At 35.3% G+C, this 56319-nt stretch carries 47 protein-coding genes, 12 tRNA genes and 2 other annotated features (2 of these 61 running past the window's edge); of the genes, 49 read left to right on the top strand and 10 right to left on the bottom strand.

What is annotated here, in order from left to right; translation table 11 throughout:
• The 13 genes from AT726_RS02890 to AT726_RS02830 all read left to right on the top strand — a co-directional run.
• Positions 1 to 75 (top strand) — tRNA-Ala (locus AT726_RS02890) (it extends 1 nt beyond the left edge of the window).
• Positions 76 to 95: 20 nt separating this feature from the next.
• Positions 96 to 172, top strand: a tRNA-Met gene (locus AT726_RS02885).
• Between the two features lie 19 nt (positions 173 to 191).
• Positions 192 to 284 (top strand) — tRNA-Ser (locus AT726_RS02880).
• Positions 285 to 305: 21 nt separating this feature from the next.
• Positions 306 to 381, top strand: a tRNA-Met gene (locus AT726_RS02875).
• A 3-nt stretch (positions 382 to 384) separates the two neighbouring features.
• A tRNA-Asp gene (locus tag AT726_RS02870) sits at positions 385 to 460 on the top strand.
• A 10-nt stretch (positions 461 to 470) separates the two neighbouring features.
• Positions 471 to 546: transfer RNA gene (locus tag AT726_RS02865), tRNA-Phe, on the top strand.
• Positions 547 to 552: 6 nt separating this feature from the next.
• Positions 553 to 628 (top strand) — tRNA-Val (locus AT726_RS02860).
• Between the two features lie 7 nt (positions 629 to 635).
• Positions 636 to 711: transfer RNA gene (locus AT726_RS02855), tRNA-Lys, on the top strand.
• Positions 712 to 750: 39 nt separating this feature from the next.
• Positions 751 to 839, top strand: a tRNA-Leu gene (locus AT726_RS02850).
• Between the two features lie 4 nt (positions 840 to 843).
• A tRNA-Phe gene (locus AT726_RS02845) sits at positions 844 to 919 on the top strand.
• 10 nt (positions 920 to 929) lie between these two features.
• Positions 930 to 1005 (top strand) — tRNA-Met (locus AT726_RS02840).
• 3 nt (positions 1006 to 1008) lie between these two features.
• Positions 1009 to 1084: transfer RNA gene (locus AT726_RS02835), tRNA-Asp, on the top strand.
• A gap of 246 nt (positions 1085 to 1330) precedes the next feature.
• Positions 1331 to 2626, top strand: a complete 1296-nt coding sequence (locus tag AT726_RS02830; protein ID WP_055276471.1) for a M18 family aminopeptidase — start codon at positions 1331 to 1333, stop codon at positions 2624 to 2626.
• 31 nt (positions 2627 to 2657) lie between these two features.
• Here AT726_RS02830 and AT726_RS02825 read toward each other — a convergent pair whose 3' ends face one another.
• From AT726_RS02825 to yidD, 3 genes are all read right to left on the bottom strand, one after another.
• On the bottom strand, positions 2658 to 4577 hold the full coding sequence (locus AT726_RS02825; RefSeq protein WP_237297182.1) for an ABC-F family ATP-binding cassette domain-containing protein: 1920 nt from the start codon (positions 4575 to 4577) through the stop codon (positions 2658 to 2660).
• Between the two features lie 84 nt (positions 4578 to 4661).
• On the bottom strand, positions 4662 to 5276 hold the full coding sequence (locus AT726_RS02820; protein WP_055276468.1) for a trimeric intracellular cation channel family protein: 615 nt from the start codon (positions 5274 to 5276) through the stop codon (positions 4662 to 4664).
• 90 nt (positions 5277 to 5366) lie between these two features.
• Positions 5367 to 5609 (bottom strand): membrane protein insertion efficiency factor YidD, encoded by a 243-nt coding sequence (gene yidD, locus AT726_RS02815; protein ID WP_237297180.1) that lies wholly within the window; start codon positions 5607 to 5609, stop codon positions 5367 to 5369.
• Positions 5610 to 5768: 159 nt separating this feature from the next.
• Between yidD and asnB the strand changes: the two genes are divergently transcribed.
• The 10 genes from asnB (at position 5769) to AT726_RS02765 (ending at position 18802) form a co-directional block, all read left to right on the top strand.
• Complete coding sequence (asnB, locus tag AT726_RS02810; protein ID WP_068758964.1) at positions 5769 to 7577, top strand: asparagine synthase (glutamine-hydrolyzing); 1809 nt, start codon at positions 5769 to 5771, stop codon at positions 7575 to 7577.
• Positions 7578 to 7706: 129 nt separating this feature from the next.
• Positions 7707 to 8471, top strand: coding sequence for a DUF2953 domain-containing protein (locus AT726_RS02805; RefSeq protein WP_068758963.1), 765 nt, complete (start codon positions 7707 to 7709; stop codon positions 8469 to 8471).
• 4 nt (positions 8472 to 8475) lie between these two features.
• The gene (ytfJ, locus tag AT726_RS02800; RefSeq protein WP_055243870.1) at positions 8476 to 8895 is read left to right on the top strand and encodes a GerW family sporulation protein; all 420 of its coding nucleotides are present in this window, start codon (positions 8476 to 8478) and stop codon (positions 8893 to 8895) included.
• A 336-nt stretch (positions 8896 to 9231) separates the two neighbouring features.
• A complete protein-coding gene (locus tag AT726_RS02795) occupies positions 9232 to 10218 on the top strand; it encodes a class I SAM-dependent methyltransferase (RefSeq protein ID WP_068758962.1) in 987 nt (328 codons plus the stop codon).
• A 16-nt stretch (positions 10219 to 10234) separates the two neighbouring features.
• Positions 10235 to 11422, top strand: coding sequence for an acetate/propionate family kinase (locus AT726_RS02790; RefSeq protein WP_068759755.1), 1188 nt, complete (start codon positions 10235 to 10237; stop codon positions 11420 to 11422).
• Positions 11423 to 11552: 130 nt separating this feature from the next.
• On the top strand, positions 11553 to 12512 hold the full coding sequence (locus AT726_RS02785) for a DHH family phosphoesterase (RefSeq protein ID WP_068758961.1): 960 nt from the start codon (positions 11553 to 11555) through the stop codon (positions 12510 to 12512).
• Positions 12513 to 12564: 52 nt separating this feature from the next.
• Positions 12565 to 15675: a DNA polymerase III subunit alpha gene (dnaE, locus tag AT726_RS02780; protein WP_237297178.1), complete on the top strand. Its 3111-nt coding sequence runs from the start codon at positions 12565 to 12567 to the stop codon at positions 15673 to 15675.
• Positions 15676 to 15786: 111 nt separating this feature from the next.
• Positions 15787 to 16746: a 6-phosphofructokinase gene (gene pfkA / locus AT726_RS02775; protein WP_055243861.1), complete on the top strand. Its 960-nt coding sequence runs from the start codon at positions 15787 to 15789 to the stop codon at positions 16744 to 16746.
• Positions 16747 to 16805: 59 nt separating this feature from the next.
• Positions 16806 to 18239, top strand: coding sequence for a pyruvate kinase (pyk, locus tag AT726_RS02770; RefSeq protein WP_068758959.1), 1434 nt, complete (start codon positions 16806 to 16808; stop codon positions 18237 to 18239).
• A 59-nt stretch (positions 18240 to 18298) separates the two neighbouring features.
• Complete coding sequence (locus tag AT726_RS02765) at positions 18299 to 18802, top strand: NUDIX hydrolase (RefSeq protein WP_055276457.1); 504 nt, start codon at positions 18299 to 18301, stop codon at positions 18800 to 18802.
• A gap of 31 nt (positions 18803 to 18833) precedes the next feature.
• On the opposite strand, the gene AT726_RS02760 is transcribed toward AT726_RS02765, so the two are convergent.
• From AT726_RS02760 to AT726_RS02750, 3 genes are all read right to left on the bottom strand, one after another.
• On the bottom strand, positions 18834 to 19280 hold the full coding sequence (locus AT726_RS02760; protein ID WP_055243853.1) for a hypothetical protein: 447 nt from the start codon (positions 19278 to 19280) through the stop codon (positions 18834 to 18836).
• Positions 19281 to 19425: 145 nt separating this feature from the next.
• Complete coding sequence (locus AT726_RS02755) at positions 19426 to 20457, bottom strand: FAD:protein FMN transferase (RefSeq protein WP_055305739.1); 1032 nt, start codon at positions 20455 to 20457, stop codon at positions 19426 to 19428.
• A gap of 99 nt (positions 20458 to 20556) precedes the next feature.
• A complete protein-coding gene (locus tag AT726_RS02750; RefSeq protein ID WP_068758958.1) occupies positions 20557 to 21432 on the bottom strand; it encodes a hypothetical protein in 876 nt (291 codons plus the stop codon).
• 392 nt (positions 21433 to 21824) lie between these two features.
• Between AT726_RS02750 and AT726_RS02745 the strand changes: the two genes are divergently transcribed.
• The 10 genes from AT726_RS02745 to AT726_RS02700 all read left to right on the top strand — a co-directional run bounded on the left by AT726_RS02745 (position 21825) and on the right by AT726_RS02700 (position 33432).
• Entirely contained in the window at positions 21825 to 23756 is a 1932-nt protein-coding gene (locus AT726_RS02745; protein ID WP_068758957.1) for an NAD(P)/FAD-dependent oxidoreductase, read from the top strand.
• 128 nt (positions 23757 to 23884) lie between these two features.
• A complete protein-coding gene (locus AT726_RS02740) occupies positions 23885 to 24850 on the top strand; it encodes a polyprenyl synthetase family protein (protein ID WP_055243844.1) in 966 nt (321 codons plus the stop codon).
• Between the two features lie 219 nt (positions 24851 to 25069).
• A complete protein-coding gene (ptsG, locus tag AT726_RS02735) occupies positions 25070 to 26647 on the top strand; it encodes a glucose-specific PTS transporter subunit IIBC (protein ID WP_068758956.1) in 1578 nt (525 codons plus the stop codon).
• A gap of 125 nt (positions 26648 to 26772) precedes the next feature.
• Positions 26773 to 27276 carry a PTS sugar transporter subunit IIA gene (locus AT726_RS02730; protein ID WP_055243840.1) on the top strand — a complete coding sequence of 168 codons (504 nt, stop codon included), beginning with the start codon at positions 26773 to 26775 and terminating at the stop codon, positions 27274 to 27276.
• 86 nt (positions 27277 to 27362) lie between these two features.
• Entirely contained in the window at positions 27363 to 27626 is a 264-nt protein-coding gene (locus AT726_RS02725; RefSeq protein ID WP_055243837.1) for a phosphocarrier protein HPr, read from the top strand.
• A gap of 181 nt (positions 27627 to 27807) precedes the next feature.
• Positions 27808 to 29517 carry a phosphoenolpyruvate--protein phosphotransferase gene (gene ptsP, locus AT726_RS02720; protein ID WP_068758955.1) on the top strand — a complete coding sequence of 570 codons (1710 nt, stop codon included), beginning with the start codon at positions 27808 to 27810 and terminating at the stop codon, positions 29515 to 29517.
• Positions 29518 to 29635: 118 nt separating this feature from the next.
• Positions 29636 to 30421 (top strand): polysaccharide deacetylase family protein, encoded by a 786-nt coding sequence (locus AT726_RS02715; RefSeq protein WP_237297176.1) that lies wholly within the window; start codon positions 29636 to 29638, stop codon positions 30419 to 30421.
• 142 nt (positions 30422 to 30563) lie between these two features.
• Positions 30564 to 31430: a polysaccharide deacetylase family protein gene (locus AT726_RS02710; protein ID WP_068758954.1), complete on the top strand. Its 867-nt coding sequence runs from the start codon at positions 30564 to 30566 to the stop codon at positions 31428 to 31430.
• Positions 31431 to 31445: 15 nt separating this feature from the next.
• Positions 31446 to 32129: a hypothetical protein gene (locus AT726_RS02705; RefSeq protein ID WP_068758953.1), complete on the top strand. Its 684-nt coding sequence runs from the start codon at positions 31446 to 31448 to the stop codon at positions 32127 to 32129.
• A 472-nt stretch (positions 32130 to 32601) separates the two neighbouring features.
• Positions 32602 to 33432 carry an NAD(P)-dependent oxidoreductase gene (locus AT726_RS02700; RefSeq protein ID WP_068758952.1) on the top strand — a complete coding sequence of 277 codons (831 nt, stop codon included), beginning with the start codon at positions 32602 to 32604 and terminating at the stop codon, positions 33430 to 33432.
• Between the two features lie 26 nt (positions 33433 to 33458).
• Here the strand turns inward: AT726_RS02700 and AT726_RS02695 are convergent, their stop codons facing one another.
• Positions 33459 to 33872 (bottom strand): hypothetical protein, encoded by a 414-nt coding sequence (locus AT726_RS02695; protein WP_237297174.1) that lies wholly within the window; start codon positions 33870 to 33872, stop codon positions 33459 to 33461.
• A gap of 50 nt (positions 33873 to 33922) precedes the next feature.
• A complete protein-coding gene (locus AT726_RS02690; protein ID WP_068758950.1) occupies positions 33923 to 34723 on the bottom strand; it encodes a metallophosphoesterase in 801 nt (266 codons plus the stop codon).
• A 522-nt stretch (positions 34724 to 35245) separates the two neighbouring features.
• Between AT726_RS02690 and polA the strand changes: the two genes are divergently transcribed.
• Positions 35246 to 37882, top strand: coding sequence for a DNA polymerase I (gene polA, locus AT726_RS02685; RefSeq protein WP_068758949.1), 2637 nt, complete (start codon positions 35246 to 35248; stop codon positions 37880 to 37882).
• Between the two features lie 68 nt (positions 37883 to 37950).
• On the opposite strand, the gene AT726_RS02680 is transcribed toward polA, so the two are convergent.
• Both AT726_RS02680 and AT726_RS02675 read right to left on the bottom strand, forming a co-directional pair.
• Positions 37951 to 38448 (bottom strand): GNAT family N-acetyltransferase, encoded by a 498-nt coding sequence (locus AT726_RS02680; RefSeq protein ID WP_055276438.1) that lies wholly within the window; start codon positions 38446 to 38448, stop codon positions 37951 to 37953.
• Positions 38449 to 38826: 378 nt separating this feature from the next.
• Positions 38827 to 40122, bottom strand: a complete 1296-nt coding sequence (locus AT726_RS02675; RefSeq protein ID WP_068758944.1) for an ISL3 family transposase — start codon at positions 40120 to 40122, stop codon at positions 38827 to 38829.
• A gap of 255 nt (positions 40123 to 40377) precedes the next feature.
• On the opposite strand from AT726_RS02675, the gene AT726_RS02670 reads away from it, so the two are divergent.
• The 15 genes from AT726_RS02670 to AT726_RS02600 form a co-directional block, all read left to right on the top strand.
• Positions 40378 to 41808: a hypothetical protein gene (locus tag AT726_RS02670; protein WP_068758948.1), complete on the top strand. Its 1431-nt coding sequence runs from the start codon at positions 40378 to 40380 to the stop codon at positions 41806 to 41808.
• Positions 41809 to 41843: 35 nt separating this feature from the next.
• Positions 41844 to 42689, top strand: coding sequence for a DNA-formamidopyrimidine glycosylase (gene mutM / locus AT726_RS02665; protein WP_068758947.1), 846 nt, complete (start codon positions 41844 to 41846; stop codon positions 42687 to 42689).
• Positions 42690 to 43307, top strand: coding sequence for a dephospho-CoA kinase (coaE, locus tag AT726_RS02660; protein ID WP_068758946.1), 618 nt, complete (start codon positions 42690 to 42692; stop codon positions 43305 to 43307).
• Positions 43308 to 43351: 44 nt separating this feature from the next.
• The gene (locus tag AT726_RS02655) at positions 43352 to 43717 is read left to right on the top strand and encodes a hypothetical protein (protein ID WP_055243304.1); all 366 of its coding nucleotides are present in this window, start codon (positions 43352 to 43354) and stop codon (positions 43715 to 43717) included.
• A gap of 74 nt (positions 43718 to 43791) precedes the next feature.
• Complete coding sequence (locus AT726_RS02650) at positions 43792 to 45150, top strand: replication initiation and membrane attachment family protein (RefSeq protein WP_068759753.1); 1359 nt, start codon at positions 43792 to 43794, stop codon at positions 45148 to 45150.
• A 5-nt stretch (positions 45151 to 45155) separates the two neighbouring features.
• Positions 45156 to 46064 carry a primosomal protein DnaI gene (gene dnaI, locus AT726_RS02645; protein WP_055243303.1) on the top strand — a complete coding sequence of 303 codons (909 nt, stop codon included), beginning with the start codon at positions 45156 to 45158 and terminating at the stop codon, positions 46062 to 46064.
• Between the two features lie 86 nt (positions 46065 to 46150).
• Positions 46151 to 46365: a binding site (T-box leader), on the top strand.
• 80 nt (positions 46366 to 46445) lie between these two features.
• The gene (gene thrS, locus AT726_RS02640) at positions 46446 to 48383 is read left to right on the top strand and encodes a threonine--tRNA ligase (RefSeq protein WP_055243302.1); all 1938 of its coding nucleotides are present in this window, start codon (positions 46446 to 46448) and stop codon (positions 48381 to 48383) included.
• A 165-nt stretch (positions 48384 to 48548) separates the two neighbouring features.
• Positions 48549 to 49535 carry a CvpA family protein gene (locus AT726_RS02635; protein WP_055305589.1) on the top strand — a complete coding sequence of 329 codons (987 nt, stop codon included), beginning with the start codon at positions 48549 to 48551 and terminating at the stop codon, positions 49533 to 49535.
• Between the two features lie 54 nt (positions 49536 to 49589).
• Positions 49590 to 49729, top strand: a sequence feature (ribosomal protein L20 leader region).
• 94 nt (positions 49730 to 49823) lie between these two features.
• The gene (gene infC / locus AT726_RS02630) at positions 49824 to 50291 is read left to right on the top strand and encodes a translation initiation factor IF-3 (RefSeq protein ID WP_055243300.1); all 468 of its coding nucleotides are present in this window, start codon (positions 49824 to 49826) and stop codon (positions 50289 to 50291) included.
• Between the two features lie 24 nt (positions 50292 to 50315).
• Entirely contained in the window at positions 50316 to 50513 is a 198-nt protein-coding gene (gene rpmI / locus AT726_RS02625) for a 50S ribosomal protein L35 (RefSeq protein WP_055243299.1), read from the top strand.
• 43 nt (positions 50514 to 50556) lie between these two features.
• Positions 50557 to 50916, top strand: coding sequence for a 50S ribosomal protein L20 (rplT, locus tag AT726_RS02620; RefSeq protein WP_055243298.1), 360 nt, complete (start codon positions 50557 to 50559; stop codon positions 50914 to 50916).
• Between the two features lie 193 nt (positions 50917 to 51109).
• Positions 51110 to 52195 (top strand): M42 family metallopeptidase, encoded by a 1086-nt coding sequence (locus AT726_RS02615; protein ID WP_055276430.1) that lies wholly within the window; start codon positions 51110 to 51112, stop codon positions 52193 to 52195.
• Between the two features lie 202 nt (positions 52196 to 52397).
• Positions 52398 to 53693, top strand: coding sequence for an ISL3 family transposase (locus AT726_RS02610; protein WP_068758944.1), 1296 nt, complete (start codon positions 52398 to 52400; stop codon positions 53691 to 53693).
• Between the two features lie 584 nt (positions 53694 to 54277).
• Entirely contained in the window at positions 54278 to 55735 is a 1458-nt protein-coding gene (locus AT726_RS02605; protein WP_068758943.1) for a hypothetical protein, read from the top strand.
• Positions 55719 to 56319: the 5' portion of a phosphotransferase gene (locus AT726_RS02600; RefSeq protein ID WP_055243295.1), read on the top strand. It continues 383 nt past the right edge of the window; 601 of the gene's 984 nt are visible here — the first part of the coding sequence; it begins with the start codon at positions 55719 to 55721; its stop codon lies off the right edge, out of view. The genes AT726_RS02605 and AT726_RS02600 overlap by 17 nt, the downstream gene beginning before the upstream one ends.

Here is a 56319-nt window from a genome sequence, read left to right as displayed (position 1 = left end):
GGGACTTAGCTCAGCTGGGAGAGCGCCTGCCTTGCACGCAGGAGGTCAGGGGTTCGATCCCCCTAGTCTCCACCAATAAAAAAATAACAACAAAAGGCGGAGTAGCTCAACTGGCTAGAGCGTACGGTTCATACCCGTGAGGTTGGGGGTTCGAGTCCCTCCTCCGCTACCAAAGAGAATATGGATAAAATGGAGGAATACCCAAGTCTGGCTGAAGGGATCGGTCTTGAAAACCGACAGGGCGTGAGAGCGTCGCGGGGGTTCGAATCCCTCTTCCTCCGCCATATTAAATTTAAATATAACATCGCGGGGTGGAGCAGTTGGTAGCTCGTCGGGCTCATAACCCGAAGGTCGCAGGTTCAAGTCCTGTCCCCGCAACCAAAAGGTCCAGTGGTGTAGCGGTTAACATGCCTGCCTGTCACGCAGGAGATCGCGGGTTCGATTCCCGTCTGGACCGCCATTTAAAAAAAGGCTTGGTAGCTCAGTCGGTAGAGCAAAGGACTGAAAATCCTTGTGTCGGCGGTTCGATTCCGTCCCAAGCCACCATTAATTGGAGGATTAGCTCAGCTGGGAGAGCATCTGCCTTACAAGCAGAGGGTCGGCGGTTCGAGCCCGTCATCCTCCACCATAAAAAAGTCCTGCTAGCTCAGTTGGTAGAGCATCTGACTTTTAATCAGAGGGTCAGAGGTTCGAGTCCTCTGCAGGACACCATTTTTAAAAAATAGGCGCGTGCCTTGAAATAAACGAAATGCCTGGGTGGCGGAACTGGTAGACGCACAGGACTTAAAATCCTGCGGGTGGTGACACCCGTGCCGGTTCGATTCCGGCCCTAGGCACCAATTTGGCTTGGTAGCTCAGTCGGTAGAGCAAAGGACTGAAAATCCTTGTGTCGGCGGTTCGATTCCGTCCCAAGCCACCATTAATCACATCGCGGGGTGGAGCAGTTGGTAGCTCGTCGGGCTCATAACCCGAAGGTCGCAGGTTCAAGTCCTGTCCCCGCAACCAAAAGGTCCAGTGGTGTAGCGGTTAACATGCCTGCCTGTCACGCAGGAGATCGCGGGTTCGATTCCCGTCTGGACCGCCATTTGAATAGTACTTAATTCTCCGTATGGAGTTTTTTTAATTTATATTGATATATGTCAGACTAGTAATAAGTACTAGTCTTTTTTTATTTATTGAGTATTCAAAACTTTAGAATATCTAATTCTATAGATAAGTACTCTTATTTTTCTGTGTATTTCTAGCTGGCACTATTTTGTCTCTATTTGCCTATTTTTCGAAAAAGTGTTATGATGAATAATATTGAGTCATGAATAGGAGGAATCATCAAATGAAAAAGCAAGCAGCATTAGAGTTAATCGACTTTTTATATGAAAGTCCGACTGCTTTTCATAGTGTTTTAAAAACAGAATCATATTTAACTGAACATGGTTATGTTGAATTAAAGGAAGCTGATCAATGGGCTTTAGAATCTAAAGGAAAATATTATGTAAAGAAAAATGATTCAGCATTAATTGCTTTTGAAATTGGAACTGGTGATGTCATCGAACATGGAATTCGTATGATTGGTGCCCATACTGATTCACCTGGATTTAGAATTAAAGCAAAATCAGAAATGGTAATTGAAGGATCTTATTTAAAATTAAATACTGAAGGTTATGGTGGACCTCTTTTATATACATGGTTTGATCGTCCTTTAGGGTTAGCTGGTAAGGTAACATTAAAAGGGGAAACACCATTTAAACCTGTTACTAGATTAGTAAATATTAATAAGCCATTATTAATTATTCCAAGTTTAGCTATTCATATGAATCGTTCTGTAAATGAGGGATTTGAGGTTAATAAACAAAAGGATACTTTACCTTTATTAGGATTAGTAAATGAACATTTTGAAAAAGATAACTATTTAGTCAAATTATTAGCTAATGAGTTAGAAGTTGATTATAAAGAGATTATGGGGTTTGAATTAAGCCTATATGAATATGAAAAAGGATGCTTAGTAGGTGTAAATGAAGAGCTTATCTCATGTGGCGGTCTAGATGATATGTGGATGGTTTATGCTGGAGTTAAAGCATTAGTTGAAAGTAATGAAACTGCTGCAACGAAAATGATGATCTGTATGGATAATGAGGAAATTGGAAGCTTAACTGCACAAGGGGCTAACTCAAACTTCATTCCAAATATCATTGAACGAGTAACATTAGCGTTAGGAAAAGACCGTGAGGGAATGCATCGTACTTTAGCAAATTCAGTTATGATTTCAGCTGACTTAGCACATGCGGTTCATCCTAATGTATCTGAAAAACATGATCCGACACATCGTCCAGTATTAGGGAAAGGACCAGTACTTAAAATTGCTGCTTCTGGTTCATATAGTACAGATAGCCATTGTATGGCAATTTTTGAAGGATTATGTCAAACAGCCGAAGTACCATATCAAAAATTCTATAATCGTTCAGATGTACGTGGTGGAACAACAATTGGTCCAGTTACATCATCAATTTTAACGATTCCGGTTATGGATATGGGGGCTCCTTTACTTGGGATGCACTCAATTCGTGAATTAGCTTCAGTTGAAGATCACGATTTTACGGTTAAATTATTTACAACATTCTTTGGATTATAAAAAATACTCGACCTTTTGGTCGAGTATTTTTTTATTTTTTAGAATTTTCAATTTCTTCAGCTAATTGATTTAGGTATTCCCAACGCTCATATTTATGAGCTAATGTTTCTTCAACGACTGATTTTTCTGACATAATTTCTTGTAATTTAACGTAGTCAGTGGCGTATTGAACGAGTTGTTCATCTAATTGTGAGATTTTTTCTTCTAGCTCAGCAATTTCATCATCAATCGTTTCAAATTCTTTTTGCTCAGCAAAGGTAAATTTAATTTTTTTCTCAAGACGTGGCTTTGCTTTTAGTGTTTCTTTAACTTTAACTTCTTCTTGTGCAGCTTCTTGAGCTAAAGCGTTAGCTTCTTGAAAAACAAGGTAATCACTGTAGTTACCTGTATAAATAGTGATGTGCCCGTTTCCTTCATAGGCAAAGATTTTATTACAGATACGATCTAAGAAGTAACGGTCATGAGAAACGGTAATCACAATTCCGTTAAATTCGTCAAGATAGTCTTCTAAGCGGCGTAATGTATCGATGTCTAAGTCATTGGTTGGCTCATCTAGTAGTAAGACGTTTGGTGCATCCATTAAAATACGTAATAAGTATAGACGACGACGTTCTCCCCCTGATAAAGTACCAATTTGAGAATATTGTAGATGTCCGTCGAATAAGAAACGTTCACACATTTGTGAAGCCGTGATACGGGTTCCATCGGCTGTTTCAATATATTCACGTTTCTCTTTAATATAATCGATAGCTCTCATGGTTGGTTTCATTTCTTCACTTTCTTGAGCAAAGCAACCGATCTTAACTGTTTCTCCAATATCAATGGTTCCTGAATCAGGTTTAATTTTTCCGCGAATTAAATTGATTAATGTGGATTTTCCAATTCCATTTGGTCCAACAATTCCGATACGATCCGTTCTTGCTAGTGTGTAGTCAAGATCTTGAATGAGGCAACGGTCTCCATAAGATTTAGAGACGTGGTTAAACTCCATGATTTTACGACCAAGACGCGTGGAAGCAACTGAGATATCAAGATTTTCTTGGGTAGTTGGTTTTTCTTGATTTTTAAGTTCGTCAAATCGTTGCAAACGAGCTTTTTGTTTGGTTGAACGTGCTTGTGCCCCACGACGTACCCAGGCTAATTCTTTTCTTAATAAGTTTTGACGTTTATCTTCCATAGCTGCTTCTAATTGAAGACGTTCCATTTTCTTTTCAAGGAATAATGAATAGTTTCCATCGTAGCTATATAATTTTCCTTTATCTAATTCAATGATACGGTTTGTGACACGATCTAAGAAGTAACGGTCATGGGTAATCATTAAGAGTGACCCTTTACGTCCATTTAAGTAGTCTTCTAATTTAGTGATCGTTTCGTTATCTAAGTGGTTGGTAGGCTCATCTAAGATTAATAATTCACATGGTGTGATAAGAGCTGAAGCAAGAGCGACACGTTTACGTTGTCCCCCTGATAGTTCTTTCACCTTTTGTGAGAAATTCGTGATTCCAAGTTTAGTTAAAACAGATTTGGCCTCGCTTTCTAAATCCCATAAGTTTAAGCGGTCGATTTGATCTTGTAGCTTTAATAAACGTTCATTGATTTCGTCATTATATTCGTTTTGTAAGACATCAAGAATTTCTTGGTAGTCACGTAATAGCTTCATTTCAGGAGAATTTCCTTTGAAGACTTGCTCTAAAACGGTTGCTTCTTCATCAAAGTGTGGGTTTTGTGAGAGGTATTCTATGCGAACACGATTTCCTTTTGTAATTTTTCCTGTTTCAGGTGTTTCAACACCAGCAATAATTTTTAAAAGAGTTGATTTCCCTGTTCCGTTAACTCCGATAATTCCAATTTTTTCTCCTTCACTGATTCCAAATGAAATATCTTTGAGCAATGTTTTAACGGAGTAGCTTTTACTTATATTTTCAATTGTCATTAAATTCAACTTTATCACCACTACATTTCTAAAATTATAGAACTATTATACCGTGTTTTAAATTCAGAGCAAAGAAAAAACCCGATTTATCATGTAATCGGGTTAGAAATGAATTTCTTCTTTATCTGCATAAGGGAGTTCAATATGATAATAGAGCGTGATAAGTCGAATAAACAAAATTAATCCTAAGCATAAATACGAACTTAGCGTTATTCCTAGTATTGGATGAATAAACCAAAAACAGATTGCTCCTATTAAAGAAGCAACAGCATAAACTTCGCGTTTTAAAATGGTAGGAACTCGCTGAGCTAAGACGTCACGAATAACTCCACCACCTACTGCTGTAATGACAGAGACAAATAAGAAAGTCATAAAATTATAATTAGATTCAATGGCCTTCATTCCCGCTGCAATAGTAAATACGGCTAAACCGAGCGCATCTAAAATGATAAATGAATTTCTCCATTTTATTTGTCCACGAAATAAGATGACTAAATAGGTTGCAATTATGATCACTAATAAGTATTGATAGTTGGAAAAAAAGACGGGGATTCCAACATCAGTGACGACATCTCGAATGACACCGCCTCCAATGGCAGTTACAGTTGCTAAAATTAAAATTCCGAATAGGTCCATTTTCTTTTCCATGGCGCAAATGGCTCCGGATGCCGCGAATACAAATAAACCAATATACTCAAAGATTGTAATTAAATCCATCGTTTCATCTCCTTTAATCAATTGAACTCTACAATGTTATGAGTATAGCAATCCTGTTGTTTTATGTCAATTATTCAAATAAAAAATAGTTTACTTTTGAGAACGAAGGTTCTCTTTATGATGTTTGCAGCATTTCGGTGGAACAGGGTCATAGCCCATCTTTCCCCATGGGTGACAACGTAAAATTCGCTTAGCTGCTAGATAACCACCCTTAATAGCACCATGTATTTCGATGGCCTCGATGGCATAATGAGAGCAGGTTGGGATAAAGCGACAGCTTGGAGCCGATTGTACAGAAATATATTTTTGATAAAAACGAATCATTTTAATCATTAGACGTTTCATATGAGAAAATGTCCTTTCTTGTAAATATAAAAATATATTAACAGAAGTGAAAACTTGTTTCAACCTCGTAGGTTTTTGCATAGGATATGTCGTACAAATTATTTTTATTTTATCCCACTAAAGAGATTTTGATGAGGTGATGTAGAGATGTGTGGAATTTTTGGAGTCGTTAATTATCAATTGAATGAGGTGAAGACACCTTATGATATGAGTTGCGTGCAAGCTGTTTTACATCGTGGACCGGATGAAGGTGGAAACTTTTATGATAAACATGTATTTTTAGGACACCGTCGTTTATCAGTCGTTGATATTGAGCAAGGAAAACAACCAATGGCGTTTCATCATTATACAATGGTATACAACGGTGAGCTATATAATACAGAGGAAATTCGTCAAGAGTTATTAGAGGCAGGTTATACATTTAAAGGTCATTCAGATACAGAAGTATTGTTAAAAGCGTATGTGTGTTTTGGAGAAAAAGTAGTTGAAAAATTAAATGGGATTTATGCATTTGCCGTATGGAATAGTAAAGATCAGAGTTTGTATGTCGCGCGCGATCGTGCGGGGGTAAAACCTTTATATTATTGTTTATTACCAGACGGATTAATTTTTGCATCAGAGCAAAAACAGATTTTACAGTATACGCGCAAAAATGAAATAACATTAGAAGGATTTAAAGAACTATTAGGGGTTGGCCCTTCTCATACACCAGGTCATGGATTATATAAAGGGATTGAAGAGTTAAAACCAGGTTATTATATGAAAGTTTCGGCTGGTCATGTTGAATTGACTCAATACTGGGAGCTTGAAGCTAACGAGCATAAAGATGATTTTGAAACAACTGTTGCTAAAACGAGAGAAATTTTATTAGATGCGATTAAGCGTCAATTAGTATCTGATGTTCCATTGTGTACTTTTTTATCAGGAGGTATTGATTCATCTGCGATTACCGCGATTGCGGCAAGTCAAATGAAAAATCTTCATACGTTTTCTATTGATTATGAAGATAATTTAAAATATTTCAAAAAAACAGATTTTACGGTATCCCAAGATAATGATTTTATTAAATTAATCTCCGATTTAAATCATACAAATCATCATTATTGTGTCATTAGTAATCAAGACTTGGCTGATGCTTTGACGGATGCTGTTCATTTTCATGATATGCCGGGAATGGCAGATGTAGATTCGTCACTTTATTGGTTCTGTAAAAAAATTAAAGAGGATTTTACCGTGAGTTTGTCAGGAGAATGTGCAGATGAGATTTTTGGTGGTTATCCTTGGTTTTACCGCGAACCAATGAATGGAATGTTTCCATGGCTTCGAGATTTGGCTATCCGTAATACGTTATTAAAACCAGAGTGGCAAGAAAAATTAGATTTGGTCGGGTATGCGACAGAAAGATTTAATGAATCAGTAGCGATGGCACCTATTTTAGAGGGTGATAGTGACTTAAATAATGAAAAACGCCAGTTAACTTATTTGAATACGAAATGGTTTATGACAACGCTTCTTGACCGAAAAGATCGGATGAGTATGGGAGCGAGTCTTGAGGTTCGTGTCCCATTTGCGGATCATCGTTTGATGGAATACTTATACAATATTCCATGGGAGATGAAATTTTATGATGGAATGGAAAAAGGGTTGTTACGTAAAGCATTAGAGGGGGTGCTTCCTGATGAGGTGTTATATCGTAAAAAAAATCCGTATCCAAAAACACATAACCCTCACTATACTGAATTAATTCAAACATTGTTAAGAGAAGCATTGAGTGATTCTGATTCAATTTTACATGAGATTTTTGATGAGCAAAAATTATGGGCACTTGCGAATACCAATGAAGAAATTATTACGCGTCCATGGTTTGGACAATTAATGACTCAACCTCAATTAATTGCTTATTTATATCAATTTCATGTTTGGTTTAAAGAGTATCATATGTCATTTATTGAATAAGGGAAAAGTCGTTAGCAGTAGTGCTAGCGATTTTTTTTGCTAGAGGGGAGGGGGGGGAGTGAAAGGCAGGAATAAAATTTTTTATTTGAAGCATACTATCAGAAAAGACTAAATTAAGGGGATTAGATTATGCGATGGATTGGTTATTTTTTGTTAGTATTCTTGGGGATTATCATTCTGTTATTATTCATTAGAATTAAAATAGAAATTTTTGTTCAAAATCAATATGGATGGATTGAACTAAGATATTTATGGTTTAAATATCGAGTCAATGTTGAGGATGTCTTAAGTGAGTCGATGAAAGAAGAGGCAAGTCAACAAATTCATGAAGTTAAAAAGGTAGCAGAAGAGAAAGCTACAAAGACTGAAGTAAAGGAAGCCGTTAAAGTTAAGGTGAAATCTAAAGTGCTAACGGTTGAACAACCTGAAACAAAAGGACGAAAGGTTGAAAAAGTGACCGTTAAGAAAAAAGAAAAGGTTAAAGAGAAGACGGTGAAGCAGAAATTAGATTTCAAGGAGATTAAGCAAATGATTCACCGAGGAAAGGTGATTTTAAAAGAGGCGAGAACCGTTCTTATCCGGCTAACCACAAAAATTAGAATTCAGAAATTAGACTCGGTTGTTGAGTTTAGTTTAGATGACGCGATGACAACCGGATGTCTACTTGGAGTGATTTGGGGCGTTCAAGCAAATATTTATCGGTTTATTGAGCGTTATGTGAAAAAAATTGATTCGTATCACTTTGATGTGACAAGCAAGTTTAGTGGAAATTCGATTTTCCTAAATCTCTCATGTATACTCTCGTTTCGAATCGTTGATATTATAATTGTTCTTTTATTATCTTTTAAAGAATTGTTAACGATTAAACAAATGCTTAAGTTAGAGGAGGAATGATATCATGGCTGAACATCCAATTCATAATTTGATGAAAATCTCCATGGAAAATATTAAACAGATGGTGGACGTTGATACGATTGTTGGGAATCCAGTGAAAACTGAAAATGGAGAAACTATTATTCCAGTTTCAAAAGTGAGTTTTGGATTTGCAGCGGGTGGTAGTGAATTTGAAGCGGAACGTAAAACATCATCTAATGATCAACCCCCATTTGGAGGTGGAAGTGGAGGTGGAGTTTCCATTACACCAATTGCTTTCTTAGTCGTAAATCAATCAGGTGTCGAATTAAAGCATATTGAGGAACGTACCTCTTTATATGAACGATTATTAGATCAAGCACCTAAAGTCATTAATAGTATCATGAATGAATTTGATAAATCAGGAATTAAATCATCTCAAGGAATGGAAGGAAAAAATGAGTAAAACAGCCGTTTTACTCATTTTTTTGCTCTGTTAGACAAACGTGTTGAAATTCAATTAGTCATGATACGGTAAAGTGACAATAGATTAAATTAGAAAAATCGTTGTTAATAAGAATGTCTTTACCACCCAAAATATCTAATGCAACTTTTTTAAAAAAAACATCTAGATGAATTAAGAGTATGGGCTGCCGAAGAAACTCATTGAGGTTTAAGTTTAAGCGCTTTTTCACAAACTCCAAAATAAGATAAACGTTATAACATTTTTTGGAGTAAAACAGTGACATTGGCTTTAAGTTGTAGTAAAATCAATGTGTATATCATGAAGAGGTGATTTTTAGTGCTTAGACCTGAAGTAATTGAACAACTATTTGATCTCGTAGATGAAACCTCGATGATCATTAGCTCAGAGCTTAAGATGAGTTATTTACATGCGATGTGTGAATCTTGTCAAAATATCATGTCGCAAGAGATTAACCAATCAATAAATGAAGAGTCAAAGAAAGCTTTGCAAACACATTATGCAACATTAGAGGGGTTAGAGTTTACGCAAGAGGAAATTAGAAAAGCGCTTCAATTAGCGATTTTGAAAGGACTAAAATCAGAACGTTTAACCAATGCGATTATGACACCAGATTCAATAGCTCTTATTTTGGGGTATTTAATCTCTAAGTTTGTTAAAAACTTTAATGAAGTTCGTCTAGGTGATTTAACAGTAGGAACTGGAAATTTATTAACGGCTGTTTTAAATCATTTAGGGACTGAACCACAGGAGATTTATGGAGTCGAAGTCAATAATGATTTATTAAAAATTGCATGTACACTTTCTGATATGCAAGAATATGCGGTTCAGTTTTATCAACAAAGCTCGTTAAAACCATTATTTATCGATCCGCTCGATTTAATTATAGGAGATTTACCTGAGGGAGACTTATCACAGGAAGAAATGAATGAATTAGGATTAACGTTAGCTGCTCAAGGGATCAACTATCTACCGTATTTATTAATTGAGAACCATTTAAATTATTTAAAACCAGGTGGGTATGCCTTTTACGTCATTCCAAATGATTTATTTAGTCAACCTCAGTCACATGCGTTTCATCAGTTACTGACATCAAAAGCAAATATTCAAGCTTTATTACAGTTACCGACAACTCTATTTAAACAAGATGAGCTTGGAAAAAGCTTATTTATTGTACAAAAAAATGGGGAACAGGTTAAACCAGTTAATGAAGTGTTAATTGCACAATTACCAAACTTCAATGATCCGCATCAATTTAATAAGATGCTAACTCGTATTGAAAATTGGATTAAACTTAACAAATAAAATGGAGGGTATGGTCATGACTAAAATTTTATCAGTCAATGCAGGAAGTTCATCATTAAAATTTCAATTATTAGAGATGCCAGCTCAAACAGTAATCACTAAAGGGTTAGTTGAGCGTATCGGATTTGAAGACGGAGTTTTCAATATCAAATTTGAAGATCAAAAAATTGAAAAAGTATTACCAATTAAAGATCATAGTGTAGCGGTTCAATTATTAGTAGAAGCTTTATTAGATTTAAAAATCGTTTCTAGCTACGATGAAATTAGTGGAGTTGGACACCGTGTGGTTCATGGTGGAGAGAAATTCGATCGCTCAGTAGTTGTGACACCAGAAGTGTTAGCAGAAATTGAAGCTTTATCAGAGTTAGCGCCACTTCATAACCCTGCAAATGCTTTAGGAATTAAAGCATTCATGAAAGAATTACCACATGCAGTTTCTGTAGCGGTATTCGATACAGCATTCCATCAAACAATGAAAAAAGATGCTTACTTATATCCAGTAAAATACGACTGGTATACAAAATATGGGGTACGTAAATATGGATTCCACGGAACTTCTCACCAATATGTAGCAGAGCGTTGTGCTGAGTTATTAGAAAAACCATTAGCCGATACTAAATTTATCACAATTCATATTGGTAACGGTGGTTCTCTATCAGCAGTTAAAGGTGGACACTCAGTTGATACAACAATGGGATTCACTCCATTAGCAGGAATTATGATGGGAACTCGTTCAGGTGATATCGATCCAGCTGTTTTACCATTTGTTATGGAAAAAGAAAATTTAACAATTGATCAAGCGGTTAATGCGTTAAATAAAGAGTCAGGGTTATATGGAGTATCTGGGGTTTCTTCAGATATGCGTGATATCTTAAAATTAGTAGCAGAAGGTGATGAGCGCGGAACAATTGCGTTTAATTTATATATTAAACGTATCTGCGATTACATCGGATCTTACTTCTTATACTTAGACGGTGTAGATGCTATTGTGTTCACTGCAGGTATTGGAGAAAATTCTATTCCAGTTCGTAAAGCAGTTGTTGAGCGTTTAGGTGCTTTAGGAATTCAATTAGATGAGCAAGCAAATAACGTAATGGGAGAAGAAGCGTTAATTTCAACGGCTGATTCAAAAATCAAAGTGTTTGCGATTCCAACAAATGAAGAGTTAATGATCGCAAAAGATACTTACGCATTTGTTAAGTAATTCATATAAATAACAAAAAGCGAGATTCTATAAAGAATCTCGCTTTTTTTGATAGCTAAGGGATTAAAACGTCAATTTATGTTTAGTTATGTTATAATTTAATCATGATAAACGGGTTAGAGGTGAAATTATGTTAAATGAAATTTGGAGCGAAATCGTCGCTTTTGATAAGATTATTATTCATCGTCACGTTAGTCCGGATCCAGATGCATTAGGATCTCAGTTAGGATTAGCGGCTTTGATTCATGAGAATTATCCAGAGAAATTTGTTAAAACTGTCGGTTTTACTGAGCCATCACTTGCATGGATGGGAGTTATGGATGAGGTGACGGATGAAGAGTATGAGGGGGCATTAGTTTTTGTAATGGATACTGCCAATTCAGCTCGTATTGATGATGGACGTTTTAAGTTAGGTGCGAAACTTATCAAGCTAGATCATCATCCAGTAGTTGAAGACTATGCCGATCTTAATTATGTAAATACGGATGCAACAGCGACATCAGAAATTGTTGTCAGTTTATTTTTAGCTAATAAAGAACAATATGATTTGAAAATGTCCTTAGAAGCTGCACAACATTTGTATACGGGAATTATTGCAGATAGTGGACGTTTCTTATATGACAATACGACAACAGCCACTTTAGGAGCAGCAAGCTTTTTATATGATTGTGGAATTGATCGTAATAAAATTCATGAATTATTATATCGCCGTCCATTAAATATTGTTCAGGCTCAAGGAGTTGTTTTAAGTCAATTTGAAGTGAGTGAAGCAGGTGTTGCTTATTTTAAGATGTCAAAGGATGTTCAAGATTCTTATGGATTAACGACTGGAACACGTTCGGCATTAGTAAATACATTAGCTAATATCGAAGGGATTCGAGTATGGGTATGCTTTTTTGAAAATGAAGATGGGCGTATTCGTGCCAATATTCGATCAAACGGGCCGATTATTAATGAGGTAGCCGCTCGATTTGAAGGTGGAGGTCATCCTAAAGCATCGGGTGCGATAGTCAAAACATGGGATGATTGTCAAGCATTATTGGATGAACTAGAACAAGTGTGTCATACTTATGTTGAAGAATTAAATTAACGTTTTGGTGTATAAAATCTTATGATTTTGGAAAGACTATTGACAATTGCCAATGGTCTTTTTCTATGTTAAAATCGATGCGAACAAATGTTTTTATTTTGAAGAAATGGTAGGGGTTCGAATGGGATTTACACATTTACAGGTACGGTCAGCCTATTCTTTATTAAATAGTTCTATCAAATTAGCTGATTATGTGAGTTTAGCCACTTCAAATCAATTAAAGTCATTGGCTTTAGTCGAAGAAGGGTCGATGCATAGTGCGATAAAGTTTTATATTGCATGTCAAAAAGCAGGGATTAAACCGATTATTGGGATGAGCTTGAAGATTAGAGGTGAAGGTTTTGAAGATGAGTGGACGTTATTAGCTAAAAATAGTAAAGGTTATGAAACTTTATTAAAGTTAGCTTCTTTGACAGCACTAGAAGATGGGGGAGTTGATGTTGAAGAGGTAATCGCACAATCATCAAACTTGATCGTTATTACGAGTGGCGAACGTGGTGTTTTAGTTTCTGCTATTAAGCAGCATCAAGAAGAATGTTTAAATAGATATTATCATCAGTATTTAAAGCGCCTTGAACATCTCTATATTGGACTTTTACGTGTTAATCATCTGACGTATGAAGTCTCTCGCCATCTGATTCATTGGTCTGAAAGGGTTGGACTAAAGACAGTGGCCTTAAACGATGTACGTTATATTAGGAAAGAAGATGCAAAAACTTTAACGTTTTTGAGAGCCATTAAAGAGAATCAATCGATTGGTCAAACTGACATTCAAGATGTAGAGCGATATTTTAAAACGGAAGAGGAGATGCGTGCTTTATTTGCTGATTGTCCGCAGGCCATTGATATGACAGAGGAGATTGTTGCTAGCTGTACAGTAAAGATTCCGTTACATCAGCAATTGTTACCGAAGTTTCCTACGCCTGAGGGAGCCTCTTCTGATAGTTATTTAGAGGCGTTATGTTATAAAGGGTTGATGAAACGTTATGGTGATAACCTGTCACCTGTTCATAAAAATCGTTTGAGTTATGAGCTGTCTATCATTAAGGAAATGGGATTTGCTGATTATTTCTTGATTGTTTGGGATTTTATTAAGTATGCGAAGATGAATCAAATTTTTGTTGGCCCGGGTAGGGGGTCTGCTGCTGGATCGATTGTGTCTTACGTTTTAGGAATTACTAATGTCGATCCAATTAAATATAATCTTTTATTTGAACGATTTTTAAATCCTGAACGTATATCCATGCCAGATATTGACATAGATTTTCAAGATAATCGACGTGATGAAGTGATTCAATATGTACAGACTAAGTATGGTTCTAGATGTGTTGTTCAGATTGCGACATTTGGAACATTTCAATCACGTTCCGCTTGGCGTGATTTAGCGCGTATTCATGATGTTGAGACTCAGTTAATTAATAAAGTAGCGGGATATATTTATTCTGGCGTTACATTAAAGGATATTTATGAACAAAGTCGTGAGTTACGAGAGTTCTTTTCAAGTTATCCCAAGCTAGAAGTGATTTATCAAGAAGCAATGAAAATTGAGGGGTTACCTCGTCATACTTCAATTCACGCTGCAGGGGTCATTATTAGTGATCATGATTTAACGGATTATACAGCGATTATGGAAGGACCGACGGGAGTTTACGTGTCACAATATGAAGCGGAGGATTTAGAAGCGATCGGTTTATTAAAGATGGATTTTTTAGGACTTAAAAATTTAAACATGCTTCAACAAATCATTACATTGATTAAGAAGAAGTCTGATCCAACGTTTGATTTAACGACTATTGATTTTAATGATGCGAAGACTTACGAGATGATTGCGAAGGGTCAGACAACTGGGGTGTTCCAACTAGAGTCTGAAGGAATGCGTCAAGTTTTAAAGAAAGTTTGTCCAACGTCTTTAGAAGATATTGTGGCATGTAATGCTTTATTTAGACCGGGACCCATGGAGAGTATTCCTCTTTTTGCAGCCCGTAAACATCATGAACAGCCAGTAGATTATTATCACCCGAGTTTACAGGGTATCTTACATAACACTTATGGAATCATTGTTTATCAAGAACAGATTATGCAAATTGCCAATGTCGTTTCTGGCTATACATTAGGAGAAGCTGATGTTTTACGACGCGCAGTTTCGAAAAAGAAAAAGGATGTATTAGAGGAAGAAGAGCGAAAGTTTGTGGCTAAAGCAGTCGAACGAGGTTATCCAATTGAAATTGCCAGTCAACTATATGCTCTTATTTTAAAGTTTGCGAATTATGGATTTAATCGTAGTCATGCCGTAGCATATAGTATGATTGCTTATCAAATGGCATACTTAAAAGCACATTATCCCGCTTATTTTATGAGTGTTGCTTTAACGAATGTCATTGGAAGTGAGCGTCATACTTCACAGTATATTCGTGAAGCTAAGCAATTAAACTTATCTATCTTACCTCCTTCTGTGAATAAGAGTGGTTTGAGTTATCAGATTGAAGAAAATCAAATTCGATTTAGCTTGTTACCGATTAAGCATATTGGTTTGAATTTAGCGCGTCAATTAATTGAGGAACGTGAAGCGGGATTGTTTAAATCGGTATATGACTTTGTTGTTAGGACAAGACGATTTATGAATCAGCGAGCATATGAAGGATTAATTGATGTTGGAGCATTAGATGAGTTTGGATATAATAGAACAACACTACATCATAATTTAGGAGCTATCTTAGATTTTTCAAAGTATGATGGTGGGTTATTCGAGACTGATTTTGAAATTCAAGTTTTACACAAGGATTTATCAAAGCTAGAAATGATGAAGCGTGAGAAAGAATTATTAGGATTTTACTTAAATTCTCATCCGATTCATATGCTAGCAAAAGCTGCCCAGGAAAATGGCTGGTATTATCCAAGTGACATTATGAATATTAATCTATCACAAGCTACTTTTATCGGATTTGTAGAAAAATTTAGAGAAATTAGAGATAAAAAAGGAAAGTTGATGGCATTTATGGATATTACTGATGAACACATGTCATTAACTGTAACGGTTTTCTCAGATGTCTATACAAGTGAGTATAAAAGTCTTTTAGGAAAAGTGATAGCGGTTAACGGAAGAATTAATATGCGAAATAATGAAAAAAATCTCAATCTTAGCAAAATAATAGCGGTTTCATGACGAAAACCGATAGGAAAAAGATTTATAAATATTGAAATTATTGATATAATATGTGAGGAATAATCTTCATTAAATGGATGATGATCAAAATTCTAGTGTGAGGTGAACACTATGGTAAAAAGAATTGGTGTGCTTACTAGTGGTGGAGATGCACCTGGTATGAACGCAGCCATTCGTGCCGTTGTAAGAGCAGGTATTGCTAACAATATTGAAGTATTCGGTATTTACAATGGATATGCTGGTTTAGTTAAAGGCGATATTAAACCATTAACTAATAGTGATGTTGGTGGCATCATTAACCGCGGAGGTACATTCTTAGGTTCAGCACGTCTTCCTGAGTTCAAAAACATTGAAGTTCGTGAACTTGGTGTAGAGCAACTGAAAAAACATGGAATTGAAGCATTAGTTGTTATCGGTGGCGACGGTTCTTATATGGGAGCTAAAAAATTAACTGAGATGGGAATCAACTGTATCGCATTACCAGGTACAATTGATAACGACATCGTAAGTAGTGACTTTACAATTGGATTCGATACTGCTTTAAATACAGTTGTCGATGCAATTGATCGTTTACGTGATACATCAGCATCACATGCTCGTTGTAGTGTTGTTGAAATCATGGGACGTCACTGTGGTGACTTAACTGTTTGGGGAGCTATTGCTAGCGGTGCCGAAGAGTTAATCGTTCCTGAAAAAGGAATCAATATGGATGAAATTGTTGCTCAGATTGAAGAAGGTAAGAAACGTCAAAAGAAACATTTCATCGTTACTTTAGCTGAATTAATGACAGATGCTCATGAATTAGCTAAAGAAATCGAAAAACGCACTGGTGTTGAAACTCGTGCAACTGTTTTAGGACACACTCAACGTGGTGGTGCTCCAACAGCAGCTGACCGTGTTTTAGCAGGTCGTATGGGTGCTTATGCCGTAGATTTATTAATCGAAGGTCAAGGTGGACGTTGTGTGGGAATTCGTGATAACAAATTAACACATTACGATATTTTAGAAGCACTTGATTTACCACGTGTATTCGATGAAACATTATATAACTTAGCTAAACAATTATCTTAATTTGAATGAATTATTGAAGTAAGATTATTGAATATATTTTAAAAGGAGCGTACTAGGATATGAAACAAACTTTCAAAAACACAAAAATGATTTGTACAATTGGTCCTAAATCAGAATCAAAAGAAATGTTATCAAAATTAGTTGATGCAGGAATGAACTGTGTTCGTTGTAACTTCTCTCACGGTGATCATGCAGAGCAAAAAGCTCGTATGGATTTAATCCGTGAAATCAACAAAGAAAAAGGAACTCATGTTGCAGTATTATTAGATACTAAAGGACCTGAAATCCGTACTCACTTATTCGAAAATGGTGGAGTTGACTTAGTTGCTGGTCAAACTGTACGCGTTGCTATGAACGAAGTATTAGGAACAGCTGAAAAATTCTCTATCACTTACCCAGGATTAATCAACGACGTTAAAGTTGGTGGAACAATCTTAGTTGATGATGGATATGTTGAATTAACAGTTAACGAATTAGATCAAGCTAACCAAGAAATCGTATGTACAGTTAAAAACTCTGCATTCATTAAAGACCGTCGTGGAATCAACGTTCCAGGTGCTAAATTAAACATGCCATTCATTTCTGAAAAAGACCGTGCAGACATAATCTTCGGATGTGAAATGCAAGTTGATTACATCGCTGCATCATTCGTTCGTCGTGCAGAAGATGTATTAGCTATCCGTGAAATCTTCGCTGAGCAAGGAAACACTCATACTCAAATCATCGCTAAAATCGAAAACCAAGAAGGTGTTGACAACATGGATTCAATCCTTGAAGTTGTTGACGGAATCATGGTTGCTCGTGGAGATTTAGGGGTAGAAGTACCTGCTGAAGAAGTACCATTAATCCAAAAAGAAATCATTGCTAAATGTAATGCTGCAGGAAAAATCGTTGTAACTGCAACTCAAATGTTAGAGTCTATGCAAAAAAATCCACGTCCTACACGTGCCGAAGTATCTGACGTTGCTAACGCAATCTTCGACGGATCTGATGCAATCATGTTATCAGGAGAGTCTGCTGCAGGACAATATCCATTAGAAGCTGTTGAAACTATGGCTCGTATCGCTCGTCGTACAGAGCAAGCTTTAGATCACCAAGAAATCATCGCTCGCGCTATGGCTTCATCTACACGTAACGTATCTTCAGCTATGGGATTAGCTGTTGCTGATACTGTAGAAGATTTAGGAGCTCAAGCTGTTATCGCTTGTACACAATCAGGAGCTACTGCTCGTGCAATCTCTAAACACCGTCCATCTGCACCAGTTGTTGCTGCAACTTCTTGTGAAAAAACAGCTACATCTTTAGCATTATACTGGGGAGTTCAACCAGTTGTTGTTGCTGAAACATCAAACACTGATGAATTATTAGCTACAGCTGCTAAAGTTGCTGAAGACTTCGCTGGATTAGAAGCTGGAGAAATCGCAGTAGTTACTGCTGGATTACCTGCAGGTGAAGGAAACACTAACTTAATGAAAATTCACGAAGTTAAATAATTAACTTGTGATGATTAAAAGAGGGAATTTTCCCTCTTTTTTTTATAATGAGGTGAACAATGTTAGAGACAACATTATGTTATATCTTTAAAGATGAAAAAGTGTTAATGCTTTATCGTAATAAAAAGGAAAAAGATGTTCATGAAGGGAAATGGAATGGATTGGGTGGAAAAGTAGAGGCTAATGAAACAACACTTGAGTGTGTCATTCGTGAAGTTTTAGAAGAATCTGGGTTAAAGATTATTGAACCTAGTTTAATAGGTGCTTGTTATTATCCAAACTTTAATGGACTAGAAGAAATGATGTATGTTTATGTTGCGAAGCAATATAAAGGTAAAATTTCTGAGTGTGATGAAGGCGAACTGCATTGGATGATGAAGAATGAAATTATGAATTTAAATGTTTGGGAAAGTGACCGTTTGTTTCTTCCATACGTTCTAAATGAGGATTATTTTGTCGCGCAGTTTCAGTATGATGAGTTTGATTTTATTGGGGGAGAGTGTAAAGTAGTTACTCCTTTGATATTAGAAAAGTTTATTGAAAGCAAAAAAAGAACGGTGTGAAGCCGTTCTTTTATATTAAGGTGTTATTATATTAGCACATTGGTGTTCTTGGTCCGCATGAGTTTTGTTGCATGGCTAATGCGCACCAGTCTTCGTTACGGAGTCCATGGTCATATTGGTGAGTTTCCATTCCTTCTTGTTTACAGATTACATAATCATGATGATTATGATGATGGTGAACATTGCGTACAACAACTGGTACGATATGTTCTACTCGATGATGATGGTGTACTTCTGGCATACAACATACAGTAGGCTCAACGACTTGGCAGCAACTTTCAAATTGCATAGGTCCACAAACTGGTGCTGGCATTGGATAGGCAGGTTGCATTGGTGCAACTTGAGGAGCCATAACTTTTGTTTCACATGCTTCAGGTACGTTGACCATCTCTGTTTTTACTGGCATTGGTTGTTGCATAGTAGGCATTGCATACATCATTGGAGCTTTATATCCTCCACATCTATTATATCCATTCATAACTCATAACATCCTTTCCTCAGTAATTCAATTACAATATAGTATATTACAGGAGGTTGAAATGGGTTTGGCGGAAGCCCAAATTAATTATTTTTCTATACAATTTAACTATAAAAAAAGACCAAAAGTATTGGTCTTTTTTGTTTTATTGTACAAGGGTAAATGTATCGTCAGTTAATTGAAAGTAATCTAGAAATCCTGATGTTGCATAGAGTTGCTTTTCATCCGTAACATATAGTGCTTCAACCCCAGAAATTGACTCAATTAAATTTAATCCTTGTTCAATCCCAAGAGCAAAAGCTGTTGTAGATAAGGCATCGGCAGTCATTGAACTATCAGCAATAATGGTGACTGACATGACATTATTTTGAACAGGATATCCTGTTTGCGGATCTAAAATGTGATGATAAATAACTCCATCTTGCTCAAAATAACGTTCATAAGTTCCAGATGTTACAACTGTTTTATCTTTGACACTGGCAATTCCAAGATACTCACCACGTGTTGAAAAGGGATTTTGGACTCCAATTTTCCAAGCTGCTTGGTTGGGTTTCTCACCATATGCATAAACATTTCCACCTAGGTTGATGATGGCATGCTTATTTCCATGTTGTTTTAAGATAGAGGCGGTAACGTCTGCTGCGTATCCTTTAGCAATTCCCCCTAAATCAATCATCATATGGGGCTGAGTTAGTTTTATTGTAAGATCTTTTTCATTTAACTCCACGTTTTTATAGTTGATTAAAGTTAAACTGTTTTCGATTTCTGAAGCCTCTGGAACATGGGCATCATCAAATCCAATTTCCCATAGCTTAACTAATGGTCCAACCGTAATATCAAACTTACCTTTTGCCAGTTCCGAATATGTTAAACCGGCTTTAATGACATCAAATGTGTTTTGAGAAACCTTCACTGCTTCTAACCCTGCTTGACGATTAATTTCAATAATTTCACTGGTTGTTGCATTATTAATTGTCATCATTGTTTCAATTTCTTCAATCGCATTGAAAATTTCATCAAAAATCTCTTGTTTAGGATTATCGTACAACGTAATATTGACAATTGTACCAAGTAAAAATTTATTTTGTGATACAGGCTCAACTGGTGTTTCTTCTTTTGTTTGACAACCTACTAATAGAAGTAGGAAGACAAACAAAAAGGGCTTCATATGTTTCATAGTTGTCTCCTCCATTTTTTTCTCTTTAATAGGATATCATATTCTAGACTATAAAAAAAAGATAAGATTTTCAACTTGTGAAAATCTTATCTTTTCAATTTAGTCTAATAATGGACCACTAGCTAGTGCTTTTATAGCTAGTTCGATAAATTGATGGACTTCAATTGTTACTCCATTGACATCAGTTGTTTTATTTTGTTCATTGAATGTCATTTGCATGGGATCTTGAATTTCAATTAAATGCTGTTCTAAGAGGTTGGCTTGCTGATTCCAGTGCTTTGAGTACGCTTCTTCATCTAATACCTGATTAGCTGCTTTTAGATTGTTAGTAGGAACGGTATCCCAATGAGCAGCAATAATATATCCGTTTTCAATTAGCATATTAATCGTGTGTTTCATTCCATTATTACTATCTTCTGTTTCGGCAAAGTATTGTCCATTTTGATAAGGACCTATTTCAATTGGTCCTTCTGTCATCGCAGTATTGAATAATTCAATAAACGGAGAGAGGTCAATTGTAATACCTTCAATAGTAGGAATGGTGTCCGCTGTCAATAATTCATGATAATCTTGATCGTTTATAAGATAGGACTCTATTAATTGTAGTTGTTCATGCCATTTGAGATCTGATGAATCAATAGTGTCCGATATATATTCTCCATTAATCGATAGAGTTCGTTTATAGGTTGTTGCTTGTTCATTGACCGCATCAAATGTTATACTTTCAATTTGTCCATTAACGACTTCAAAGTTAACGATATTTTTCCATCCATCAGTAGAATAAGTATCCGCTTCAGCGAAATAATGACCATCATTTAGTGTCTGAATTGGAGTACTCAAGTCGTTAGATTCAATCGTTAATAATTTAACATTATCTGATTGCAAGAGTACCTCAGTATGAGTATCATTTGCATCGCAAGCGCCTAGTAGGCTAATCATTGAAATGATGGTCAGTGATATGGTTTTATATTTCATAAACTGTCCTCCTATTATTTCAAGTTAAAGTCCTTTTTGTTATTTTAACATAGCTCGAGCAAAGTTGATATGGGCAAATGTTACTTTTATTGTCGAAGAAAAACTAGATCAGTTTCAAAAAGTGAAATTTAATTCAGAGGTAATGATGTTTAGTCATAGATAAATATTAATAGGGAAAATAAGCAGGCTAGCAAAAAGATTGTATTTGTGAAAAAATGTGATAAAATATTAGTGAACTAAATGGATTTCTAGTTTGAGAGATTAACTTTCCTATTTAATAAAGTATTGTGTCGAAATAAAGGGCTGACACTGAATATGGTATTAGGGGAAGTTACTTTTTTGATGACGGTGAGAGGTTATAAAGAAAGCGTGGTTATTTGAGGAGGAGTTTCATGAAGAAAGTAGTAGTACTTGGTGGAGGATATGCAGGTGTCCTTACAGCTAAGAAATTAGCCAAAAAATTCAAGAAGAACAAAGATGTTCAAATTACATTAATTGATAAGCAATCGTATCATACAATGTTGACGGAGTTACATGAGGTAGCTGCAGGACGTGTTAACGAAGAATCAATTCGTATGGATTTAAAGAGTATCTTTGCAGGACGTAATGTCAATGTTGTGTTAGATGAAATTAAGAATATTGATTTTGAACAAAAGGTTTTAACATCTAACGATGCAACGTATGAGTATGATTATTTAGTGATGGGAACTGGATGTAAACCAACATTCTTTGGTATTCCAGGATCTGAAAATGCACATCAATTATGGTCTTATACTGATGCAGTTAACTTACGTGAACACATTTTAAATATGTTCCGTCAAGCTGCTTTAACAGCAGATAAAGAGAAGCGTCGTGAGTTATTAACATTCGTAACAGTTGGGGCTGGATTCACTGGAGTTGAGATGGCTGGTGAATTAGGAGAATGGAAAGATGAATTATGTCGTTCATTCCATATTGATAAAGATGAAGTGACTTTATACGTGGTTGATTTTGCACCAAAAGTGTTACCAATGTATCCAGATAAATTAGTTCGCAAAGCAGAGCGTCGTTTAATTAAATTAGGAAATGAATTAGTGATGAATTCTGCGGTAAGCGAAATTCATGAGGATAAAGTAGTTTTAAATAAAGGTGAAAAAGTCATCAATACACGTACTGTTATTTGGGCAGCAGGTATTGAAGGTTCAGATATTGTTGATCAAGCTCAAGTTGAAAAAGCTGGTCGTGGACGTATTGTGACAAATGGTCACTTACAAGCAAAAGATTATCAAGATGTTTATGTCGTTGGAGATAATATTTTCTATATTCCTGAAGGAGAAGAACGTCCAGTTCCTCAGATGGTTGAAAATGCAGAGCATTCAGCACCAGTTGTTGCGCATAATATTGCCGTAGATATTAAAGGTGGAGAATATAAAACTTATAAACCAACATTCCACGGTTCAATGGTATGTATTGGATCTCGTTATGGAGTAGCTCAAGTTGGAATGCCGGGGATGTGGTTCAATTTATCAGGATTCTTCGCAATGGCATCAAAGCATTTAATTAACTTAGTATACTTTGTTCAAGTTTTAGGATTCAATAAAATTTGGTCATATTTAATGCATGAGTTCTTCCATACAAAAAATAACCGTTCAATGGTAGGTGGATTATTATCTAATTCAGCTCCAGTATTCTGGAAGTTCCCATTACGTGTATTTGTCGGATTTATGTGGTTACAACAAGGTTTATCAAAATTACCTAAAATTATTCATGATTTCAATAATGTATTCTTATTACCACAACCTCCAAAAGCGGACGCATTAGGTGCAGCATCAGGAGCAGTAACTGAAGCTGTAACAGCAGCGTCAGGTGCAGTTAATGAAGTGGCAAATCAGGTGGCTTCAAATGGTGGAGATATCTTTACAATGTTAGCTGATTTAATTCATGATTTTATGAATTGGATTGCAGTCTTACCTGTTCCAGGATTTGTTGAAAATATGGTAGGATGGTCAATGGATGCCTTCTTCTATACTCCAGATGGAACACAATTTACCCAATTAGCAAGCTTAGTTCAAGGTGGAATGATCTTCGGAGAAATCATCTTCGGTGGTATGTTAATTATCGGTTTATTCACTCCAGTCGCAGCGATTGCAACAATTGCAATGGGATGTATGATTTGGGCTTCGGGTATGGCGCCAACTGAAATGTTATGGTACTTAGTTGGAGGATTCGCTTTAATTGGAAACTCTGGAATGGTATTAGGTTTAGATTATTATGTTTGGCCTTGGTTACGCGAGATGATGAAACGTATTCCATTATTAAGAAAATGGTATCTATACGTTGATTAATTTATAATATAACAATTGGGGAAACATAGTTAATACGATAGCGTATTGGCTATGTTTTTCTTCTGATAGCCGGTATTTTCAACGGGTTGATATATAGGGTAGTATTCCAATGATGTAGGTGATAACGTATGAATTCATTTTGGCAAGAAAAAACCGCGATGATTGCTCACCTTAATGAGGTTGATCAAGTTATTGGGAAACAATTAACAGTTAAGCAACGAAAGATGAATGAAATATTACAAGATCTAGCATCATCAGGTGGAAAGCGAATTCGACCTGGATTATGTATTATTGGCGCTGGATTCGGATCTAAACCAATTGAATCCATTTATCCACTAGCTGCCGTTCTTGAAATGTTACATTTAGCCACTCTTGTTCATGATGATATTATTGATGATGCAACACATCGTCGTGGAGCATTAACAACGCAACAAAAATATGGAAAAGATTATGCTGTTTATACTGGTGATTACATCTTTACCAAATGCTTTGAAATCTTAGCAGAAAATTATGAACTTCATCATATGAAGGAATTATCAAAGGGAGTTTCTCGCGTCTGTGTTGGTGAAATTGAACAATTTGATGGTCGTTTCAAATCACATACTTCTGTTAAGAAATATTTAAAAATTGTGGGCGCTAAAACATCTGCACTTTTAGCCACTAGCTTAGCAGTTGGTGCTTATGAAGCGGGGTGTGATGAACGATTCTGCAAAAAGCTTGGTAAGATTGGACTGCATGTTGGGAATGCTTTTCAAATTATCGATGATATTTTAGATTATACAGGGGATGAGGCTCGAGTTGGTAAGACATTAGGAAATGACTTAAAACAGGGGTACTATACATTACCATTAATTTATGCTTTAAGAAAAAATGATTTAGTTCTAAATAAGTTATTAGCAGCTGATGTTTATGATGATGAAACAATCAAACGTATTATTGTTCGTGTGAATGAGTTAGGTGGTGTACGTCAAGCACAATCACTTGCTGAGAAATACACCATTAAATCTTTAAAAGAAATCTCATCTCTTCCAACGTGTCAATCACGAGATGATTTAGAATGGATTACAAAGCGACTATTAGTAAGAGAGCATTAGAATTATTCTAATGTTCTTTTTTTTATCTTAACATTATAAGGTTATATCGTTATATCAGCCAAAACCGTGAAAAAGTGACAAAAATATGGATTTGTTATCTACATAATATAGGGTATATAGGTTAAAATATAGAAAGTGGTACTTGTTTAATTTTTTAATAACAAAGAGAGAGTGAATCGCCGTACTACTTATAGTTTATTTCTGAAAGGAGATTTAAAAATGAAAACTTTACAACGAATTGGTAAGGCATTTATGGTGCCAGTCGCCTTATTACCAATTGCTGGATTGTTATTAGGAATTGGGGCATCAATGCAACAATCACTTTTGAATTATCTTCCATTTTTAGATAATGAGTTCTGGCAAACAGTTGCAGCTATTATGAATCAATCGGGTCAAATTGTATTTGATAATTTACCTTTGTTGTTTGCAATCGGAGTTGCTTCAGGATTAACTGGAGATAAAGGAGTCGCTGCACTGGCTGCAACAGTTGGTTTTTTAATTATGAATGTTGTAACAGGAATTTTTATGCCTGATACGTTGCCTGAAAAGTTATATGCAAATATCTTAGGAATTGAGACTTTACAAACTTCTGTTTTTGGTGGGGTTATCATTGGGTTATTAACGGCTTATTTATATAATAAGTTTTATAATGTTAAGTTCCCAGATATTTTATCTTTCTTTGCCGGAGCACGTTTTGTTCCAATTATTACAGCATTATCATCTATTTTAGTCGGAATTGTTTTAGCCTTCATTTGGCCACCAATTGGTAATTTAATTGCAAGCTTCGGTAATATTGTTGCATCTGAGGGAACAAATCCACTTTATATTTGGCTATATGGAACAGCAGAGCGTGCTTTAATTCCATTTGGCTTACATCATGTTTTCTATTTCCCTCTTTGGTATACAGAAGCAGGAGGAATTTATACATCAATAGATGGTGTTGTTGCAATGGGGGATCAAAGAATTTGGTTCCAACAATTATCTGATTTTTCAAACTACGGTTACCAAGCGATGCTTGAAAATGTCCAAGCTCAAGGAGCGACATTAGCTGGACGCTTCATGACAGGAAAATATCCATTTATGATTTTTGGACTTCCAGCTGCTGCCTATGCCATGTATCAAGAAGCAACCCCTGAACGTCGAAAAGCCGTAAGTGGTTTACTTTTATCAGCCGGATTAACAGTCGCCTTAACGGGAATTAGTGAACCTATTGAATTTACATTCTTATTTGTTGCTCCCGTGTTATTTGCAATTCATGCTGTGTTAGCTGGATTATCATTTATGTTAATGTATTTATTTAATGTTCATGTTGGAATGACATTCTCTGGAGGATTAATTGATTTAGCGGTTTATGGAATTTTACCAGGAAATGAGTTTACTAGTTGGATTCGTATTCTTTTAGTGGGAATTTTCTACGCACCACTGTACTACTTTATTTTCCGATTTGCGATTCGACGTTTTAATTTGCCGACACCAGGACGCGGTGAATCGGAAGATAAGTTAGTATCTAAAGCTGATTATCAAGCATCTAAATCAGTATCTCGTGATGAAAAAGCTGCTGCAATTTTATCTGCTTTAGGTGGATCAGGAAATATTGACACCTTAGATGCATGTATGTCACGTTTACGTGTTTCAGTGCATGATATTGATGAAGTTGATCAATTAAAAATTAAAGAATTGGGAGCTTCAGGGATTTTCGTTTCAGGTAATAATTTACAAGCAATCTTTGGAACAACATCAGATCAGCTAAAATCCCAAATTGAAGAAATTATTCGCGAATCAGAAAAAAATAAGTAAAAAATAGTTGAAAAGAATAATAGTTGACTGTAGAAAGCGCTTTTATTTTAAAAAAAAGTAAAATACATCTATATTTGTTGAAAAAAAACACTATAATAGATATGAAAGATATTAGGAGGTGCACCATGGGAATTTTTGACACATTCAAAAACTTATTCAGTAAAAAGACTGAAGAACCAAAAAAAGGAATCTTTGCTCCAATTTCTGGTACATTATTACCAATTAGCGAAGTTCCAGATCCAGTATTCAGTCAAAAAATGATGGGAGACGGATTTGCTATTGAGCCAACTGAAGGAAAAGTATATTCTCCAGTTACAGGTAAAGTATTAAATGTTTTCCCAACAAAACACGCTGTAGCATTAGAATCTAACGAAGGGCATGAAATCTTAATTCACTTCGGTATGGATACTGTTACATTAAAAGGTGAAGGATTCACTGCTCATGTTGGAGAGGGAGATACAGTAACACCTGATACATTATTATTATCAGTTGATTTAGATGCTGTACGTCCAAAAGTACCATCATTAGTGACACCAGTTGTTTTCACTAACTTAGGTGATAAAGCAATCGAGTTAAAGAAAACAGGATCAGTAACACACGGTGAAGCTAGCATTTTAGAAATTAAATAAATTTGTGAAGTATATAACTTGATTTTTAGAGATTGACACGTTACAATAAACGTAGAAATCACTTATGGAAAGAGGAGCGATTATTGATGGAAAAAATCTTCAAAATTACAGATGAAACTGGATTACATGCTCGCCCTGCTACAGTATTAGTAAATACAGCTAGCAAATTCAATGCAGAAATCTCATTAACATACCGTGACAAAAAAGTTAACTTAAAATCAATCATGGGTGTTATGTCTTTAGGAATCCAACAAGGTGCTGAGATTACAATCTCTGCTGAAGGTGATGATGCTGAAGCAGCAATCGCAGCTTTAACAGAAACTATCACAACTCAAGGATTAGGTGAATAATACTTATCTAATTTAGATACAATAGTACTGGGAAACCAGTACTTTTTATTTGCTTATTTTTGGATAATTATGTGACAAAACAACATATGTAACCTGTTACATATAAAAGTTTATTGTGTAACCTGTTACATATGTTATAATAATTAAGTATATATCCAGTGAAAATGAAAGGGGTAGCATTGTGAATATTAAAGGTATCGCAGCGTCAAATGGTATTGCAATTGCAAAAGCATTTAAATTAATTGAACCAGAATTAACTGTAGTGAAAGCTACAATTTCGGATGTTGAGGCAGAAATCAACTTATATAAAGAGGCTTTAGTTAAAACAACTGAAGAGTTACAAAAAATTAAAGTTAAAGCTGCACAAAACTTAAGTGAAGAAGAAGCAGCAGTATTTGATGCTCACATCAATATGGCAAATGACCCTGAGTCATTAAGCCAAACAACAGATAAAATCAAATCTGAAAGCGTTAATGCTGCTTATGCATTTGATGAAGTTTCAAATATGTTCATCATGATGTTCGAAAGCATGGATAACGAATACTTCCGTGAGCGTGCAGCAGATATTAAAGATATTAAAAAACGTATTTTAGCTCATTTATTAGGAGTTAAAGTAAATGATCCAAGTACAATCGATGAGCAAGTTGTTATCATCGCTGAAGACTTAACACCATCTGATACAGCTCAATTAGATCGTAACTTCGTTAAAGGATTTGCTACAAACATTGGGGGACGTACATCTCACTCTGCAATCATGGCACGTTCTTTAGAAATCCCAGCAGTAGTTGGTACAAAAACAATCTTAGAAGATGTTAAAGATGGGGATATGATCATCTTAGACGGATTAGAAGGAAATGTAATCGTTAACCCAACAGCTGAGCAAGTAGCTCACTATGAAGAAGTAGCTAAACAATACGAAGCTCAAAAAGCTGAATGGGCTAAATTAAAAAATGAAAAAACGGTTTCTAAAGATGGACAACACGTTGAGTTAGCTGCTAACATCGGAACTCCAAAAGATGTTGAAGGTGTTTTAGCTAACGGTGGAGAAGCAGTAGGATTATACCGTACTGAGTTCTTATACATGGGACGTGACAACTTCCCAACTGAAGAAGAGCAATTCGAAGCATACAAAGCAGTATTAGAAGCAATGGGAGATAAACCAGTTGTTGTTCGTACATTAGACATTGGTGGGGATAAAGAGTTACCATACTTACACTTACCAAAAGAAATGAACCCATTCTTAGGATACCGTGCGATCCGTTTATGCTTAGATGATACAGATTTATTCCGTACTCAATTACGTGCTTTATTACGTGCGAGTGCTTACGGAAAATTACGTATCATGTTCCCAATGATTGCAACATTAAATGAATTCCGTTCTGCAAAAGCATTATTATTAGAAGAAAAAGCTAAATTAGTTGCAGAAGGTGTAACAGTTTCTGAAGAAATCGAAGTTGGTATGATGGTTGAAATTCCGTCAGCAGCAGTATTAGCTGATCAATTCGCCAAAGAAGTAGACTTCTTCTCAATCGGAACAAATGACTTAATCCAATACACAATGGCTGCAGACCGTATGAATGAGAAAGTTTCATATTTATATCAACCATATAACCCAAGTATTTTACGTTTAGTAAAAATGGTTATTGATGCAGCACACAAAGAAGGTAAATGGACTGGAATGTGTGGAGAAATGGCTGGAGATCAAACAGCTATCCCATTATTATTAGGATTAGGATTAGATGAATTCTCAATGTCAGCAACTTCAATCTTACCTGCTCGTTCATTAATCAGTAAATTATCAAAAGCTGAGATGGCTGACTTAGCTGCTGAAGCATTAAACAAATCAACAGTTGAAGAAGTTATCGAATTAGTAGAAAGCATTCAAAAATAATGAATTTTAAGTGTGAAGAATTTTCTTCACACTTTTTTTATTCTTGCAAGAAATGCAATAATTTAAGAGAAAATGTCGCATAATATAAAGGAAGTTTATATGAAAAGAGTTGAAAAAAATGAGAAATTCATTATTTGATGACAAATTAAATACAAGTTTAAAGCCATTTTTATTTTTAATATTTGGAGTTATATTAATGACTTTATTTTGTATGAATATAATAACAATAAAGGCAGCAACCGTTGATGATCGAATAGAACATTTTATTTATCAAGATCCAAAACCAGAAAAAGTCGTTTATCTAACATTTGATGATGGGCCATCTAAATATACATTAGATTTATTAAATTTATTAGATAAAGAAGATATTTCTGCTATTTTTTTTGTTATTGGTGAAAATATTGATCTTTTATCAAATGCAGATGAAGTTCTTAATGAAGTTCTAAAAAGAGGGCACTATATTGGACTGCATAGTATGACACATAATATGGATAAGTTATACAATGTTCCAGGAGCCCCACAAAACTTCGTGAATGAAATGCTAGAAGTTAAGGCTAAAATCAAAGAGTTAACAGGTTTTGAAAGTAATCTATGTCGACCTCCTTATGGTGGAAAGACTCATTTTAAAGCAGGGCATTATAAAGCATTAGAGGAAGCGGGACTTGAGTGTGTGGATTGGAATGTGGATTCATTAGATTGGTCGAAATCAAGTGCTGATGCAATCTTTAATCAAGTCGTCGCAGATTTAAAACACAGTAATTATCCAAATGAGGTTGTCTTATTATTTCATGAGAAAAAATTAACCTTAGAAGTGTTACCACGAGTGATTGAATATTATCGTAATCAAGGATATGTTTTTATGCCCTATTATGAAGGAGAAGAATTTGATTGTATGAAAAAATAGTCAAATTTATTATGAGCCAAAAAGAAATAATATAAACCATAAATTACCTTCTGTTTTTGTAGAATATTGTTGGAATTTCGAATGCATTTTCACAATGGGTATTGTATAATTAAAACAAATACAACAGATGGAGGGAAAAGTAGTGGCAAGACAACAGTATTATTCAAATTATGGTAGTTATGGTCGCCGCAATCGTGTAAAACCACAGGCTTACATTATTTTTACATTAGTGGCTTTCTTACTTGTTGTTGGAAGTTTCGTATTTAATATTTTTCAACAAGTAAATAGCTTAAGTGTGGCGACTGTTGAGCCAAGTTCTTTAAATTTTGAACCGATTACGACGGTTAATAGTTGGCATAACAAAGAGGCTAAATTTGTTTATTTAACATTTGATGATGGGCCATCTCAAAATGCAGAGAAAATCTTAGACATTTTAGATAGTTATGATATTAAAGGAACATTTTTTGTTCTAGGATCATCAATTGATAGATATAGTGGTTCAAAAAATATCTTAAAGCGTATGGCAGATACCGGTCACTACATCGGGATGCACTCGATGACGCATGATTATTCAACCTTATATGGTGAGGAAAATGCAGCTCAAAACTTTGCCGGTGAGATGTTAGAAGAACAGGCACTCCTTAAAGAAATTACGGGGGGATTTGAAAGTGAATTATGTCGTGCCCCTTATGGGACAGGTGGAGGAACTTTTACAGATGCTCACGTTGAAGAGTTAAATAAAATCGGGGTTAAATGCTGGGACTGGGATGTTGATTCATTAGATTGGGAATCAGGAGCTTCAGTCGATAGTATTATGAAAAATATTGAATATTGTATGAATTTATGGAATTATCCAAGACAAACTGTTGTTTTATTCCATGAAAAAGACGTCACAGTGGAAGTCTTACCAAAAGTTATTCAATATTATACTGACTTAGGATATGAGTTTTTACCATATAATCCGGATAATCACATTGTTAAAAATCTATTCGGAAGCGATGATTTATAGGGGAGGATTGAGTATATGCGTAAACCATTTTTACCATTTGTTATTATTGGATTAATCGCGGCTATTGGGGTATTCTTTGCTCTTACTTATAAATTCCCTGAAGTTGAAGCATTCCAATTTTATCAACAAATTGATCAAGAGATTGTAACCTGTGAGAAAAAATCACCGGATACATTAGAAACGACATTAAATGCCTTGCAATCACATGTGCGTGAGATTATTCTAGTAGGACAAACTTATGATGGAAGCCAGGATGTAACAGAGTTATTTACATCATTTAATGCAGAATATGAAGTGTTAAAAGATTACACAGCTAATGTTGTGACATGTATGAATAGTCAGTTAGAAGAAGTTAATTTTGATAAAGTAGAATCAACGTTATCAAAACTTCCTGAAAACTTAGCATCATTAGGTAAACAAATGTCAGTTTTACAACAAGCACGTACGGAGAAATTAGTTGCTTTAAATGCTGAGTTAGAGGTACTAGCAAAAGAGCTAACTAATTTTGAAGAAATGTTCTATAATACAAAAACAAGTGAAGCAGTTCAATACTTCCAAACTATTAATGTGATTTTTAATACAATTGAAGAATTACATACAGAGTATATGAAATCAATTGAGGAGTATTATGCGGTGAAAACGGAATACTATGAAGCGATTGCCAATAAAGGTGTGCTTGACTATTTATTTAAAAAATAATTTTAAAGCTATGAATTTAATTCATAGCTTTTTTTGCATTTGAGTATGTTATAATTTATGTAAGTCCAGAAAAGTTTTTTACGGTGTAAAAAACTTTTAAGACCCTATCAACGGAGAATACATTTCCGTTGCAAATGACAGGGAACCCAAGCCCTAGCAGTTGAGGATTAGATTTCTTTCAGAAATCGCTAGGTGACCCATACCCTACCAGCGGAGGAAACATGCTTCGCATGGCAGGTGACCCAAGCCCTAGTAGTTGAGGATTAGATTTCTTTCAGAAATCGCTAGGTGACCCATACCCTACCAGCGGAGGAAACATGCTTCGCATGGCAGGTGACCCACGGCATAATTATTAAGTATTTAGGTTGCCGTAGTAAATGTAGAAAATATTTCTGGTTGTATATAGAAGTAATTAATCGTATAAAAGAAAGAGGGGAAGTTCACGAAGATTGGATTTATTGGAATTGGTGTCATGGGTGAAGCGATGGCAGGACATCTATTAAAAGCGGGTCATGACTTATATGTTTATAATCGTACGAAAAGTAAAGCTGATCGCTTAGTCGAGGCTGGGGCTGTTTGGTGTGATGATGTAAAGAGTATTGCAACAACTTGTGATTTAATCTTTACGATTATTGGTGTACCAGCAGATGTTGAAAATGTCTATTTAGGAGAAGAGGGTTTAGTGAATCATGCAAGAGCTCATTCAATTTTAGTTGATATGACAACCTCGACACCAGATTTAGCAAAACGTATTTATGAAGCTGGAAAAGTGAAAGGCTTACAGTGTTTGGATGCACCTGTTACAGGTGGAGATGTTGGGGCGAAAAATGGAACGTTAACGATTATGGTCGGTGGAGATGAAGAAACATATAATGAAGTTTTACCGATTTTAGAGTTAATGGGTCAAACGATTGTTTATATGGGAGCTGCGGGTAGTGGTCAACATACAAAAATGGCGAATCAAATTGCCATTGCAGGAGCGGCTATCGGAATGGTTGAGGCCCTTGCTTATTCTAAAGGAGCTGGACTTGATTTAGAGACTGTTTTAAAGGCAGTAACGAGCGGATCAGCAGCAAGTTGGCAATTAAGCAATATGGCGCCACGTATTATTAAAGATGACTTTAATCCAGGCTTCTTTATTAAACACTTTATTAAAGATATGCGTATCGCTTGTAGTGAATCGAAGGCAATGAATGTTGATTTACCAGGACTTGAGTTAGTCTTAAGCCTGTATGAAGAATGTCAAAAAAGAGAGTTAGAAAACTGTGGAACACAAGCGCTTTATAAATTATATGAAAAATAAAAGTAGACCCGAGGTCTACTTTTTTATTATGATAAATAATATTTATTACTTTCTAATACGGTTGTTTCAGTCGGCATGACTGGATTATAAGGTCCATAATATCCAGTTTGTGAAGCTTGTTGTTGGTAAACTGGATAAGATGGTTGTGTATATACTGGTTGTTGATAGTATACCGGTTGGTAAACAGGTTGATAGACAGGATAGGCATATCCGCCTCCTCCACAACAAGGGCGGCCACCACCCCATCCATCAAATAATAGTCCTCCTAAAGCTAACCCACCGATAAAAGGTAAAAATCCCCATCTTTCATCTTGATTAACACCAGGCATCGCTGATAAGTTAGGGATTTGATTGGTTAATGGTGCAGCTGTTCGATAAGGAACTTGAGACGGCACGCTATTTGGATAATTCATTGGCATCAATTCAGACTCCTCCTTCATCTTGCAGTCCTACTTTATGATATGCAAGGGGGATGACATCTGACTCACTTTTATTCTTTGATTAAAAGGAATGAATAAAGTGTCGGACGAGTTAATAAGTTACCTATGTTATTTGGTCGATTTAATCCTCGGTTGACTTGTAAGGTTAATTGATCAGCAAAGCGATAAGTTCCTGAATAAAATTGAGAACAACCTGATGTACTAGATTGTCCTCTACAATGTCCAGATAGTTGAACTTCAATTGGATAATCGGTTACTTTTGCAGCTAATGTTGGTTCATGAAGGAGGAGAATGTTAAAATTATTCGTATTAGCAGATTGTGAAAGCAACGTATTCAAATCAGGTGAGCTTGATAACGAATCAATCCCGATAAAAGTAACGCCTTCACTGCTACCGTTATAGAGTTCAAGTGACTCATTACGAAGAATTTTAAAAGAAGATGTCGTAAGAATATGACTGATTTCATCTGGCTGGCTTAAATCTTTATCCCCTAAGATGGCAAGCTTAGCAAGAGAAGGTTTTAATTGAGAGAGAATTTCGATTGTTTGTGAGCTTAGACTTGAAGTGATGGCTCCTTTTTCAAATAGATCCCCGGTAAAAAGAATAATGTCTGCTTCAAGACGGTTGATTTCGTTTACAGATTTTTCAAGAAGCACTAAATCTTCTTCATTTTTAAGATGTAAATCGCTAAATTGGATTAGTCGGACTCCATCAAAACTGCTTGGAATATTTAGACTGTTAATAATGGTTTCTTCTACTTTAATGCTATATTTTAAAATACATAGCGAGTAAAAGAAAAATACAATAATAATTGCTGCAACTGAGAGTACATAGATAGGGAATTTCTTCATAATAAATTCATCCTTTACCAAAAAAACTTTTATGACGATATTATATCATAGTTTTTTTAGTTCTATATAGAAACAGATGAATAACATACATTTACTACATCATACCTAAAGTCATCAACAGTTATGATGGAAATTAGTTGATATTGAAGAATAAGTGGATAAGATGGTAAAGCATAAATAAAAAACAAAAGATACGTGTCATGGATGTATATTCACTTCTTTTACCCCAAAAGCTAGAACTAAGAATGCTGCAGTAGATGATGGCAGGAAGCCAATGAGCCAGAATGAGTGAGTCTATTGATAAAAGATGAAGAAGTAGAGGTGTGCCTCCGGTTAGGGGAAAGGTTAGAAGGAGTGTAATATTAAAAAGTAGAAAGAGTTGTGGAGATTTTGTGTTTGAATTTTGATTCATTTGAGCACCGTCCTTGTAAAAATATGTTTTAAACAGTTTTGATGTGTTAAAATAATAGTACAATATAGTAAACAAGGCATAAAAATATGCTAGAGATAAGGGTTGATGCAATGAATACATTAGTTTTAATAGACGGAAATAGTTTAATGTACCGTGCATATTATGCAACAGCATATAGCGGGAATTTAATGAAGACAAGCACGGGTATTTTTACAAATGCGTTATATGGTTTTGTCAATATGATGAATAAAGTCATGGATGAGTATAATCACACGCACATGCTAGTGGCCTTTGATGCAGGGAAAACCACATTTAGACATGAGTTTTTAGATAGTTATAAAGATGGACGTAAACCGATGCCAGATGAACTACGTTCACAAATTAATTTAATTAAAAAATATTTAGACTTATTAGGAGTGAAACGTTTAGAATTACCGACTTATGAAGCCGATGATATTATCGGAACATTAGCGACACTTGGTGAGCAAACGGATTTTGAAAAAATTCATATCATTACGGGAGATAAAGACTTACTTCAAATGGCCGATGAAAAGACGACGGTTCATATTACACGAAAAGGGGTAACTGATATTGAGTCATTTACGCCAGAAGCAGTCTTTGCTAAATATGAATTATCACCAAGTCAGATTGTTGATCTAAAAGGGTTAATGGGGGATCCATCAGATAACTTACCAGGAATCCCAGGGGTTGGAGAAAAAACAGCGATTAAATTATTAAAACAATTCGGAACAGTTGAAAATCTAGTAACTCATACAGATGAGTTAAAAGGGAAAATGAAAGAAAAAGTGGAAGCTAATGTTGAACAGGCCTTGCTTTGTAAACGTATGGCAACGATTCATAGAGAAGTTCCACTTCCAGTTACATTTGACGATTTATTCTATCAAGGACCAGAGACAGCAGAACTCATGAACTTCTTTAAGGAGATGGAGTTTAATGCCTTTCTAAAAAAAATGAAGCTTGAAGAAGTAAAAGAAGAAAAGCCGAAAGCACCGATTCGTATCATTTTAGAAGCGGGAGAGTTAGAAACGTTAAGTTATCAAAATAGTGCAATTCATGTAGAGATTTTTGAGGAAAACTACCATCAGGCTAATATTTTAGGAATTGCGATTGTAAATGAGACAGACGCTTATTATGTGCCTTTTGAAGTGGCAAAGGAAAGCCAAGCATTCATGTCATTTTTAGCGGATGAAGGTGTTAAAAAATCAGTATTTGATGTGAAGCGTTCACGTGTTGCGTTAATGTGGCAAGGATTTGATTTACGTGGTGTTGATTTTGACTTATTATTAGCGACATATGTCATTAATCCAACGAATGTAAGTAATGAATTCAAAAAAGTAGCTCTACATTATGATTATGACGATGTGTTATATGATGAAGAAGTGTATGGAAAAGGGGCGAAACGTGCGGTTGCACCGATTGAGAAAGTGGCCCAACATTCGATTGATATTGCAACTGCAGTCTTTAAGTTAAAAGAAACCGCGCTTGAGCAATTAAAAGAACAAGAGCAGTTAAGTTTATTTGAAGAGATGGAAATGCCTCTTGCTGAAGTACTAGCAGTGATGGAGTATAACGGAATGTCTCTTGATCTAACGACATTAGATGAAATGGGTCAAGATTTAAAAGGGCGTATTGAAGCATTAGAATCCCAAATCTTTGATCATGTGGGAGCACCGTTTAATATCAATTCACCGAAGCAATTAGGAGAGGTATTATTCGAAAAATTAGGGTTACCGGTTGTTAAGAAAACGAAAACAGGCTATTCAACGAATGCAGATGTATTAGAAAAGTTAAGTGATGCTCATCCAATTATTAAATTAATTATGGAGTATCGTACGTTAACGAAATTGTATTCGACTTATATTGAAGGGTTGAAAAAAGCGTGCTATGAAGATGGAAAAGTCCACACGATTTTCAACCAGGCGCTGACTCAAACCGGACGTCTTTCTTCAATTGAACCAAATCTTCAAAATATTCCGATTCGCTTAGAGGAGGGACGCATGATTCGTCGTGCGTTTGTGCCAAGTCAAGAAGGATGGGTGATTTTAGGAGCTGACTACTCGCAAATCGAACTTCGAATTTTAGCTCATATTTCAAATACCGAGTCGTTAATTGATGCCTTCAAACATGGAGGGGATATTCATAAGAAAACAGCGATGGATGTCTTTAAAGTGTCAGAAGAAGAGATGACATCAGATTTACGTCGCTCAGCGAAAGCGATTAACTTCGGGATTATTTATGGAATGAGTGCCTTCGGCTTATCGGAAAATTTAAATATTACACAAAAAGAGGCGAAAAAATATATTGATCATTATTTAGAAACTTACTCAGGAATTCATCAGTATATGGAAGATACAGTGAAGTATGCGAAGTTTAATGGTTATGTCTCAACGTTATTTAACCGTCGTCGTTATATTCCTGAATTAACACAGAAAAACTATGCGATTCGTCAATTTGGTGAGCGTACCGCAATGAATGCTCCAATTCAGGGGACAGCTGCCGATATCATCAAAAAAGCGATGATTGATGTTCATCAAGCGATGCTTGAGAAAAACGTAAAATCACGTTTATTACTTCAAGTACACGATGAATTAATCTTTGAAGTTCCACAAGAAGAACTAGATATGATGATTGAATTAGTGACGAAAACAATGGAAAACGTCGTCGAACTCCAAGTTCCATTAAAAGCCGACTACTCATACGGACCAACTTGGTACGATGCTAAGTAAGAAGTATTCTAAATAAATAATAACAAAAGGACATCCCATTCATTGGTGATGTCCTTTTGTGTGTTAAATTAATCACGGTTTGTTGAGGTTAGGGGATTGTCAGTTGTTTTTTCTTCTAAATGTGCTTCGTAAATTCTAGAGGTCTCTCCCCAAGGATGGTAGCCTAACCCTACATAGTGAAAATCATATTTTTCATAGTATCCGATATGATCGGTACAAAGATAAAGTGAATTAAACCCTAGTTTTTTTGCCTCTTGTTTGATGTGTTCAATAAGGATTGAGCCATATGCATGATGGCGCTCATGTTCTTCGATGTATAGAGCACATAGCCAAGGATAGAGGTCCATTCGACTAATAAAATCATTTGTAATTAACCCTGCACAACCGATAATTTTATCTTCCTTTAATAGGAGATACCACTGAGGTAGCGGACTTTTTGTGTTGAGTGAATGAAGAATACAATCTTCATAAACCTTTAGGCTTTCTGGTGAAGCCCATTTTCCCTGGAAATAACTAATCGCCTGAGTTACAAACTCGGGGTTGGAAGAGACAGAAATCACATGCATAAGATCACTCCGTTTGGTTTAGAATAACTTATTCTATGAAAGGAGGATAACATCTATTCATAGATTTTCTTATAATCCTCTAAAGGTTTTAATTTAATATGAGAGGCTGAAAAAACAGTTTTACAGTGGCTAATTGAATGAGATTTAAAGTTAGAAGATGAGTCGTTATTTGAAGCGGGATATAAGTATTTAAAATAAAGTGAGGCTAATGATGAGGCGTATTTTATCTAGTTTGAACAGGATAGTCGTCTGATTTTTGTTGAATCTTTTTATGGGATAGGTGGTGTTTGATGAATGAATTAAGCACCATTTTTGGCTCTTTGTCAACTGGTGTGGGTGAAGAAATATTATACCTGTAATCGTGAGGGATTAAGCTGCTCATTGAGCAGTTTGATTCCTTTTATTTTTTTGTTCAAAGGTGTACTTATGGATAATCAAAATTCTAGCTTTGAAATGATAGAAACTACGGTATCCAAAGGCCATGCGTTTAATCACTTTAATCTTGTTATTAATCCCTTCAAGCACTCCATTGGTATAAGATGTTTCAATCGTATTTTTGATATAATCTTGGTAGTTAGTTAATGTTTTTAAAGCTGTTTTCATTTCAGGTGAAAGTAAGTCAGAGGGGTTTTGAATGGCATGATGAAAAGCATCAAAGTTGCGAAGTTTGATGGCCTGTTTGATGGTTTGATAGAAGTCATAAGTGGCTTTTAATTCCGGATCTAAAGCGAGTAAAAAGTCGATGATTTCTTGTTGAGAAATCTGCTTTTTGAAACAGTTAGAATAGAAGTAGTGGGTAGAATGGATATCCTCTTGGGCTTTTAATAAAAGGCGCCAATAATGTTTGAATTTATTGTAGAATTCTTTGTTTTGGTTCATGAAGCGAATACGAGTTTTGTTGAGGGCACGAGATAAAAGTTGAACGACGTGGAACTTATCTAAAACAATTTTAGCGTTGGGAAACACCTCTTTAATGAGTGTCATATACGGAGCATACATATCAATAACAACGTGAGTTACACCTTCACGGGCCTCCTTAGAAAATCGCATGAAATAAGGTTTTAAAGTGCTTAGACGACGGTCTTCAACGATATCAATTAACTTCCCATTAGAAGCATCACAAAAAATGAATGACATAGCCCCTTCCGCTGATTTGACCGACTTAAACTCATCAAAACAAAGCACCTTTGGAAGAGAGTTAAAATGAAGGGATTGTTCCTCGTACGATGTATGAATGATCCGATTGACCGTTGAATGGGATACGTTGAGTTCACGGGCAATATCTGACTCGGATTTTTTATGGCTAGCCTCTAGGAAAATGGCTTGTTTAAGGGGATTAGAAAGGTAACAATTAGATTCCACAAGAGAGGTTTTAAGCGTAAAGGTACGATCACAATGACGGCATTTATAGCGTTGCTTTTTTAAATCGAGATAGGTATCAAAGCCAGAGAGTTTCATCATCTTAATACGAGAGGTTTTGAAGCCGTGTTTAATGATTTGTGAGTCAAAGAGATGACCACAGTTGTAACAATGGGTCGGTTGAAAAGAGAGGATACCAGAAATCACCTTAGAGCGGATCCCGTTAATCTGAACATCTTTCATCCAATTTTCTGAAAAAGTAATATTTTTATCTTTTAAATCGAGTAAAGTTAAGATACAATTATTGTGAGACATAAACCCAATCCTTTCGTGTTTTTTTTGGTCAATTACATGGTATAGAATTTGGGACGTGATGTCTCTTTTTTTATACTTATTTTTTATTCCAAATAAAAGAAGTGTGGGAATCACCCACACCAAATATTATAGAACCCATTTTTTTATGGTGTTGTATGTTGTTCATGACATTGTGAAAAAATGGAATAATTGATGAATTGCGTAGTGGTTGTATGATAAAATGATTATAAAAGTAGTTTAGCTGGGGTGTAGTTAATGGAGGGTGTAAAAAAGACTAGGGGATGTCAATTTTTTTCGCTTAAAGTTGGATTGGTTTTAGCGATTGTTTTTATTTTTGGAGGTGCTTTCTATTATAATCATCATGTGATTTTGTATCGAAATCAATTGAATCTTTTGGTAAGTTATTTATACGATGAAGTGTCACCTAATCAGGTAGGGGCTGTCTATCAGCGTATGCTTAATGTTGATAGTGATTATCGTGAACGAATTAAGAACGATTTAGAACCGGCTATGATTAGTCGGTATCAATATTATGCGAATCTTTATATGCTTCGAAAGATTGAGTATGAAGAGTATTTGCAATATGAACAAGTCATTGAACCATTATTTTTCTCAAATGATGAGGTTATAGAGACGATAGGTCAGGTCGAAAAATACTATCAATCTCAGCGCGCTTATTTAAAAGGATTCAGTCTTCAACAGCAAGGGCTGATTGAGGAGGCAATTGATTCTTATCAAGAAGTGATGTTTAACGACGAATATTATTATGAACTAGCTAAAATACAAAGACGTGAATGTATTCAAAGTATCAAAAATCAATATTTAACGGAAGCTCATCAGTACTATGAGCAAAAAAAATATATTGAAGCGATTCGACGTCTGGATTACTTGACGCAAACGGATCAAGATGAATTAGTTAACGCTTTGAAATGGTACTATGAGTCTGAATTCTATGTCGAAGCAATTAAAACAGTTGATGATTTCCTGGCAAAAGATGAACTAGCAAGTGCTATCTCGTATTTACAGCAAATATCTGATTCATTTGGCACACAGTATGCGGAGACACTTGAGTTAAAAAGATCAGAGATTAGTTTGCAACGAATGAAACGTCGAGATAAGGTGATGAGCAAGTATGCGTCTAAAATTCAAGTGAATTTAAATACGGAAAGCAGCCAACAAATCATCTCTTATAATGGGATTCCATTACAAGCTACCACGTCATTTAATGTGATTTCTTTTGCAACCAATACTTTTACAACTGTGAAAAAAGAAGTAGATGAAAGTGTAGAAGAGGAGCAAGTCGAACAATATATAAATGTGATGCCTTTACTCGTGACTAATAGTGAGTTAACAAGTGCAACCATGTCAATTTTACTTGGCTATTATAGTGAGTTTTTGAATGATTTTGAGCAAGTTGACATTTATGCAGAGAATCAATTATTATATTCTTTTGATATTGATTCGACACAAAAAAGACAAGTTTGGATTGATGAGTGTGTGATTGAGTGGAGCGAAGTGGAGCTTTCAACACAGGCGGTATATGAATTACTGAATGAAGTTCAGGCCACAACATCGTTAAGCATTGTGTTCCGAGGCCCTTTGATGAACCATTCATTTGAATTAGAATTAGTTGAGAATGCAACGTTACTCATGATGGCTGAAATTTATCAGTCAATTAATAAATAAACAACTAGATTAGACGAAAAAGGAAGTTAGATAGTATGCCAGAATTACCAGAAGTTGAAACCGTTAAAGAGGCATTGAATCAAACGGTAAAAGGTCAAACCATTAAAGAGATTGAACTTCGTTATGAGCCGATGATAAAAAATATGAGTGCAGATGAATTTAAGGAAAAATTAATCAATCAAACCATTCAAGAAGTGAGTCGCCGAGGGAAGTATTTAGTTTTTCATTTTGATGATTATCAATTGTTATCTCATCTACGAATGGAAGGAAAGTATTTTTATGTGGATTCTGATTTTGAATTAAATCCTCATGTTCACGTGATTTTTACGTTAGAAAATGGAAAACGATTATTATATCAAGATACACGTAAGTTCGGAACGTATCATTTATATGATAAAGCAATTGATTTAGAAACGACGGCACCCTTTCAAGTGTTAGGTTTAGAACCTTTTGCAACAGAGTTTACACCATCATATGTGAAAGAAAAAATTCAGAACAAAAAGAAACCGATTAAATCATTGTTACTTGATCAAACCGTCGTATGTGGACTTGGAAATATTTATGTCGATGAAGTTCTTTATCGTGCCCGATTGCATCCATTAACTTCAAGCTCAGAATTAACAGACAAAGACATTGAAAATGTGGTAAAATATACGGTAGAAGTATTAGCGCGTGCGATTGAATTAGGTGGAACGACGATTCGTACGTTTCGTTCCTCGCATGGAGTTTCTGGAACTTTTCAAAATGAGCTGCTAGTTCATCAACGAAAAGGAGAGAATTGTTACGAGTGTCACACACCGATTGAGAAGATTAAAGTCGGTGGACGTGGGACCTATTTCTGTCCAACGTGTCAGAAGTTAACGGTGAAGGAGATGAAGTAAATGTTAGTCGTTGGATTAACAGGTGGGATTTCATCTGGAAAAAGCACAGTTACTTCATGGTTTTTAGAAAAGGGAATTGTTGTTTTAGATGCAGACCGTATTGTGAGACAACTTCAAAGGCCAGGAAGTCAGTTACTGTATGATTTAGCACATGAGTTTGGCTCATCTGTAATTAAGGAAAATGGGGAATTAGCTCGAGATGTACTAGGTTCGATTATTTTTCATGATGAGTCGGCAAAGTATAAGTTAAATGAGATGATTCATCCGCTAGTGAAACAAAAACTAGTGGAGGGAATTGAAGTTGCGAAACGAAATGGGGAACAACTTGTAGTACTTGATGTCCCGCTACTGTTTGAAAGTGATTTTGAATCATTAGTTGATTGTACATTAGTTGTTTATGTTCCACGTGACATTCAAGTAAAACGTTTGATGAAGCGTGATGGAATTGATGAGGATTACGCGTTAGCGAAAATTAATTCACAAATGTCACTCGAACAAAAGCGAGATCGTGCTGATTATGTTTTAACTAATGAGCGCTCCATGAGTGAGTTACGAACTCAATTTGAGGAGATGTTTGAGATGCTTTGGGAAAAAGCATGTCAGACTTCTTTAGATTAGTCTTGACATATAGAGTTGCTATGAAATGATGGGAGGAATTAAAAATGGGATTTATGGACATGTTTAAAACGCACTTCGAGTCGGGGGAAAGGGCGACAGATGAGGTGTTGATGACACACTATTATAAAAATAATTATCAACAAACAAAGGCAGGATTGTTAGAGGTCGCTAAAGAGTTAGATTTCAATGTTGCCTTTGAAGACGATATTCGTCAAGAATTAATGTTGAAACGTAAAGATTGTGAGGTTATCGTCACGATTGTAAAAATTAATCCAATCGAAACGACGGTGGATTTTACAGTAAATACAGCAGGTCTAATCAGCTTTGGAAAAGGAAAGAAAGTCATTCAGTCTTTATATCAAGCATTAGATAAGCGATTAATGTTTAAAGGTCTTGCTTTAAACCGATAATATAAGAAATCAATCCCTATTTTAAATAGGGATTTCACATTTTAACAGAAGGAGTGTTTGTGGTGGATACAACGATGATTAAACCGAATACAGAATTCGAACTTTGTGTCACACAAATGATGACTTCGGAAGAATTGCAAATTTTAACGTTACTTTATCAACCTATTATCGGCTCTGTGGCCGTTAGCTTATATATGACTTTAAATACATTAGCTAGTAAAAGTAGTCCCTCTTTATTTTCACATCACTTATTATTACAAGTTTTAAATGTTGGAGTAGAAGATTTATTGGCTTTACGATATAAGTTAGAAGCAGTTGGATTGATTCAAGTGTATGTCACCGAAGAAGATCATCATTTGACATATTATTTAAAGAAGCCGATGCAGGCAAAATCCTTTTTTAATGATGGGATTATTAACGTCTTTTTAAATTTAAAAGTTGGAAATCATGATTATCAGCAATTAAAACAATTATTTGTTCAAGAACTCCCACACATTCAAGGACAAAATATTTCAAAACCTTTCAATGAAGTTTTTGATACAACGGTTCTTATGCGTTCTTCTGCTACTTTACAGGCAAGTCCTTTACCGACAGTGGCGGATAATCAAAAGGGTGTTAAATTAGAATTAGCATTTGATCAAGAATTGTTATTTGCCTTACTGAAGCAGTTTGGAATGGATGATCAGATATTATCTGATAAGCTATTAGATCAAATTAATAAAATTGCCTTTTTATATAAGCTAGATGAACATGAACTAGCGCGTCTCATTTTTGATGCCCTTGATACGGATGGCTTTGTGAATTTAGAAGTGTTCCGCAAGCAAGCGAAACAATACTTCCAATTCTTGAATAAAGGTAAGCCGATTGAGGTTGTGGAGATGACAAAAACTAAACAGGAGGCGCCACTTATGGATGAGACACAAGCTGCTTTATCAAAAGAAAAGCAATTACTTGTCCATTTATCGCAAAATCCAATTGATTTCCTACGTTTTAAATATCACCAAAAAGAGCCCGTTCCAGCTGATCGGCAGTTAGTAGAGTGGTTAATGGTCGATCAACAGATGGCACCAGGAGTTGTTAATGTTTTAATTGATTATGTATTAAATATTTCAGATGGGCGTTTGCCAAAACAATTGGTTGAAAAAATTGCGGGTGAATGGCAACGTAAAGAAATTAATACAACTGAAAAGGCTATGGTACAAGTTAAGACAATGTTAAAAGCAAAACAAAAACGTGAAATTGAAAAAACAATGCCAGCAGCAGCGAAGGTGTATCCAAAGACAGCTCGAGTCGTACGACAAGAACAAGTGCCAGATTGGTTAAAGGCAAATGCACAACGTGTCGAAGAGAAGAAGTCATTAACGGATGACGATTTACAAAAGATCGAACGTATGAAACAATTACAAAGTCAACTTTTAAATCAGAAAGGGTGAGAGTGGTGCAACGAATTGGAGATTTAATGGCTAGACCAGCAGGGGCGAAGGAAGCTTATACGGAAATTTTAAATGAACCTGAGATTGCAAAAGCATTACATCAATATCAAGATGACATTGATCCATCTTTAATCTCGAATTATATTTCTGATTTAGATGAGTTTTTAAGAAATAAAGAAAAGTGTAACGGATGTGTAGGATTAAATAGTTGTAGGCAACCTATTAAAGGCCATTATCCAACACTGAAACCTTCTTATAAGCAATTAAAGGTGGCGTATACGCCATGTCAGTATGCGTTAAATCAAAAACATTTAGAAAATATTAAGAGTTTCCATATGCCGGCTGATATTTTAAATGCAAATTTCGAACAATTTATTATGGATCCGGAGCGTGCCGAGTTTTATGAAAAGGCATCGTTGTTCATCCATGAATATATGACGACAAAAAAAGGGCGTGGGCTTTATCTATATGGTCCATTTGGAACTGGAAAGACATATATGTTAAGTGCAATTGCTAACATTTTATCTCAACGAGGAATTGTTTGTGGACTTGTTTATTTTCCAGAATTAATTGCTGAAATTAAATCAGGATTTAATAGTGAAAACAGTAGTGCGTATGATAAGATTGAGCAATTAAAACAAATTGAAGTGCTTATGCTTGATGACATCGGAAGTGAGTCCATGACGAGCTGGATGCGTGATGAAGTGTTGGGGCGAATTTTAAACTATCGTATGCACCAAGGATTGCCAACCTTCTTTACTTCAAATCTCGATTATAATCAGCTTCAACATCATTATTCCTATACGCAAAAAGGTGAAGTGGAAGAAATTAAAGGAGCTCGTGTATTAGAACGCATTAAAGCTTTAACAACCCCTGTGGCCATTACAGGAACAAATTATCGCCAAAAACGATAAAAATTGAAGTATTTTTTCTTGATTTCAAAAAAATCATGCATTATAATATGACTCAGACATATAATATATAGGTAATTCGTCACATATTAAAAGTTTTGATAAGGATAAGGTTTAATAAAAACGACTTTTTAGAGAGGAAATCCTCGGCTGTAAGATTTCTAAGAACGCTTATTAAATTACTCCCTTTGAACTGGACTTGAAAAAGATTCCCGCTGGCTGCGTTAAAGCTGAATTAAGTTGCTGATAAAGTCTTTTACTTTATCGGAAATAGGATGGTACCGCGATTTCAATCGTTCCTACTTGTTAAGATTAGGAGCGATTTTTTTATATTCATAAAAATTCGCTCCGATCATCATGAATCACAAAAAGGAGGAAAACACTATGATTAACATTACTTTCCCAGATGGAAATGTGAAACAGTTTGAAAATGGAATTACTGCTGAAGCGATTGCTCAATCAATTTCACCAGGATTACGTAAACGTTGTGTGGCAGCTAAATTAAACGGACATTTATATGATTTAACTCGTCCAATCGAGGCAGATGCAAAAATCGAGTTAATTACAAATGATCGCCCTGAAGCTTGGGAAATCATTAATCACTCTGCGGCTCATTTAATGGCAGCAGCGATTAAACGTCTATATCCAGATGCAAAATTCGGAGTAGGACCAGCTATCGAAGATGGATTCTATTACGATATCGATACAGAAGCAAAAATCACTGAATCAGATTTAGCAGCGATTGAAAAAATGATGCAAAAAATTTCTTCAGAAGCTTTACCAATTATCCGTCGTGAATTAAGCCGTGAAGAGGCAAAAGAATTCTTTGCCAATGATGAATATAAATTAGAATTAATTGATGCTATTAAAGAAGGAGAAGTTATTACCACTTACTCTGAAGGAGATTTCACTGACTTATGTAGTGGAGTTCACGTGGGTAATACAAAAGATGTTAAATTCTTTAAATTATTAAATGTAGCGGGAGCTTACTGGCGTGGAGATAGTGATAACAAAATGTTAACTCGTATTTACGGGGCAGCTGCTTTAACAAAAGATCAATTAGCTGAACACTTACGTATTTTAGAAGAACGTAAAGAGCGTGATCATAAAAAAATCGGACGTGAATTAGAATTATTCACATTCAGTCCATTAGTTGGACAAGGACTACCAATCTGGTTACCAAACGGGATGAAAGTTCGTCAACAAATTGAGCGTTATATTATCGATCTAGAAGAAGAGTATGGATATCAACACGTTGCAACTCCAGTTATGGGATCAGTTGATTTATACCGTACATCAGGACACTGGGCACATTACAAAGAAGATATGTTCGTGCCAATGGAAATGGACAATGAAGAATTAGTTTTACGACCAATGTCTTGTCCTCATCACATGATGGTTTATAAAACAAAATTACGTTCATATCGTGATTTACCAATTCGATATGCAGAGCAAGTTATCCAACATCGCTTTGAAGCATCAGGTGCTTTAACAGGTCTTGAGCGTGTTCGTGCGATGACGTTAACTGATTCACATATCTTTGTTCGTCCAGATCAAATTAAAGAAGAATTCTCACGTTGTTTAGAGTTAATTCATCGCGTGATCAAAGATTTCGGTGTAGAAATCAACTACTATCGTTTATCTTTACGTGATCCAAATAACAAAGAGAAATACTTCGATGATGATAAAATGTGGGAAAATGCAGAATCAATGTTACGTGAAACATTAATTGAAAATAATATCCCATTCATTGAAGCAGAAGGGGAAGCAGCCTTCTATGGTCCTAAACTTGATATCCAAATCAAAACAGCATTAGGGCACGATATCACAATGTCAACAATTCAATTAGACTTCTTATTACCAGAACGTTTCGATTTAACTTATGTTTCTGAAACTGGAGAAAAAGTACGTCCAGTTGTAATGCACCGTGGATTAATCGGAACTTATGAACGTTTCATGGCTTACTTAATTGAAACATATAAAGGAGCATTCCCATTATGGTTAGCACCAACTCAAGTAACAGTGATTCCGGTTAACAACCAATATCACTTAGAGTATGCAAAAGAAGTAGTGAAAGAATTACGTAAATATAAAATTCGCTTAGAACTTGATGATCGCGAAGAGAAAATGGGTTACAAAATCCGCGAATCACAAACTAAGAAAATCCCAATGTCTATCGTATTAGGAGACAAAGAGGTTGCAAATAATGAAGTAACATTCCGTCGCTTCGGAGAGCAAAAAACTGAAACATTACCACTTAAAGAATTCGTTCACTTCTTAGTTGAAGAAATCGCTGAGCGTAAAAATCATAAACCTGAATAATGAATAGAAAAAGGAGACATCGTCTCCTTTTTTTATATTTTTGAATAAAATCGATAAAAATCACAATAATGAAGGTAATATAATATGTCATTTATATCTAGAATATAGGGAAGAATAGTTATAGATATAAACATCCAAAGTGGTGGCAGTCATGGGGGAATGGAAGTGATAAAAATTTTAGTTGTTGATTTAATTATATTCATCGTTTTTTGTATCGCATCAATCGTTGGTTATCAACGTTCTTATCGAATTAGTCTTGTCAATTTAGTGATTCACCTCTTTTCAATTTTTTTATCAGCTTTAGTAGCGGGGGCACTTGTCAATAAAGTGGTATCTTATCTTCCTAAGAAGCTTAAAGTATCTTTATTTGTACCAGATAGTTTTTATTATTTAATTGAGCCTTATGAAGAAAATATCATTCCTTTTATTGTTTTTTTTATTTTGTTTGTCGTTGCATTTGTGATTATTAAGAGTGTAGTTTATGTTTTTTCAGTTAATTATGAATGGCATCAATATTTTTTTCCATCCGCAAAATTTAATCGGATTGGTGATGGTTTGTTAAGTGTTTTATTAAGTATTTTAAATGCATATACGTACGTTATCGTGATCGTTATTATTTTAGCCTTTCCACTATTTGATTTCGTTAAACCTTATTCACTGAGCAATTTATTACTTAAGGTGAATCCGTATGTGTCTCATTTAGTGGAGGAATTTTATCAACCGTATGAAGACGTGAAAAAGAGTATTGATTTATTTGGCAATGAATTAGATGATCTCTTTGCTAATAATAAAGTTAATCTGAATCAATTAGAGCAGTTTATTAAGAAACACCCGAATCAACGTCAAGAAATTCAAGCGGCATTTAAAGAGTTTCTTCCTTTTATGGCCACGACGTCAGCATATTTAAGTTTCTTTCTTGATAATAAAATAGATGCACATGAGATGGAGGCTTACTTAACTAGCATGAAGACGTATATCGATCATAATGTCATCACATTGGAAATTTTTAATTCTTATTATAAAGAGTTGATTCGCAATGGAACGTATGATAGACTTATTGAGGATGAAGTCATCAGTGATGAAGCTTTGAAGACTTTAATCAATAGCGGCATGCTAAATGATGATAATCTAAAAAAGTTAAAGAATATGTAACACTTCATTGACATATACTAATTGAGGTGTTATAATCAATAAATGTGAATATCATGTGGAAAGAAGAAGTACCCACTTCTCACCTGATTAGCTAGAGCTGATAGGTTAAACGTCACTATCGTTACGACGATATTGTTAATGTGATTGTGATTTAAACGTGGGCGCTTACTAAGTGCTTACGTTTTTCTTTTTTTCCATGAATGTTCTATAAAATTGGAGGTGCTCATCATTAGCAAGAAGAATGTAAAAAACGAGAGCTTAATCAATGAAGATATCCGCGCTAAGGAAATGTTAGTGATTGGTCCTAACCGCGAACAACTTGGTTTAATGCAACGTAAAGATGCATTACGTGCTGCTTCTGAGAAAAACTTAGATTTAGTATGTGTTGCACCACAAGCAAATCCTATTGTTTGTCGTATTATGGACTACGGTAAATACCGTTATGAACAACAACGTCACGCTCGTGAGGCTAGAAAAAACCAAACAACTGTGACTTTAAAAGAAGTTCGCTTAAGTCCTAACATCGAACAGCATGACTTTAATACAAAATTAAAAAATGCTCAAAAATTCCTTACAAAAGGTGATAAAGTTAAAGTTAGCGTACGTTTCAAAGGTCGCGAAATCGCACACACTGAATTCGGACGTAATGTTTTAACTCGCTTTGCTGAAGGGTGTGCTGAAATTGCGGATCTTGAATCAAATCCAAAACTTGACGGACGCTCAATGTTTCTCGTTTTAGCACCAAAGAAAAAGTAGAAAAGATAAAGGAGGAACTCTACCATGCCAAAAATGAAATCTCATCGTGGAGCTGCTAAACGCTTTAAACGTACAGGATCAGGGAAATTAAAACGTTCTCACGCTTATACAAGCCACTTAGCTCATAACAAAACAACTAAACAAAAGAAACACTTAGCTAAAGCTGCTATCGTATCAAACAGCGACTACAAACGTATCAAAGATATGTTATATAGCTTATAATAATCACTAAACATTTTTCGTAACAACAAAGGAGGAACTCATTATGCCACGTGTAAAAGGTGGAGTTGTATCACGCAAACGTCGTAAACGCGTTTTAAAATTAGCAAAAGGTTACTTTGGATCTAAACATACATTATACAAAACAGCAAACGAGCAAGTAATGAAATCATTACAATATGCTTACCGTGACCGTCGTCAGAAAAAACGTGACTTCCGTAAATTATGGATCACTCGTATCAACGCTGCTGCTCGTATGAACGGATTATCATACAGCAAATTAATGCACGGATTAAAATTAGCTGGAATCGAAGTTAACCGTAAAATGTTAGCAGATTTAGCTGTATCTGATGCTGCTGCATTCGCTACTTTAGCAAACACTGCTAAAGAAGCAATGAACAAATAATTAATTTGATCATTATTTTTAAAATCTTATTAGACACTACTACTTGGTAGTGTCTTTTTTTATAATCAAGTCTTTGATTAGGTAAAAAGTTTGTTGATGTCGAATAAAAAGATATTTCAAATCTATTTCCAATTATTAGATAAAGTGATATGATACTATTTATAGAAAATTATAACTAGGAGGAGAGAACGTAATGAATCAACTAGATCAAACATTAACGTTTTTAAAGGAAATTACAGATGCGAATGCTGTTCCAGGGCAAGAACGTCAAGCGCGTGAAGTGATGAAAAAATATATCGGGGATAGTGCCGATGAAATTTATCAAGATAACATTGGATCATTAATTGCGAAAAAAGTAGGGGAAGAAGATGGTCCTAAAATTTTAATTGCAGGACATATGGATGAAGTTGGATTCATGGTTCGCCAAATTGATGATAATGGATATATTAAATTTGTGACATTAGGTGGATGGTGGGGGCAAGTTATGCTTGCTCAACAAGTGACTATCACAACTAACTCAGGCAAAACTTATCATGGAGTAATCGGATCAATTCCTCCTCATATTTTATCTGCAGAAGCTCGTCAAAAACCGATGGATATTAAAGATATGTACATTGATTTAGGTGTAGATAGTAAAGAAGAAGTTGAAGCGTTAGGGATTCGTCCAGGAGATATGATTACGCCATATATCGAATTCCGCACGATGGCCAATGAAAAATATTTATTAGCAAAAGCATGGGATAACCGTATTGGATGTGCTGTAGCAGTTGAAGTATTAAATAACTTAAAAGGAGAACATCATCCAAACATTGTTTATGGTGTAGGAACGGTTCAAGAAGAAGTCGGATGTCGTGGAGCTGCAACGACTAGTCAAATGATTAATCCATCAATCGTCTTTGCATTAGACGTTGGATTAGCTGGTGATGTGCCTGGTGTAACAAATCAAATTCAAGCTAAAATGGGGAAAGGTCCAATCATCACGTTAATTGATGGTGGATTAATTGGTCATAAAGGATTACGTGACTTTGTCGTTGAAGTCGCAGAAGAATTAAATATTCCTTACCAATTTGATGTGACACCTGGTGGAGCAACGGATGCTGCTAAAATGCATTTAGCACATGATGGAGCACCAGCGATGTCAGTGGGTATTGCTTCTCGTTATATTCACTCTCATACATCAATGATTCATCGTGATGACTATGAAAATACAGTTAAATTAATGACTGAAGTGGTTAAACGTTTAAATAAAGAAACTGTTCATAAAATTACGTTTGAATAGTCGTTCATATAATTAAAGGCACTCCAAAAAGAGTGCCTTTTTTGAGATGTTTTAACAATAAAAAAGGGTTCTATAATATTTGGTGTGGGTGATTCCCACACTTCTTTTATTTGGAATAAAAAATAAGTATAAAAAAAGAGACATCACGTCCCAAATTCTATACCATGTAATTGACCAAAAAAAACACGAAAGGATTGGGTTTATGTCTCACAATAATTGTATCTTAACTTTACTCGATTTAAAAGATAAAAATATTACTTTTTCAGAAAATTGGATGAAAGATGTTCAGATTAACGGGATCCGCTCTAAGGTGATTTCTGGTATCCTCTCTTTTCAACCGACCCATTGTTACAACTGTGGTCATCTCTTTGACTCACAAATCATTAAACACGGCTTCAAAACCTCTCGTATTAAGATGATGAAACTCTCTGGCTTTGATACCTATCTCGATTTAAAAAAGCAACGCTATAAATGCCGTCATTGTGATCGTACCTTTACGCTTAAAACCTCTCTTGTGGAATCTAATTGTTACCTTTCTAATCCCCTTAAACAAGCCATTTTCCTAGAGGCTAGCCATAAAAAATCCGAGTCAGATATTGCCCGTGAACTCAACGTATCCCATTCAACGGTCAATCGGATCATTCATACATCGTACGAGGAACAATCCCTTCATTTTAACTCTCTTCCAAAGGTGCTTTGTTTTGATGAGTTTAAGTCGGTCAAATCAGCGGAAGGGGCTATGTCATTCATTTTTTGTGATGCTTCTAATGGGAAGTTAATTGATATCGTTGAAGACCGTCGTCTAAGCACTTTAAAACCTTATTTCATGCGATTTTCTAAGGAGGCCCGTGAAGGTGTAACTCACGTTGTTATTGATATGTATGCTCCGTATATGACACTCATTAAAGAGGTGTTTCCCAACGCTAAAATTGTTTTAGATAAGTTCCACGTCGTTCAACTTTTATCTCGTGCCCTCAATAAAACTCGTATTCGCTTCATGAACCAAAACAAAGAATTCTACAATAAATTCAAACATTATTGGCGCCTTTTATTAAAAGCCCAAGAGGATATCCATTCTACCCACTACTTCTATTCTAACTGTTTCAAAAAGCAGATTTCTCAACAAGAAATCATCGACTTTTTACTCGCTTTAGATCCGGAATTAAAAGCCACTTATGACTTCTATCAAACCATCAAACAGGCCATCAAACTTCGCAACTTTGATGCTTTTCATCATGCCATTCAAAACCCCTCTGACTTACTTTCACCTGAAATGAAAACAGCTTTAAAAACATTAACTAACTACCAAGATTATATCAAAAATACGATTGAAACATCTTATACCAATGGAGTGCTTGAAGGGATTAATAACAAGATTAAAGTGATTAAACGCATGGCCTTTGGATACCGTAGTTTCTATCATTTCAAAGCTAGAATTTTGATTATCCATAAGTACACCTTTGAACAAAAAAATAAAAGGAATCAAACTGCTCAATGAGCAGCTTAATCCCTCACGATTACAGGTATAATATTTCTTCACCCACACCAGTTGACAAAGAGCCTAAAAAAGACAGCTAAACGAGAAGATTAACTGTCTTTTTTGTTGTTAATTAGAGAAAAGAATCATTATAATGGATTCTTTTTGAGAAAGATGAGGTCCATTCAACCTCAAAAGGGTAATTATAAAACATTGGAATGGAAAGAGAATAAATAAGTTGGTACAACTGGATAGAGTATGTTATACCAACAAGGGTAGTGTTATGTTATCCAATTATTGGATAACAGTATTATACCATAAACTTTTTTAAAAATATAGATTATCAGATTAAAAATATTGAATATTGGTAAAAATTCGAATTTTAACGAAGTACTTGGCATATATTTGATGAAATTACGGGATAAGGGATGATGGGAAATATAGAAAGGTGTTTAAAATAACAGCTGACGGTTACTACAAAGAGAAATTTAAAGTTTCATGAGCAAAAAAAGCCCGTAGATGCGTGGCTAAGCTAATGAATAAGTCTCATATTTTTATGATTATAGAATATAATGAACTGAAATATCAAATTAGGAGGGTCTAGCATGAGTTATTCATTTAATTGGGATTGTACATTACCGATCAGTAACATAGAAGATATCGTATCAATTAATATTGTTCCGCAGACAAAAGCGTATGATGAAGGAGATTATTTATCATTACGTGGACAAGTTTTAATTGATGGAGAGTATGTCACAAATCACGGAACACAAGAAACATTTACAGAGTATATTCCACTTGATATTACGTTACCAAATAATGGACGTGGTAGTGAAATTAAAACGGATATTACAAATTTTGATTATGAGGTACAAGATGGAAACAATTTATTTTTAACATTAAATCTTAGTTTAGATGGTTATGATTGGGAGAGTCCAATTACACTTGTAGAAGAAGATCATGAAATTGAGGGTCAAACACAAGCTCCTGTTATGTTTACAAAAGAAGCTGCTGTTGTACCGTCAGGGCATGAAGTAGTTGCTGAAGCACCCGTAACTCAAGAAAATGTAGTGGTTGAACCAGAAGTATTAGAAGTGGTAGAAGAGGATGAGACTGATGATTTAGATTACATTGATTTTGATGAAGTTGTTTTAGATCATAAGGAAGACGCTGTTGATCCATCATTAGCTACAGAACGTAAAGAAGTATTAACAGATAAAATTAAACAATTTCTTAATAAACAACCGGTACCGGTTGAAGAATCAGTAGTAGAATCAGTTGTTGAAGAACCGGTAGTAGAATCAGTTGTTGAAGAGGTGGTAGAACCGGTTGTTGAAAAACAAGTGAATGAAACGAAAAAGTCAGAACCATTCCTTGAAAAAGTCGTTGAAAAGGCAAAAGAAATTGTACCGGAAGTCATTGTTGAGAAGGTGACTAACGACGTAACACCAACAGAGATTGTTGAAGAGGCGGAACCAATTGTGGAAGAAGTTGTAGAGAAGGTAGTGGAGAAGGTGAAACCAAAACCTGTTGCGCCAATCCCGACAGTGACTAAAGTACAAAAGGTAGAAGAGCAGCCAGTGACACCAGTGGTAGAAGAAGAGGATGAAGAAATTCTTCCATTCCCGTTAAAAACAGAACCAGTTGTTGAGGAAGTACCTGTTGAAACTAAAAAATCTGATATTTTTGAAATGTTATATTCATTAGAAGAAACAGAACCAGTGGTAGAAGAAGTAATGCAAGCTCCAGTTGTAGAAGAAGTGCCGATGGTAGAGGAAACACTTGTCTCTCAACCAGAAGTAATCGTAGAAGATGAAGTGGTTGAAGAACCTGAGGTAATCGCACCAATTTCAACTTATTCAGGGGAAGATTCAATTGCAAATCAATTTTTAGATGGGGAGAGTATTTTAAAAATTATTTTCGTTCAAGAAGAGGAAACAACAATTACAAATATTTGCACGAAATACAATGTTCCTGAAAAAGCTATTTATAATCTGGAACAATTAAATTCACCGTTACATTGTGGTGATCGTGTGATGATTAACTATGGCAAATTACGATGAGATAAAAGTTTTTGTTGAAACCCATTATGATTTAGCCGTTGAGTCTGTGACTCCCATTACTCATAAATCAATGAAGGTTAGGGCCTCAAATCATGATTATCTATTGAAAGTCGCGAGTGGGGATGATGACTTTATCATGAAGCAACTTTTTGCTTATAAAGCATTATCCCGTAATGTTTTACCCATTTATCGAACAAAAGATAACCAACACTATGTTCCATGGCGAGATCATTTCTTTTATTTGACGGATTATGTTCAAACTATTCCGTTGCCGCTTGAACAACAAATCCATTATTATATTGAATTATTAGGTAAATTACACTCAGAGACTAGCTTAGAAGTCGATGTTAGTGATGATGAATTACAGCGTATCTATAATAAAGACTATAAAAGATTACAAGATAGTTATGATTGTCTTCAAAAAAATATGGAAGTTTATGAATTACAGAGAGATCGTTCACCATTTGAGTGGTACTTTATGATGGTATATCCGATGCTTTATACAATGCTTCATCATGCGCATGATGAATTAAAGAAATTTTATGATTTAATTAAACGAGAGAAAAAATTACCTATCAGCTTAA

The sequence above is a fragment of the Turicibacter sp. H121 genome, from assembly GCF_001543345.1.
Lineage (GTDB): Bacteria > Bacillota_I > Bacilli_A > MOL361 > Turicibacteraceae > Turicibacter > Turicibacter bilis.
Note: the sequence above shows the minus strand (reverse complement) of the source record. Positions and strands in the feature narration are given on the sequence as shown.

What these genes read in the sequence shown, in the direction of transcription:
- AT726_RS02830 (WP_055276471.1), top strand. Translation starts at nt 1,331, where the DNA reads ATGAAAAAGCAAGCAGCATTAGAGTTAATCGACTTTTTATATGAAAGT.
- AT726_RS02820 (WP_055276468.1), bottom strand. Translation starts at nt 5,276, where the DNA reads ATGGATTTAATTACAATCTTTGAGTATATTGGTTTATTTGTATTCGCG.
- yidD (WP_237297180.1), bottom strand. Translation starts at nt 5,609, where the DNA reads ATGATTAAAATGATTCGTTTTTATCAAAAATATATTTCTGTACAATCG.
- asnB (WP_068758964.1), top strand. Translation starts at nt 5,769, where the DNA reads ATGTGTGGAATTTTTGGAGTCGTTAATTATCAATTGAATGAGGTGAAG.
- AT726_RS02805 (WP_068758963.1), top strand. Translation starts at nt 7,707, where the DNA reads ATGCGATGGATTGGTTATTTTTTGTTAGTATTCTTGGGGATTATCATT.
- ytfJ (WP_055243870.1), top strand. Translation starts at nt 8,476, where the DNA reads ATGGCTGAACATCCAATTCATAATTTGATGAAAATCTCCATGGAAAAT.
- AT726_RS02790 (WP_068759755.1), top strand. Translation starts at nt 10,235, where the DNA reads ATGACTAAAATTTTATCAGTCAATGCAGGAAGTTCATCATTAAAATTT.
- AT726_RS02785 (WP_068758961.1), top strand. Translation starts at nt 11,553, where the DNA reads ATGTTAAATGAAATTTGGAGCGAAATCGTCGCTTTTGATAAGATTATT.
- dnaE (WP_237297178.1), top strand. Translation starts at nt 12,565, where the DNA reads ATGGTCTTTTTCTATGTTAAAATCGATGCGAACAAATGTTTTTATTTT.
- pfkA (WP_055243861.1), top strand. Translation starts at nt 15,787, where the DNA reads ATGGTAAAAAGAATTGGTGTGCTTACTAGTGGTGGAGATGCACCTGGT.
- pyk (WP_068758959.1), top strand. Translation starts at nt 16,806, where the DNA reads ATGAAACAAACTTTCAAAAACACAAAAATGATTTGTACAATTGGTCCT.
- AT726_RS02765 (WP_055276457.1), top strand. Translation starts at nt 18,299, where the DNA reads ATGTTAGAGACAACATTATGTTATATCTTTAAAGATGAAAAAGTGTTA.
- AT726_RS02760 (WP_055243853.1), bottom strand. Translation starts at nt 19,280, where the DNA reads ATGAATGGATATAATAGATGTGGAGGATATAAAGCTCCAATGATGTAT.
- AT726_RS02755 (WP_055305739.1), bottom strand. Translation starts at nt 20,457, where the DNA reads ATGAAACATATGAAGCCCTTTTTGTTTGTCTTCCTACTTCTATTAGTA.
- AT726_RS02750 (WP_068758958.1), bottom strand. Translation starts at nt 21,432, where the DNA reads ATGAAATATAAAACCATATCACTGACCATCATTTCAATGATTAGCCTA.
- AT726_RS02745 (WP_068758957.1), top strand. Translation starts at nt 21,825, where the DNA reads ATGAAGAAAGTAGTAGTACTTGGTGGAGGATATGCAGGTGTCCTTACA.
- AT726_RS02740 (WP_055243844.1), top strand. Translation starts at nt 23,885, where the DNA reads ATGAATTCATTTTGGCAAGAAAAAACCGCGATGATTGCTCACCTTAAT.
- ptsG (WP_068758956.1), top strand. Translation starts at nt 25,070, where the DNA reads ATGAAAACTTTACAACGAATTGGTAAGGCATTTATGGTGCCAGTCGCC.
- AT726_RS02730 (WP_055243840.1), top strand. Translation starts at nt 26,773, where the DNA reads ATGGGAATTTTTGACACATTCAAAAACTTATTCAGTAAAAAGACTGAA.
- AT726_RS02725 (WP_055243837.1), top strand. Translation starts at nt 27,363, where the DNA reads ATGGAAAAAATCTTCAAAATTACAGATGAAACTGGATTACATGCTCGC.
- AT726_RS02715 (WP_237297176.1), top strand. Translation starts at nt 29,636, where the DNA reads ATGAGAAATTCATTATTTGATGACAAATTAAATACAAGTTTAAAGCCA.
- AT726_RS02705 (WP_068758953.1), top strand. Translation starts at nt 31,446, where the DNA reads ATGCGTAAACCATTTTTACCATTTGTTATTATTGGATTAATCGCGGCT.
- AT726_RS02700 (WP_068758952.1), top strand. Translation starts at nt 32,602, where the DNA reads ATGGGTGAAGCGATGGCAGGACATCTATTAAAAGCGGGTCATGACTTA.
- AT726_RS02695 (WP_237297174.1), bottom strand. Translation starts at nt 33,872, where the DNA reads ATGAAGGAGGAGTCTGAATTGATGCCAATGAATTATCCAAATAGCGTG.
- AT726_RS02690 (WP_068758950.1), bottom strand. Translation starts at nt 34,723, where the DNA reads ATGAAGAAATTCCCTATCTATGTACTCTCAGTTGCAGCAATTATTATT.
- polA (WP_068758949.1), top strand. Translation starts at nt 35,246, where the DNA reads ATGAATACATTAGTTTTAATAGACGGAAATAGTTTAATGTACCGTGCA.
- AT726_RS02680 (WP_055276438.1), bottom strand. Translation starts at nt 38,448, where the DNA reads ATGCATGTGATTTCTGTCTCTTCCAACCCCGAGTTTGTAACTCAGGCG.
- AT726_RS02675 (WP_068758944.1), bottom strand. Translation starts at nt 40,122, where the DNA reads ATGTCTCACAATAATTGTATCTTAACTTTACTCGATTTAAAAGATAAA.
- AT726_RS02670 (WP_068758948.1), top strand. Translation starts at nt 40,378, where the DNA reads ATGGAGGGTGTAAAAAAGACTAGGGGATGTCAATTTTTTTCGCTTAAA.
- mutM (WP_068758947.1), top strand. Translation starts at nt 41,844, where the DNA reads ATGCCAGAATTACCAGAAGTTGAAACCGTTAAAGAGGCATTGAATCAA.
- coaE (WP_068758946.1), top strand. Translation starts at nt 42,690, where the DNA reads ATGTTAGTCGTTGGATTAACAGGTGGGATTTCATCTGGAAAAAGCACA.
- AT726_RS02655 (WP_055243304.1), top strand. Translation starts at nt 43,352, where the DNA reads ATGGGATTTATGGACATGTTTAAAACGCACTTCGAGTCGGGGGAAAGG.
- AT726_RS02650 (WP_068759753.1), top strand. Translation starts at nt 43,792, where the DNA reads ATGATTAAACCGAATACAGAATTCGAACTTTGTGTCACACAAATGATG.
- thrS (WP_055243302.1), top strand. Translation starts at nt 46,446, where the DNA reads ATGATTAACATTACTTTCCCAGATGGAAATGTGAAACAGTTTGAAAAT.
- infC (WP_055243300.1), top strand. Translation starts at nt 49,824, where the DNA reads ATGTTAGTGATTGGTCCTAACCGCGAACAACTTGGTTTAATGCAACGT.
- rpmI (WP_055243299.1), top strand. Translation starts at nt 50,316, where the DNA reads ATGCCAAAAATGAAATCTCATCGTGGAGCTGCTAAACGCTTTAAACGT.
- rplT (WP_055243298.1), top strand. Translation starts at nt 50,557, where the DNA reads ATGCCACGTGTAAAAGGTGGAGTTGTATCACGCAAACGTCGTAAACGC.
- AT726_RS02615 (WP_055276430.1), top strand. Translation starts at nt 51,110, where the DNA reads ATGAATCAACTAGATCAAACATTAACGTTTTTAAAGGAAATTACAGAT.
- AT726_RS02610 (WP_068758944.1), top strand. Translation starts at nt 52,398, where the DNA reads ATGTCTCACAATAATTGTATCTTAACTTTACTCGATTTAAAAGATAAA.
- AT726_RS02605 (WP_068758943.1), top strand. Translation starts at nt 54,278, where the DNA reads ATGAGTTATTCATTTAATTGGGATTGTACATTACCGATCAGTAACATA.